The sequence below is a fragment of the Zemynaea arenosa genome, from assembly GCF_004614185.1.
Lineage (GTDB): Bacteria > Pseudomonadota > Gammaproteobacteria > Burkholderiales > Burkholderiaceae_D > Telluria > Telluria arenosa.
The window spans coordinates 1-47,247 of sequence record NZ_SPVF01000084.1; the positions used below are offsets into that span (position 1 = coordinate 1).

41 protein-coding genes, 1 tRNA gene and 1 pseudogene are annotated in these 47,247 nt (G+C 65.9%); 25 read left to right on the forward strand and 18 right to left on the reverse strand.

What is annotated here, in order from left to right; translation table 11 throughout:
* Positions 1 to 121: 121 nt before the first annotated feature.
* Positions 122 to 1,651, reverse strand: coding sequence for a serine hydrolase domain-containing protein (locus E4L96_RS06010; protein ID WP_135206312.1), 1,530 nt, complete (start codon positions 1,649 to 1,651; stop codon positions 122 to 124).
* 115 nt (positions 1,652 to 1,766) lie between these two features.
* On the opposite strand from E4L96_RS06010, the gene E4L96_RS06015 reads away from it, so the two are divergent.
* Positions 1,767 to 1,979: a hypervirulence associated TUDOR domain-containing protein gene (locus E4L96_RS06015; RefSeq protein WP_135206313.1), complete on the forward strand. Its 213-nt coding sequence runs from the start codon at positions 1,767 to 1,769 to the stop codon at positions 1,977 to 1,979.
* Between the two features lie 205 nt (positions 1,980 to 2,184).
* On the opposite strand, the gene E4L96_RS06020 is transcribed toward E4L96_RS06015, so the two are convergent.
* On the reverse strand, positions 2,185 to 2,559 hold the full coding sequence (locus E4L96_RS06020) for a COG4315 family predicted lipoprotein (protein ID WP_135206314.1): 375 nt from the start codon (positions 2,557 to 2,559) through the stop codon (positions 2,185 to 2,187).
* 104 nt (positions 2,560 to 2,663) lie between these two features.
* Between E4L96_RS06020 and E4L96_RS06025 the strand changes: the two genes are divergently transcribed.
* From E4L96_RS06025 to E4L96_RS06075, 11 genes are all read left to right on the forward strand, one after another.
* Positions 2,664 to 3,197, forward strand: coding sequence for a DUF2058 domain-containing protein (locus E4L96_RS06025; RefSeq protein WP_135206315.1), 534 nt, complete (start codon positions 2,664 to 2,666; stop codon positions 3,195 to 3,197).
* Positions 3,198 to 3,318: 121 nt separating this feature from the next.
* Positions 3,319 to 4,095, forward strand: coding sequence for a carbohydrate-binding family 9-like protein (locus tag E4L96_RS06030; protein WP_135206316.1), 777 nt, complete (start codon positions 3,319 to 3,321; stop codon positions 4,093 to 4,095).
* 199 nt (positions 4,096 to 4,294) lie between these two features.
* Complete coding sequence (locus E4L96_RS06035) at positions 4,295 to 7,393, forward strand: TonB-dependent receptor (protein ID WP_135206317.1); 3,099 nt, start codon at positions 4,295 to 4,297, stop codon at positions 7,391 to 7,393.
* A 110-nt stretch (positions 7,394 to 7,503) separates the two neighbouring features.
* Positions 7,504 to 9,021 (forward strand): tryptophan halogenase family protein, encoded by a 1,518-nt coding sequence (locus E4L96_RS06040; protein ID WP_135206318.1) that lies wholly within the window; start codon positions 7,504 to 7,506, stop codon positions 9,019 to 9,021.
* Positions 9,018 to 11,852 (forward strand): beta-mannosidase, encoded by a 2,835-nt coding sequence (locus tag E4L96_RS06045; RefSeq protein ID WP_135206319.1) that lies wholly within the window; start codon positions 9,018 to 9,020, stop codon positions 11,850 to 11,852. The genes E4L96_RS06040 and E4L96_RS06045 overlap by 4 nt, the downstream gene beginning before the upstream one ends.
* A 263-nt stretch (positions 11,853 to 12,115) precedes the next feature.
* Positions 12,116 to 13,099, forward strand: a complete 984-nt coding sequence (locus E4L96_RS06050) for a LacI family DNA-binding transcriptional regulator (RefSeq protein ID WP_135206320.1) — start codon at positions 12,116 to 12,118, stop codon at positions 13,097 to 13,099.
* A 20-nt stretch (positions 13,100 to 13,119) separates the two neighbouring features.
* Complete coding sequence (locus E4L96_RS06055; protein ID WP_135206321.1) at positions 13,120 to 14,337, forward strand: AGE family epimerase/isomerase; 1,218 nt, start codon at positions 13,120 to 13,122, stop codon at positions 14,335 to 14,337.
* The gene (locus E4L96_RS06060; RefSeq protein WP_135206322.1) at positions 14,330 to 15,253 is read left to right on the forward strand and encodes a carbohydrate kinase family protein; all 924 of its coding nucleotides are present in this window, start codon (positions 14,330 to 14,332) and stop codon (positions 15,251 to 15,253) included. Before E4L96_RS06055 ends, E4L96_RS06060 begins: the two co-directional genes overlap by 8 nt.
* Positions 15,253 to 16,710, forward strand: coding sequence for a glycoside hydrolase family 47 protein (locus E4L96_RS06065; protein WP_135206349.1), 1,458 nt, complete (start codon positions 15,253 to 15,255; stop codon positions 16,708 to 16,710). Before E4L96_RS06060 ends, E4L96_RS06065 begins: the two co-directional genes overlap by 1 nt.
* 12 nt (positions 16,711 to 16,722) lie before the next feature.
* A complete protein-coding gene (locus E4L96_RS06070) occupies positions 16,723 to 19,164 on the forward strand; it encodes a GH92 family glycosyl hydrolase (RefSeq protein ID WP_135206323.1) in 2,442 nt (813 codons plus the stop codon).
* A gap of 41 nt (positions 19,165 to 19,205) precedes the next feature.
* Positions 19,206 to 20,516, forward strand: a complete 1,311-nt coding sequence (locus E4L96_RS06075) for a sugar MFS transporter (protein WP_135206324.1) — start codon at positions 19,206 to 19,208, stop codon at positions 20,514 to 20,516.
* Here the strand turns inward: E4L96_RS06075 and E4L96_RS06080 are convergent.
* Positions 20,458 to 20,769, reverse strand: a complete 312-nt coding sequence (locus tag E4L96_RS06080) for a DUF389 domain-containing protein (protein ID WP_135206325.1) — start codon at positions 20,767 to 20,769, stop codon at positions 20,458 to 20,460. The genes E4L96_RS06075 and E4L96_RS06080 overlap by 59 nt on opposite strands.
* A 120-nt stretch (positions 20,770 to 20,889) precedes the next feature.
* Between E4L96_RS06080 and E4L96_RS06085 the strand changes: the two genes are divergently transcribed.
* Both E4L96_RS06085 and E4L96_RS06090 read left to right on the forward strand, forming a co-directional pair.
* On the forward strand, positions 20,890 to 23,556 hold the full coding sequence (locus tag E4L96_RS06085; RefSeq protein WP_135206326.1) for a CHASE domain-containing protein: 2,667 nt from the start codon (positions 20,890 to 20,892) through the stop codon (positions 23,554 to 23,556).
* A 50-nt stretch (positions 23,557 to 23,606) separates the two neighbouring features.
* The gene (locus tag E4L96_RS06090; RefSeq protein WP_135206327.1) at positions 23,607 to 24,251 is read left to right on the forward strand and encodes a dihydrofolate reductase family protein; all 645 of its coding nucleotides are present in this window, start codon (positions 23,607 to 23,609) and stop codon (positions 24,249 to 24,251) included.
* Positions 24,252 to 24,292: 41 nt separating this feature from the next.
* Here the strand turns inward: E4L96_RS06090 and E4L96_RS06095 are convergent, their stop codons facing one another.
* The 4 genes and pseudogenes from E4L96_RS06095 to E4L96_RS06110 all read right to left on the reverse strand — a co-directional run bounded on the left by E4L96_RS06095 (position 24,293) and on the right by E4L96_RS06110 (position 26,702).
* A complete protein-coding gene (locus tag E4L96_RS06095; protein ID WP_135206328.1) occupies positions 24,293 to 24,997 on the reverse strand; it encodes a trimeric intracellular cation channel family protein in 705 nt (234 codons plus the stop codon).
* Between the two features lie 4 nt (positions 24,998 to 25,001).
* On the reverse strand, positions 25,002 to 25,346 hold the full coding sequence (locus E4L96_RS06100; RefSeq protein WP_135206329.1) for a zinc ribbon domain-containing protein YjdM: 345 nt from the start codon (positions 25,344 to 25,346) through the stop codon (positions 25,002 to 25,004).
* 245 nt (positions 25,347 to 25,591) lie between these two features.
* Positions 25,592 to 25,783 (reverse strand): annotated as a pseudogene (locus E4L96_RS06105) (DoxX family membrane protein); the annotation flags it as partial.
* A 133-nt stretch (positions 25,784 to 25,916) separates the two neighbouring features.
* Complete coding sequence (locus E4L96_RS06110) at positions 25,917 to 26,702, reverse strand: helix-turn-helix domain-containing protein (protein WP_135206330.1); 786 nt, start codon at positions 26,700 to 26,702, stop codon at positions 25,917 to 25,919.
* Positions 26,703 to 26,948: 246 nt separating this feature from the next.
* Between E4L96_RS06110 and E4L96_RS06115 the strand changes: the two genes are divergently transcribed.
* Both E4L96_RS06115 and E4L96_RS06120 read left to right on the forward strand, forming a co-directional pair.
* A complete protein-coding gene (locus E4L96_RS06115) occupies positions 26,949 to 27,653 on the forward strand; it encodes a DoxX family protein (RefSeq protein ID WP_135206331.1) in 705 nt (234 codons plus the stop codon).
* 97 nt (positions 27,654 to 27,750) lie between these two features.
* Entirely contained in the window at positions 27,751 to 28,308 is a 558-nt protein-coding gene (locus E4L96_RS06120) for a dihydrofolate reductase family protein (protein ID WP_135206332.1), read from the forward strand.
* A 392-nt stretch (positions 28,309 to 28,700) separates the two neighbouring features.
* Here E4L96_RS06120 and E4L96_RS06125 read toward each other — a convergent pair.
* A tRNA-Phe gene (locus E4L96_RS06125) sits at positions 28,701 to 28,776 on the reverse strand.
* Between the two features lie 132 nt (positions 28,777 to 28,908).
* Between E4L96_RS06125 and E4L96_RS06130 the strand changes: the two genes are divergently transcribed.
* The 6 genes from E4L96_RS06130 (at position 28,909) to E4L96_RS06155 (ending at position 36,105) form a co-directional block, all read left to right on the forward strand.
* Complete coding sequence (locus E4L96_RS06130) at positions 28,909 to 30,144, forward strand: FAD-dependent monooxygenase (RefSeq protein WP_135206333.1); 1,236 nt, start codon at positions 28,909 to 28,911, stop codon at positions 30,142 to 30,144.
* A 12-nt stretch (positions 30,145 to 30,156) separates the two neighbouring features.
* Positions 30,157 to 30,882 (forward strand): DsbC family protein, encoded by a 726-nt coding sequence (locus E4L96_RS06135; RefSeq protein ID WP_135206334.1) that lies wholly within the window; start codon positions 30,157 to 30,159, stop codon positions 30,880 to 30,882.
* A 102-nt stretch (positions 30,883 to 30,984) separates the two neighbouring features.
* A complete protein-coding gene (locus tag E4L96_RS06140; protein WP_135206335.1) occupies positions 30,985 to 31,443 on the forward strand; it encodes a (2Fe-2S)-binding protein in 459 nt (152 codons plus the stop codon).
* A gap of 10 nt (positions 31,444 to 31,453) precedes the next feature.
* A complete protein-coding gene (locus tag E4L96_RS06145; protein ID WP_135206336.1) occupies positions 31,454 to 33,673 on the forward strand; it encodes a xanthine dehydrogenase family protein molybdopterin-binding subunit in 2,220 nt (739 codons plus the stop codon).
* 3 nt (positions 33,674 to 33,676) lie between these two features.
* Positions 33,677 to 34,255, forward strand: a complete 579-nt coding sequence (locus E4L96_RS06150; protein ID WP_135206337.1) for a nucleotidyltransferase family protein — start codon at positions 33,677 to 33,679, stop codon at positions 34,253 to 34,255.
* Positions 34,256 to 34,293: 38 nt separating this feature from the next.
* Positions 34,294 to 36,105 carry a M61 family metallopeptidase gene (locus tag E4L96_RS06155; protein WP_135206338.1) on the forward strand — a complete coding sequence of 604 codons (1,812 nt, stop codon included), beginning with the start codon at positions 34,294 to 34,296 and terminating at the stop codon, positions 36,103 to 36,105.
* A gap of 3 nt (positions 36,106 to 36,108) precedes the next feature.
* Here the strand turns inward: E4L96_RS06155 and trpC are convergent, their stop codons facing one another.
* The 8 genes from trpC to rpe all read right to left on the reverse strand — a co-directional run bounded on the left by trpC (position 36,109) and on the right by rpe (position 42,906).
* Entirely contained in the window at positions 36,109 to 36,909 is an 801-nt protein-coding gene (gene trpC / locus E4L96_RS06160; RefSeq protein ID WP_135206339.1) for an indole-3-glycerol phosphate synthase TrpC, read from the reverse strand.
* 5 nt (positions 36,910 to 36,914) lie between these two features.
* Positions 36,915 to 37,550 (reverse strand): LysE family translocator, encoded by a 636-nt coding sequence (locus E4L96_RS06165; RefSeq protein WP_135206340.1) that lies wholly within the window; start codon positions 37,548 to 37,550, stop codon positions 36,915 to 36,917.
* Positions 37,551 to 37,554: 4 nt separating this feature from the next.
* The gene (gene trpD, locus E4L96_RS06170) at positions 37,555 to 38,586 is read right to left on the reverse strand and encodes an anthranilate phosphoribosyltransferase (RefSeq protein WP_135206341.1); all 1,032 of its coding nucleotides are present in this window, start codon (positions 38,584 to 38,586) and stop codon (positions 37,555 to 37,557) included.
* 19 nt (positions 38,587 to 38,605) lie between these two features.
* The gene (locus E4L96_RS06175) at positions 38,606 to 39,169 is read right to left on the reverse strand and encodes an anthranilate synthase component II (RefSeq protein ID WP_135206342.1); all 564 of its coding nucleotides are present in this window, start codon (positions 39,167 to 39,169) and stop codon (positions 38,606 to 38,608) included.
* Positions 39,170 to 40,666, reverse strand: a complete 1,497-nt coding sequence (gene trpE / locus E4L96_RS06180) for an anthranilate synthase component I (RefSeq protein WP_135206343.1) — start codon at positions 40,664 to 40,666, stop codon at positions 39,170 to 39,172.
* Positions 40,667 to 40,859: 193 nt separating this feature from the next.
* Complete coding sequence (locus E4L96_RS06185; protein ID WP_135206344.1) at positions 40,860 to 41,561, reverse strand: phosphoglycolate phosphatase; 702 nt, start codon at positions 41,559 to 41,561, stop codon at positions 40,860 to 40,862.
* 5 nt (positions 41,562 to 41,566) lie between these two features.
* Positions 41,567 to 42,247, reverse strand: a complete 681-nt coding sequence (locus E4L96_RS06190) for a two pore domain potassium channel family protein (protein ID WP_135206345.1) — start codon at positions 42,245 to 42,247, stop codon at positions 41,567 to 41,569.
* On the reverse strand, positions 42,244 to 42,906 hold the full coding sequence (gene rpe / locus E4L96_RS06195; RefSeq protein WP_135206346.1) for a ribulose-phosphate 3-epimerase: 663 nt from the start codon (positions 42,904 to 42,906) through the stop codon (positions 42,244 to 42,246). Before rpe ends, E4L96_RS06190 begins: the two co-directional genes overlap by 4 nt.
* An 82-nt stretch (positions 42,907 to 42,988) precedes the next feature.
* On the opposite strand from rpe, the gene apaG reads away from it, so the two are divergent.
* Positions 42,989 to 43,363: a Co2+/Mg2+ efflux facilitator ApaG/CorD gene (gene apaG / locus E4L96_RS06200; RefSeq protein WP_135206350.1), complete on the forward strand. Its 375-nt coding sequence runs from the start codon at positions 42,989 to 42,991 to the stop codon at positions 43,361 to 43,363.
* Here the strand turns inward: apaG and E4L96_RS24555 are convergent, their stop codons facing one another.
* Positions 43,364 to 43,489: a hypothetical protein gene (locus E4L96_RS24555; protein ID WP_267874317.1), complete on the reverse strand. Its 126-nt coding sequence runs from the start codon at positions 43,487 to 43,489 to the stop codon at positions 43,364 to 43,366.
* Positions 43,490 to 43,500: 11 nt separating this feature from the next.
* Here E4L96_RS24555 and mltA point away from each other — a divergent pair, with 11 nt between their 5' ends.
* On the forward strand, positions 43,501 to 44,784 hold the full coding sequence (gene mltA, locus E4L96_RS06205) for a murein transglycosylase A (protein ID WP_135206347.1): 1,284 nt from the start codon (positions 43,501 to 43,503) through the stop codon (positions 44,782 to 44,784).
* On the opposite strand, the gene E4L96_RS06210 is transcribed toward mltA, so the two are convergent.
* A complete protein-coding gene (locus E4L96_RS06210) occupies positions 44,759 to 46,024 on the reverse strand; it encodes an MFS transporter (RefSeq protein WP_229414253.1) in 1,266 nt (421 codons plus the stop codon). The two genes, mltA and E4L96_RS06210, sit on opposite strands and share 26 nt — an antisense overlap.
* A gap of 101 nt (positions 46,025 to 46,125) precedes the next feature.
* On the opposite strand from E4L96_RS06210, the gene E4L96_RS06215 reads away from it, so the two are divergent.
* Positions 46,126 to 46,902, forward strand: a complete 777-nt coding sequence (locus E4L96_RS06215; RefSeq protein ID WP_135206348.1) for an enoyl-CoA hydratase — start codon at positions 46,126 to 46,128, stop codon at positions 46,900 to 46,902.
* Positions 46,903 to 47,247 lie beyond the last annotated feature (345 nt).

Here is a 47,247-nt window from a genome sequence, read left to right on the forward strand (position 1 = left end):
AGCCGGCCCAGGCGGCGCGCGGCAACGGCCCGGCCAGCGAAACCGGCGCGCAACTCTGCCCGCCACGCCGGGAAAGTCAGCGAGGCAGTGGCGCGCGCAACTGCGTGGCGCGAGCCGAGGGTCAGCGCGCGGCGGCGGGCTTCAGCTCCAGGTGCTGCACCTTCGGTTCGCGCTCGGGCGTGAGCGTGAAGGTGACATCGACGGCGCCCTTCTCGCCGACCAGCTGGAAGGTCCCGCGCAGGCGGTTCTCGGCCTTCATCGGCCCCACTGACACCATCCGCCCGATCGGCACGAGCTGCGTGCGGGCAGCGGCCACCCAGTCCTCGCGCGCGCGGTCCAGGAAGAAGTTCTCCGCCACGATGGCGTTGGTGACATCCGGCGCCCACGTCTGCACCATCTGCGCCACCTGCTGCTGGCGCTGCGCCAGCACCGGCGACACCGCGACTGCGCGCGGCCCAAGCGCAGCACGTTCGACCAGCAAATCCAGCACCCGCGCCGTTGGCGCATACACCGGCGCATACCGCAGGTTCGCAAACGCGAACACACCCACGCCGTAGTCCGGCGCAAAGCGATACTGGCTCCCATACCCCGGCAGTCCGCCGGAATGCCCGACGGTGACCACGTTGCGGCTGTCGCGCGTCCAATTCAGGCCGTCGGCGTAGAAGTTGGTCTTGGGGTTGGGCGTCTTCTCGTCGCTCATGGTCGCCTTGGACTGGTAGCCCGCGAACACCTGCGGCAGCTGCATCTCGCGCAGGGTGGCGCGGCGCACCGGACCTGGATCGGGCTCGCTGCGTGCAGGCCAGGCGTTCAGATGGAAGGCGACGTAGCGCGCAAAGTCCTCGGCTGTCGTGATCAAGCCACCCATGGCCGCCGCATCGCCATCGTGCAGGATCGGCTCCGCCACCCACGCGTCATGGTCCCAGTGGTAGCCCAAGGCCAGCTTGCCCGGCGCGGCCTGCGTGTATTCCCAGCGCGTGTGCGTCATGCCGAGCGGCTGCAGGATCTGGCGCGTGACGTAATCCTGGAAGCGCATCCCCGCTGCCTTGCTGACCACCTTCCCCAGCAGGACGAATCCGAGATTGCTGTACTCGAATTGCACGCCCGGCGCGTTCGAGAACGACAGGCCCTGGCCGACGAACTGCTCCAGCTGGGCATTGGTCAGGCTCATTTGCCGGTCGCCCCACGGATTGTCCTCGGGCAGGCCGGTGGACATTGTCATCAGGTGGCGAATTGTGAGGACCGGTGAATCGGTGGTCGGCAGCTGCAGGGCTTTCAGCTCCGGCAGCCACTGGGCCACAGGATCGTCCAGCCGCAGTTTGCCCTCGTCGCGCAGCTTGAGGGCGGCCATGGCGACGAAGCTCTTGGTCATGGACGCGATGCGGAATTCGGTCGTCGGCGTCACCGGCGTCTGGTGCGCGATGTCGGCCAGGCCGAGCGTCTTCACGTGCACCAGCTTGCCGTCCAGGACGATGCCATAGACCAGGCCAGGCAGATGCTGCTTGTTCGCCAGGTCCGCGTACAACTTGTCGATCTCGGGCGTGAGCGCTGTGACGCGGGCGGTGCGGTCATCCGGTGTGGGCTGGGCGAGGGCGCCGGTAGCGGACAACGCCAGCAGCACGCCGCACATGTTGCGGCTGAGGGTACGGGTCATGCGGTCTCCTCCATGTTGTTTGGACGAGATTATGCACACCTTGCGCTGTCACTGGGAAACGTACGGCCGGTCGTCCGCGTTCGGTGTTCCAATTCAGGGTTTCGAGGAGAGCGCGATGAGTGAGACCTTCAAGGCGGGCGACAAGGTGGAGTGGCAATCGTCACAGGGCACGGTGCGCGGCACGGTCAAGAAGAAGCTGACCGCGCCCACCGACATCAAGCAGCACCACGTGGCCGCGTCGGCGGACCATCCCGAATACCTGGTGGTGAGCGACAAGACCGGCGCCGAAGCTGCGCACAAGGCGTCCGCGTTGAAGAAGGTGCATTAGCGTACGGACGGCCCGGTCCGCCTGGGGCATCCTGAAGTCATCCATTCAACTTCAGAAGGAGCACATCATGGGCAAGTATTTCCTGGCGTGGATTCTTGGCGTTCCTGGTGTCGTACTGGTGATCCTGTACCTGCTGTTCCATTGATCGCAGGCCATTGCGACCGGCGGAGGCCACGCGGCCTCCGCGATCGCCCGACTGGGCCGCTCAGTCGGTGACGACGTGCCAGGCGTTCATCGCCTTGTCGCCTTCCTTGTCGCCGGCCTTCTTGTCTTTGACGAAGGTGTACAGCGGTTTGCCTTTGTAGGCCAGTTGCTTGGTGCCGTCCGCGCGCGTGATGGCGGAGTAGGGCTCGGCCAGGGTGCCGTCGCCGGCCTGGACCGCGGGCCAGTTCTGCGCGCACTTCTCCACGCACACGCTCTTGCCGCTGTTGGCGGTGTCCTTGTCGAAGGTGTAGACGGTCATGCCGTTGGCGTCGACCAGCATGCCGTTGGCTCTCTTCAGGGGCGCATCAGGGTTCGCAAGCGCAGACGCACTGCACACGGCCAGCAGGACTGCACAGCTCAGAAACGAGGATTTCATCGGTGTCTCCTGTGAAAGGTACATCGGGGAACGGGACTGCAGTCATCCATTCTACGCCCGGCGTTTGCTATGCTGGCAGCTGTTTTCGTACAGGAGCGCCCATCATGGCATCGCTACAGGATCAGTTTTTGAAGGCCGGGCTGGTCAACAAGACCAAGGCCAAGCAAGTCCAGCAGGAAAAGAGCAAGCAGCACAAGATCGATTTGCGCACAGGCACCAAGTCGGTGGACGAGGCCAAGCTGGCCGCGGCGGAACTGCAGCGCCAGAACGCGGAACGGGCGCGCGAGGCCAACGCCCAGCGCGATGCGGCGGCCACGCAGAAGGCCATCATGGCGCAGATCGTGCAGCTGGTGGACAAGAACCGCCAGCCCAAGGGCAATGGCGATATCGCCTACAACTTCACGCACGGGAGCAAGATCGAGCGCATCCACGTGTCGGGGCCGGTGCGCGAGCATCTGGTGGCCGGGCGGCTGGTGATCGTGCGGCTGGGCGAGCGGACGGAACTGGTCCCGCGCGTCATCGCGGAGAAGATTGCGGAGCGCGATGCGGCGCTGGTGGTGCAGGTGAAGAAGGCGGCGGAAGTGGATCCTGACGATCCGTATGCGGCGTACCAGATTCCCGATGACCTGATGTGGTGATCTCGGGCAGGGTCCGCCGGTGGCCCGGCATTGGGAGCCTGTTTAGTAAAAGAAACTAAAATCGCGCTCCAAACCACGGAAAGCGTTGGCGTGGCAGGCGCGCCTTGTTACCTTCGCTTCCATGAAAGCGATCGCGACCGTGCTCGGTGCCGTCCTGAGCGCCACCATTCCTTCCGCGGCGGACCTGCCTGTGCCGCTCGTCTACGATTGCCTGCGCGCCAGCGGCCCCATCACCATCGACGGCCGCCTGGACGACCCAGCCTGGCAGCGCGCCCCCTGGACCACGGACTTCGTCGACATCGAAGGCGACCGCAAGCCGCGCCCGAAATACCGCACCCGCGTGAAGATGCTGTGGGACGACCAGTACCTCTACATCGCCGCCGAGCTGGAAGAGCCGGACGTCAAAGCCACCCTCACGCAGCGCGACTCGGTGATCTTCAAGGACAACGATTTCGAAGTCTTCATCAAGCCCCTGCCGGACACCAGGAGCTACTACGAATTCGAGATCAACGCCCTCAACACCGGCTGGGACCTGTTCCTGCCCAAGCCCTACAAGGAAGACGGCCAGCCGGACAACAGCTGGGACATCGCCGGCCTGAAGACCGCCATCGCCGTGCAGGGCACCCTCAACCAATCCGCAGATAAGGACCGCGGCTGGACCGTCGAAATCGCCTACCCGCTGAGCGCCTTCGCCAGCCGCCAGTCCGTCCCGTTGCCTAAAGACGGCAGCACCTGGCGCATCAACTTCAGCCGCGTGGAATGGACCGCCGGCCAGCCGAAGGAAGACAACTGGGTCTGGACCCCGCAAGGCGAGATCGACATGCATGTGCCGGATCGCTGGGGCACCCTGCGTTTTCGTTCCCAAACCGCTATCAAATCCCCCGAGTTGCGAAATTGACGCAACTTTGTTTAGTAAACAAAACTAAACTTTGTGCCGATTTTGAAAGTTTGTTGAAGTCTCCCTACGTTACTTTGTATAAATTCTCCTGAGCGGAGAGCGGGTTACGCGCAGCAGCGCGCGGCGACAGACCGTTTAGTAATCCCTGCCCGCACCGCCCCTAACAAAGCCCGACGACGGGCTCAACCAGGAGACCCACATGACGTTAAGAACTTCTCTCGCTTCCCGGCAGCCGGTCTGCCACGCCAAGCCGATCGCACTTGCCGTCAGTGCGGCCCTGCTGGCGCTGGCCAACGCGCAGGCCCAGACCGCCGATCCACAAGCGGCCGCGCCATCCGATTCGGCCGCCCCGGCTTCCGTGGTCGTCACGGGCTACCGCTACTCGATCGAGAAGAGCCTCGACCAGAAGCGCAACGCCAACGCCATCGTCGACGTCATCACCGCCGAAGACGTCGGCAAGTTCCCGGACAAGAACGTGGCCGACGCCCTGCAGCGCGTGCCGGGCGTGATCATCGACCGCAGCGGCGGCGAGGGCAAGAACGTGAGCGTGCGCGGCCTGTCCTCGGAACTGACGCTGACCCAGCTGAACGGCAACTACATCGCCACCGCCGAATCGAACGGCGACCCGACCCGCTCGTTCAACTACATGCTGATGCCGTCCAACATGCTCTCCAGCGCGGAGCTGTTCAAGACGCCGGAAGCGCGCATCGACGAAGGCGGCATCGGCGGCACCGTGATCCTGCACACCCGCCGCCCGTTGGACGTGGAATCCAACAGCGGGTTCGTGAACGTGGAAGGCACCCGCGCCGACACCAGCAAGAAGACCGACGGCCAGTTCTCCGGCCAGTACGCCTGGCACGACGAGAGCCGCCGCTTCGGCGTGCTGGTCGGCCTGAGCCAGCAGAAGCGCACCACGCGCACGATGAGCGCGACCACCGAAAACTGGCAGTGGTACGGCGACGACTACGACGCCCACCCGGCCACCGACGTCAACGGCAAGCCGTCGGACCTGACCTCCTACTGGTGGGGCCAGTCCGGCTTCTACGACCAGAACGGCAAGTACTACACCAACTTCATGATGCCGACCTCGGTCAACCTGAACGTGCGCACCGAGGAGCGTGAGCGCAAGGGCGGCCAGCTGACCCTGCAGTTCAAGCCGGTCCGCAACCTGAACCTGACCGCCAACTACTTCCGCTTCGACCTGTCGCAGAACTCGCAGACCAACACGCTCAAGATCCCGGAGTGGAACCTGGCGCGCTACGCGGGCGACGGCAACTGGCCGGGCGGCCGCATGCTGGACGGATTGACCTTCGACCCGAGCGGCACCATCGTCACCGGCGCCAACTACAGCGTCCATCCGGGCAAGACCTACTACTGCAGCGAGGCGCAGGCCGCGGCCGCGGGCCAGAAGCCGGGCGGCTGGGGGCCGGACGACTGCACCATCCCGACTCCGCAAATCACCGGCAGCTACAACCGCGAGAAGGCCAAGTCGCAGACCTTCGACATCGCCGCCGAATGGCGCGGCGAATCGCTGGACGCCGACTTCAAGGCGGGCCGGACCTGGGCCGGCGGCGGCCCGGAGCTGCAGTTCACCATGCCGATCAAGCCGCGCGTGCAGAATGCGGACGGCAGCTGGACCCTGGGTAACTACGCGAGCGCCTGGAGCACCGCCGGCACCCCGACCATGACCTTCTCGCCCGAGCTGATGGCCAACCTGGCCAAGGGCATCGGCGAGATCGACCTCGGCTCGACCTCGTCCTCCTGGACCCGCAACAGCACCAAGCAGAAGTATGCGCAGGCCGACTTCACCTGGCACACCGACAGCAGCTGGCTGGATTCCCTTCAGTTCGGCGCCAAGTACCGCGATGGCGGCACCCACCGCAACACCGGTAACAACTACTGGGTCTGCAAGGGCACCGATCCGAGCAACTACGACAACCGCTACCAGGCGGGCTGCGATTCGTCGGCCAACAAGTTCCAGCCCTCGTTCCTGTACGCGAACTCGCTGGACAGCCTGGCCGGCGGTATCAGCGCCAGTGCCTTCCCGGCGATTAACTACCCGGCCTACATCGCCTACCTGAACCAGACCTACGGTACGATGCAGACCCGCAATGAAGACAACTTTGTATTCAACGTGGACGAGAAGATTTCTGCCGCCTACGTGCAGGCCAACATCAAGACCGAACGCCTGCGCGGCAACGTCGGCCTGCGCTTCGTCCGCACCAAGCAGCACGCGGATTCGACCGACCGCGTCGACAACTACAACGACTACTTCTTCAACGTGAACGGCGCGCCGGCACCGTGCCAGGCAGGCGGCAAGCCGGCTGCGGGCGCACCGGCGGGGTCGGGCTGCGTCAGCGGCTTCACCACGCTGCCGGATTCCACCGCGCACACCCAGTCGTTCGTGGTCAGCTCGCTGGACCGCACCTACAACGACGTGCTGCCGAGCCTGAACCTGGCGTACGACCTGACCCCGGACCTGCTGCTGCGTGCGGCGGCGTCCAAGGTCATCGCCCGCCCGAGCTACGGCGACATCGCGGCGCCGGGTGGCCTGCAGAACTACAGCCAGGAATACGTCAACGACCGCCGCCTGATCGGTGGCGGCGACCAGCAGGGCTGGTTCGGCAGCGGTTCCAACAAGGAACTGGAACCGTACAAGGCCACCCAGTTCGACCTGGGCCTGGAGTGGTACTTCCAGCGCGGCTCGGTGCTGGGCGTGGACGTGTTCCGCAAAAACGTCAGCAACTTCGCGGTGCCGGTGGTGATGAACGTGCCGCTGGTCGTGGGTGGCGAGACGGTCACGGTGCAGAACTACTCGACCAGCGCGGGCGGCCGCAACGGCGTGTCGGAAGGCGTGGAGCTGTATGCGCAGCACACCCTGTCGAACGGCCTCGGCTTCCAGTTCAACTACACGTACAACAAGACCAACCAGGCGGCGATCACCCTGGCGGACGGCACCGATGTCGGCCAGTCCCCGCTGGTGGGCAGCGCCCGCAACCAGACCAACCTGACCGTGTTCTATTCGAACGACAAGGTGCTGGTGCGGGCGTCGTACAACCGCCGCGGCGAAGTGGTTGATGGGCTGCAGAACGGCCTGAACGTGTATGAAGATCCGTACAGCCAGGTGGACCTGAATGCGGCCTACAACATCACCAAGCAGCTGACTTTCACCGCTTCGGTGTTGAACCTGACGCGCCAGGAGGCCCGCTCGCACCTGGGCAGCGACACCAAGGACCGCTTCTACTCCAACGGGTATGCCGGCCGCATCGCGTACATGGGCCTGAACTACAAGTTCTAAAGCCTGTCTTCGTCCTTCCTCGCACAGGGGCGGGGAAGGGCTTTCAGCGGCAGCCGCCGTTCCCCCTTCGGCGGCTGCCGTCTTCTTTGCTCTTTGCAAGGAGTCGCGGCATGGACTCGCAACGTATCAGCAGTATTACGGTCATTGGTGGCGGCAGCGCGGGCTGGATGGCGGCGGCCGCCATCGCCACTTATCTGGGCCGGTCGTGCACCGTGAGGCTGGTGGAGTCGGAAGAGATCGGCATCGTCGGCGTCGGTGAGGCCAGCGTGCCGCACATCCGGCTGTTCAACGGGCAGTGGCTGGGCATCGACGAGGCGGAGTTCGTCAAGCGCACCCAGGCCACCGTCAAGCTGGGCATTCAATTCAACGACTGGAGCCGGATTGGCGACAGTTACATCCACGGCTTCGGTGCCATCGGACGGTCGCTGGGGCCGTTGCCGTTTCATCAGTTTTGGTTGAAGCTGTTTCTCTCCGGGCGTGCGGGGCCGATAGGCGCGTATTCGCCGCAGACGGTCATGGCGCCGCTGGGCAAATTTGCGCCGCGGGACCGCAACGCGGCTCCGGGGACGCCGCTGGCCGATATCGCCTATGCCTACCACTTCGACGCGACCTTGTATGCGCGCTACCTGCGCGAGCTGGGCGAGCAGCGGGGTGTGCAGCGGATCGAGGGCAAGATCGTCAGCGTGCAGCAGCGTGCTGACGATGGGTTCATCGAATCGGTGACGCTGGAGAGCGGGCAGGTGATCGGGGGCGAACTGTTCATCGACTGCTCGGGGTTTCGCGGGCTGCTGATCGAGCAGACTTTGAAGACCGGATACCACGACTGGTCGCACTGGCTGCCGTGCGACCGGGCGATGGCGGTGCCGAGCGCCCGGGTTGATCCGATTACGCCATACACGCAGTCGTCGGCGCGGCCGGCGGGGTGGCAGTGGCGGATTCCGCTGCAGCACCGCGTGGGCAATGGGTATGTGTATTCGAGCCAGCACATCAGCGATGACGAGGCGGCGGCGACCTTGTTGTCTCACCTCGATGGGGAGGCGCTGGCGGAGCCGCGCGCCCTGCGCTTTACCACGGGCGTGCGGCGCAAGTGCTGGAACAAGAATGTCGTGGCGCTGGGGCTGGCGAGCGGGTTTCTGGAGCCGCTGGAGTCGACCTCCATTTATTTGGCACAGTCGGGGGTGACGCGGCTGCTCAGTTTGTTCCCGGGACGGGATTTCAATCCGCTGCTGGTTGACCGGTTCAACCGGGAGTCCGAATTCGAGTATGAGCGGATTCGGGATTTCCTGATCCTGCACTATCACGCGACAGAGCGGGACGATACGCCGTTCTGGGACTATTGCCGGACGATGTCGATTCCGGACAGCTTGCGGGAGACGATGGACTTGTTCCGCGCGGATGGACGGTACTTCCGCAATGGGGAGGATTTCTTCGCGCTGCCGAGCTGGGTGCAGGTGATGCTGGGGCAGCGCATCGTGCCGCGCGGGTATCATCCCATCGTGGACGAGATGCCGGAGGAGCGGCTGGTCGAGCATGTCGAGGGCATGCGGCGCTCCCTTGCCGACGCCGTCGCCACCATGCCGAGCCACCAGGAGTGGATCGACCGCTACTGGAAAGCGCCCGCGCCATGACGGCACAGCGCCACTTCGCTCCGTCGACGCGCCGAGCCGTCGCCGCCGCTCCGCATGCTGCGGTCCTGAGCGGGGTCGTCGCGCTGGTCGCCGCACTGGGCGGGTGGCGCCGCTGCGTCTCCTTCTTGCTCGCGCTGTGGATTGCGCTGACGGCCGCCACCGCCGCGGCGGCCGCGTCGGACGATTTGGTCATCAGCAAAGCCTGGAACTTTCGGCTGCTGCCGGGTGGCGCGCAAGTGACGGCGCATCCGGAGGCGGCCGGCTGGCACGCTGCCACCGTCCCCGGCACCGTCCACACCGACCTGCTGGCGAACAAGCTGATCGCCGATCCCTACGTCGGCGCCCCCGAAGCCAGGCTGCAGTGGATCGGCCTCGCGGACTGGGAATACCGGACCTCCTTCGATGCATCGGCCAGCGTCCTGGCCGCGCCGCGTGCCGACCTCGTCTTCCCCGCCCTCGACACCTTCGCCGAAGTGTGGCTCAACGGGACTCGCATCCTGGATGCCACCAACGCCTTCCGCACCTGGCGCGTGCCCGTGCAAGGCCAGCTGCGCGCGCGGGACAATGAACTGCGCATCGTCTTCCGCTCCCCGATTGCCAAGATGCTGCCGCAAGTGCAGGCGATGCCGCTCAAGCTGGCCGGCAATTACCCATCCCCCTACGGCGATGAGCCGAAGGACGCGATGACTGCCAACTTCGTCCGCAAGCCCGGCTACCACTACGGCTGGGACTGGGGGCCGCGCTACGTTACCGCCGGGATCGGCCAGCCCATCACGTTGCAAACCTGGAGCACCGCCCGCATCGCCAACCTGCATCTGCGCCAGGACCGTGTGAACGCCGACAAGGCCGACCTCACCGCCATCTCCACCACTGACGCCGCTCGACCGGGCGGGTATGAAGTGCGCCTCTGGCAAATCGCCCCAAACGGCAAGCGCACCCTGGCTGCCCAACGCCGCGTCGACCTGAGCGCCGGCGAAAACCGCATCGAACTCCCGCTCCACATCGCCCATCCGCAGCGCTGGTACCCCAACGGTTACGGCGCGCAACCTCTGTACCGCTACGAGCTGACCCTCAGTACCGGCGGCGCGCCGGTGGCGAGCGCTACAGCCCGCACCGGCCTGCGCACCATCGAACTGCACCGCGAGCCCGACGCCAAAGGCCGCAGCTTCTATTTCGCTGTGAACGGCAGCCCCGTGTTCGCCAAAGGCGCCAACAGCATCCCCTTCGACATGTTCCAGCCACGCGTGACCAAAGCGCAGTTGCGCCGCGTCCTGCAATCCGCGCGCGACGCCAACATGAACATGCTGCGCAGCTGGGGCGGCGGCTATTACGAGAGCGACGATTTCTTCGACCTCGCAGACGAGCTCGGTCTGCTCGTGTGGCAGGACTTCATGTTCGGCGGCGGCATGCAGCCCGCGTATGACGACGCCTTCCGCGCCAATGTCGTGGCCGAAGCGCGCGACCAGGTGCGCCGGCTGCGCAACCACCCGAGTGTGGCGCTCTGGTGCGGCAACAACGAAGAAGAGATCGCCTGGAAGTACTGGGGGCCGGGTAAGGAGATGGCGCAGGCCGATCCGGCTTTTGCTTCGAAGGTCTGGAGTGGTTACGTGCAGCTGTTCGGCACCGATCTGCGCAAGGTCGTCGCGGAAGAAGGCGGTGGCATCGCCTACTGGGCCAGTTCGCCGAGCGACGACCTGGCGGAGGCCGCCAACACGTCTGCCAGCGGAGACATGCACCATTGGGAGGTGTGGGGCAACCCCGCCTACCCGCCAACGAAGTACCTGGAGATCACGCCGCGGTTCATGTCCGAGTATGGCTTGCAGGCGTGGCCGGTGCAGCGCACGGTCGATGCGTTTGCGCAGCGTGACGAACAGGGCCTGGCCACGCCGGTGATCGAAGCCCATCAAAAGTTCTTGGCCGGGAAGGGCAACGAACGGCTGATGAAGTATGTGGAGGCCGAGTTCGGCGTACCAGCGGATTTCGCCGAGTTCATCTACCTGAGCCAGGTGATGCAGGCCGAGGGCATTGAACTGGCCGCGCTGCACCACCGCGCCAGCCGGCCGTACACGATGGGTTCGCTGTATTGGCAGCTGAACGACGTGTGGCCGGGGGCGTCGTGGTCCAGCGTCGACTGGTTCGGCCGCTGGAAAGCGCTGCACTTCCACGCCCGCCGCTTCTACGCGCCGGTCGCGGTAGCGGCGCTGCGCAACACTGCCGGCGCCACCGAGGTCAGCCTGCTCAACGACCGCGCGCGCGCCCTGCATGGCGAGCTCCGCCTGCGCGTGCTGACGCTCGATGGCCGCATCCTGCGCGACGAGCGCAAGTTGGTCGAGCTGCCCCCGCTATCCGCTACCCGGCTCGCGCACTACGCTGACGCAGATCTGCTGGGGGGCGCCGACCCGGCGAACACGGTCGCCGTCTTCGACCTACAAGTTCCCGGCGAGTCCCCGTCCCGCGGCGCGGTCTACTTCGCTCCCGCCAAGTCGATCGCCTGGCCCGCTGCCCCGGTCCGCGCCGGTGTGCGCCGCGCAGGCGCCGCCTACGTCCTCGACCTGCATGCCAAAAAATTCGCGCGCGCCCTGTGGATCGACTTCACCGGCCTTGATGCCGAGCTTACCGATAATGCATTGACGCTGCTGCCGGGCGAGCACGTCACCGTGCGCGTCACCTCAGCCGCCACCCTATCCGCGCTGCGCGCCTCCCTGCGCCTTCATTTTTTGCCAAAAAACCGGGGACGTACCCCCTCTCCAGAGCGGGGTACGTCCCCGATTTTGCGAAATGCGCCAAATTATCAGTCAGCGTCTAAGGCTCTGATTTCACGCGCCTTTTGATTATGTGGGCTGCTACTTCATGTGTAAGGAATCGGAGACTCCCTACAGCTCTAAGGCGGGGTACGTCCCCTGTCTGGGAGCGGGGTACGTCCCCGGTGGAAGGTTGTTTACTAAAACGGGCTAAAGATCGGCAGAAATGGCGGGTTTCGTTGACGCTGCCGGAGCGGCTGGGATAAAACCTTGTTTATTAAAACGGTCATTGGAGATGCGGGAATGGATGGGATGACGCTGCGCAGGGGAACGCGCCACGCGGGAGTGCAGCCATGAGCCAAGTCACTCTGCGCGATATCGCGGAACACACCGGCCTGTCGATCGGCACCGTCTCGCGCGCGCTGAAGAACCAGGCGGGGATGACCGAGCAGACCCGCGCCCTGGTGCGCGACGCCGCCCTCCGGCTCGGCTACAACTTCGGCCAGCTGAAGAAGGGCCGCATTCGCCGCATCGCCTTCCTGCTCCACAGCCAGCACAACACGCTCGCGTCCAGCCCGTTCTTCTCGCCTGTCCTGCACGGCGCGGAAGAGGCCTGCCGCCGCGAAGGCATTGCGCTCTCGTTCATCGCGGTCGGCCCGGCGGAGCCCGTCCTCGGCCTGATCCGGCTGCACCAGCCCGACGCCATCCTGTGCGCCGGCTTCTTCGAGCCCGAAGTGCTGAACGTGCTGCATCAGATCGGCAAACCCATCGTGCTGGTCGATATGCACCGTCCCAATTTCACCTCCGTCAACCCGGACCACGTGCGCGGCGGCTATCTCGCGGCGCAGCACCTGATCCGCTGCGGCCGCAAGCGCATCGCGATGTTGTCCGGCTCGCTCGCTCACTACAGCATCCAGCAGCGCAACCGCGGCTTCCGCCAAGCGCTGTTCGATGCCAAGGTTCACGCGGACCCGGACCTGGAAGTCATCGTCCCGGCCCTCGGCGAAGGCGACGACGGTGTCATCGAAGCCATGCAGACCCTGCTCAGCCTGCCCAAGCGGCCGGACGCGGCGTTCTGCTACAACGACAGCACCGCCCTGGTCGCCATGAAGTACTGCCTGGCCGAAGGCATGAAGATCCCGCATGACGTCGCCATCGTCGGCTTCGACGATATCGATGCCGCGGCCGCCGCCATTCCGCCGCTCAGCACCGTGCGCGTCGACAAGCCCGCGCTCGGCCGCGCCGGCGTCGAGCTGCTGCTGCAGCAGGCGGAATCCCCCACCAAGATCACCCTGCCGGTCGAACTCATCGTGCGCGAAAGCAGCTGCGACGACTAGCCTTTCTCACCTGCCCACCCATGTCCCACTTCCCCGACTTCCGCAACCCGGCCGTGCTGCTGGACCACGCGCGCCACACCATGCGCTTCTATCACCCGCGCGCCATCGACCCGGCCGGCGGCATGTACCACTACTTCCTCGATGACGGCACCGTCTACGACGCCGCCCACCGCCACCTGGTCAGCAGCACGCGCTTCGTGTTCACCTACGCGATGGCCTACCGTCACTTCCACGACCCGGCCTATCTCGATGGCGCCCGCCACGCCGTGCGTTTCCTGCGCGAGGCCCACCGCGCTCCAGACGGCGACGGCTACGCCTGGATGCTGAACGGCCGCGTCATCGAAGACGGCACCCAGCACGCGTACGGCGAGGCCTTCGTGCTGCTGGCCTACGCGCACGCCGCCATGGCGGGCATCGACGAAGCCCGCCCCTGGATCGCGGAAACCTTCGAGCTGATGGAGCGCCGCTTCTGGGACGCCGCCAACGGCCTGTACGCCGACGAAGCCAGCCAGGACTGGTCCGTGCGCTCCACCTACCGCGGCCAGAACGCCAACATGCACGCCTGCGAAGCGCTGCAAGCCGCCTACCTGGCCACCGGTGAGCGCCGCTACCTGGAGCGCGCCTACACGATTGCCTTCAACATCACCCAGCGCCAGGCGCAGCGTTGCGGCGGGCTGATCTGGGAGCACTACAACACTGACTGGCAGCCGGACTGGCGCTTCAACTTCGACGACCCGGCCAACCTGTTCCGTCCCTGGGGCTACCAGCCCGGCCACTTCACCGAATGGTCCAAGCTGCTTTTGCAACTGGAACAGAAGGCCACCGGCGTCCTCGAGCACGATCTGGCCTGGCTGCGCCCGACCGCCGAGCGCTTCTTCCAGGTCGCGGTCGAAAAAGGCTGGGACCAGGATCACGGTGGCCTGTGCTACTCGTTGGCACCCGACCTGAGCATCTGCGACCCGCACAAGTACTTCTGGGTGCAGGCTGAGAGCGCCGCCGCTGCCGCCATGCTGGCCCAGCGCACCGGCGACGACAGCTACTGGACCTGGTACCAGCGCCTCTGGGAATACAGCTGGACCCACATGGTCGATCACGAGCACGGCGCCTGGTACCGCATCCTGGATCGCCAGAACCGCAAGCTGAGCAACGAAAAGAGCCCGGCCGGCAAGGTCGACTACCACACCATGGGCGCCTGCTACGACATCGTCGGCGTGCTCGGGAGGCCAGACCATGCATGACGCCCCCGTGATGCTGTGCGCCGGCGAGGCGCTCACCGACCTGATCCACCAAGGCCACGAGCAGTGGGTCAGCCGCACCGGCGGCTCGGTCTGGAACGTGGCGCGCGCGCTGGCGGTGCTGGGCGAGCGCATCGCCTTCGCGGGCGCCATCAGCCGTGACCGTTTTGGCGATGCCCTCTGGGCCGCCAGCGAAGACGTCGGCCTGGACCTGCGCCTGCTGCAGCGCGTGGCCAAGTCGCCGCTGCTGGCCGTGGTGGAGCAGGGCGAGCCGCCGCGCTACTTCTTCATCGGCGATGACAGCGCCGACCTGCATTTCGATGCCTCGCAATTCCCCGAAGGCTGGTCGGCCAACCTGCGCTGGGCCCACTTCGGCGGCATCAGCCTGGCGCGCCAGCCGCTGGCGCGCAAACTGGTCGACCTGGCTGCGCAGCTGAAGGCGCAGGGCGTGTCCATCAGCTACGACCCCAACTACCGCAACCTGATGGACGCGGCCTACACGCCCACCCTGCAGCGCATGGCCGCGCTGGCGGACGTGATCAAGGTCTCGGACGACGACCTGCGCGGCCTGTACCCAGGCGTGGCGCTCGATGACGCCCTGCGCCAGATCCGCTCCCACAACCCCGCCGCCCTCTGCCTGCTGACACGCGGCGGCCAGGGCGCAAGCCTGCTGAGAGGCGCCGACCGCGCCGATGCTCGCGCGCCCGCCGTCACCGTGGCCGACACCGTCGGCGCCGGCGATGCCAGCGTCGCGGGCCTGCTGCACAGCCTCGCGCAGCACCCACAGCGTTCCTTGCAGTCGCACCTGCACGCCGCCTTGGCCGCCGGTTCGGCCGCCTGCCTGCAACCCGGCGCCACCCCGCCGCATCCGCAATCCATGCATCAATTATTCGAACAGCTTGAAGGAGACGCATCGTGATGAGCCGCACCCAGTTCGCCCCGTTTCAATTGGCCCTGCGTGGCCTGTGCATCGCCGCCCTGGCCTTCCCCGCGCTGGCGCATGCCGCTCCGGCCGCACCCGCGCACCCTTCCGCAAGAACCGTACTGGCCAGGCAGGACGCCCTGGCGCCCGTGACCGACGCCCAAGCCGCCGTCCTGGCGCAGCGCGTGAAGGACGAGATGCGCCACGCCTGGCAAGGCTACAAGCAGTACGCCTGGGGCCACGATGCGCTCAAGCCGCTGAGCAAAGGCGCGCATGACTGGTACGCCCAGTCGCTGCTGATGACGCCCGTCGACGCACTGGACACCCTGGTCATCATGGGCCTGAAGGACGAAGCCAGCGAGGCCCGCGAATTGATCGCCACGCGCCTGAACTTCGACCAGGACATGTACGTGCAAAACTTCGAGATCACCATCCGCCTGCTGGGCGGCCTGCTCTCGGCCTACCAGCTGACCAACGACGAGCGCCTGCTGGCCAAGGCGCAGGACTTGGGCCAGCGCCTGCTGCCGGTGTTTGAATCGCCGACCGGCATGCCGTACACGCACGTGAATCTCCATTCCGGCAAGGTGCGCGGCAACGTGAGCAACCCGGCCGAAACGGGCACGCTGCTGCTGGAATTCGGGATGCTGAGCCGCCTGACCGGCAACCCGGTCTACTTCGACAAGGCCAAGCGCGCGCTGGTGGAAACCTACAAGCGCGCCGCGCCGAATGGCCTGGTCGGTTCGGCCATTAACGTCGAAACTGGCAAGTGGGTAAGCACCGAGGCACACATCGGCGGCGCCATCGACTCCTACTACGAATACCTCTACAAGTGCTACCGGCTGTTCGGCGACCAGGAATGCAAGGCAATGTGGGATCACAGCATCGCGGGCATCAATTCCGTGCTCGTGGATACCAGCCACGGTGGCCTGTGGTACGGCCACTCGGACATGAACACGGGTAAGCGTCTCAAGACCCAGTACGGTGCGCTGGACGCCTTCATGCCCGCGCTGCTGGCCGTGAGCGGCGACCTGCCGCGCGCCAAGGCGTTGCAGGAGAATGGCCTGCGCATGTGGCGCGTGGCGGGCATCGAGCCGGAGGACCTGGACTACGCAAAGATGAAGGTGCTGAACGGCGGCTATGCGCTGCGCCCGGAGATCATCGAGTCGGCCTACTACCTGTATCACTACACGGGCGACACGCGCTACCGCGCCATGGGTCGGGAATTCTTCGAAGACTTTGTGAAGCACTGCCGCACCAACGCGGGCTTCGCAGCACTGAAAGATGTGCGCACCAAGCAGAAGGCGGATTCGATGGAAAGCTTTGTCTTTGCCGAGACCTTCAAGTACTACTACCTGCTGTTCGCGCCCAAGGCGGCGCTGGACTTCGATGCGGTGACGTTCAACACCGAGGCGCATCCGCTGCGTGTTCCCGCCGCCCCAGCCGCCTCTCGCTAAGGATCGTTCGCCATGACCTTGCTCCTCCCTGTCCACCGCCGCGCCTTCATGGGGGCGCTGCTGGCGGCCGCTGTATGCGCCTCGGCGTCCGCCGCGCAGGGCGCAGTGGCGCCTTCGGGCTCCACGCCCGTCAACACCTTCATCGGCACCCAGGACGAAGGCAACACCTTCCCTGGCGCCTCCGCGCCCTTCGGCATGATCCAGGTGAGTCCCACCGGCGAGCATTACGCCGGCTGGCGCTACAGCGACGCGCGCATCCGCGGCTTCGGCCACTCCTTCCTGTCCGGCGCGGGTTGCTGGGAGCAGGGCGGCCAGCTGTCCGTGCTCCCGGTGACGGGCCGCATTGGCCCTGGCGGGGACTTTGACAGCTCCAAGGCCGACGGCTTCAACTACAAGCAGTATGCCGCGACCTACACCCACGACGGTGAGGTCGGCCAGGCCGGCTACTACAAGGTCAAGCTCACCAGCTACGGCGGCATCACCGCCGAGGCGACCGCGCTGACCCGTGCCGCTGCCGAGCGCTATACGTTCGCCCCCGGCACCGCCACTGGCCATCTGCTGCTCAACGTCGGACAGGCCAACGAGCGCCATTCCGTGGTCGGCAGCGAAGTGCACGTGGTCGACCAGCGCACTGTGGAAGGCCGCATCACTACCAAGAGCTTCTGCGGCGGCGCGCAATACACGACCTGGTTCCGCATGGTGTTCGATCAGCCGGTCGCCGCCCACGGCATCTGGGACGATCGTGGCGGCTTCCCCGGCGTGATGGGGCCGAGCCAGCAGGGCGAAGCGCGCCCGCACGGCGTATGGGTCAGCTTCGATCTCCAGAATGGCAAGTCCGTCACCGCCGTCAGCGCCATCTCGCACGTGGATGCGGAAGGCGCGCGCGCCAACCTCAAGGCCGAGGGCCTCGCCAACGGCCAGCCGCTCACCTTTGACGCGATGCGCGCGCAGGCACAGACGGCTTGGCAGAAGGAGCTGGGCTCCGTGCGCATCGAAGGCGGCAGCAATGACGACCGCACCGTGTTCTACACCGCGCTCTATCACGCCCTCCTGCAGCCGCTGACCGGCAGCGATGCCGACGGCCGCTATCGTGGCTACGACAATGCCATCCACACCGCCAAGGGCTGGACTTACTACGAGTTCTTCTCGCTGTGGGACACCTACCGCGCGCAGAACCAGCTGCTGGCGCTCCTGCGTCCGCAGCGCGCGCGCGACATCGCGCAGTCCGTGCTCAAGATCCGTGAAGAATGCGGGTGGCTGCCGCGCTGGGGCTACGCCAACTTTGACAGCAACGTGATGACCGGCGACCCGGTGACCCCGTTCCTGGTGGACCTGTGGCGCTTCGGCGCGCTGAAAGGCCGCGAGAAGGAGGCCTACGCCGCGCTGCGCGAGAACGCATTCGGCGTGCCGCCGCATCTCGTGCGCCCGCAAGGCCGCGCGGGCAATCCGAGCTACCTGCGCCAGGGCTTCGTGCAGTACGACCGTACCTTTGTCGCCAAGGGCATGGACGTCGACCCGCACCACGGCGCCTCCGCCACGCTGGAATATGCTTTGGCCGACAGTGCCCTCGCAACGATGGCCAAGTCCCTCGGCCACACACAGGACGCGCAGGCGCTGTCCCAGCGTGCCCTCAACTGGCGCAAGGTGTGGGACGCAAGCGTGGTGGACCAGCCGACCGGCTTGCGCGGCTTCCCGCGTCCGCGCCTGCTGGACGCCAGCTGGTTTGCGGACCTGAACGGCAGCTACGACCCGCGCGGCGAGCGTGGCTTCCACGAAGGGACTGCGTGGCAGTATCAGTGGCTGGTGCCGCAGGACGTGCCGGGCCTCGCCGCCGCGATGGGCGGCGCCGCAGCGGCGCTGCACCGCCTGGACCTGTTCTTCGACTACGACGCCATCCAGGCCGACCCCGCGGCGGTGCGCAAGTCGTGGGTGGTGGGCGCGTACAGCTACTACAGCCAGTTCCGCTACAACCCGAACAACGAGCCGGACCTGCACACGCCGTGGATGTACACGCTCATGGGCCAGCCCTGGAAGACCACCACCGTGCTGCGCGCGGCCGAGACCTTGTTCGGCAATGGGCCGAGCGGGGTGACCGGCAACGACGACCTGGGCACGATGTCGGCGTGGTACCTGTTCAGTGCCCTCGGCCTGTATCCAGATGCGCCGGGGAGCGGCCGCTTCCTGATGCATGCCCCGCGCTTCCCGCGCGCGGAGATCGACCTGGCCAATGGCCGCACCCTGCGCATCGAAGCGCCGGAGGCGAAGCCGGGCGAGCGCCGCTTCGTGCAGGGCGTGAGCTTCGCCGGCCGTCCGCTGTCGCGCGTGTGGCTGGACTGGGAACAGCTGCAGGCCGCGGGCACGCTGCAGTACAAGCTGTCCGCGCAGCCGGACACGACTGGCTGGGGCACGCATGCGCGTGACCTTCCGCGCGCACCCGCCGGGATCGCCCCGTAGAGGGCGGCCTTTGCACTCATACACACACAGGAGACACACACATGGAACACATCTCGCAGCCGTCCACGCTGCCATCACGGACGGCGCATGCGGACGCCGGGAACAACACTGGGCCGCTGGTCATCGTCACCATCCTGTTTTTCATGTGGGGTCTGCTCACCGCGCTCAATGACGTGCTGATTCCGCACCTGAAGGCGCTCTATACGCTGACTTACGTGCAGGCGATGATGGTGCAGTTCTGCTTCTTCGGTGCGTATGCCATCGTGTCCCTGCCTGCAGGGGTCCTGATCAAGAAGCTCGGCTACCAGAATGGCGCGGTGGCCGGACTGGTGATCGCGGCCGCCGGATGTGCGCTGTTCTACCCGGCCTCGCAGAGCGGCTACGGCTTGTTCCTGCTTGGCTTCTTCGTGCTGGCGGCCGGGATCACGATCCTGCAGGTGGCGGCCAATCCGTACGTGACGGTGTTGGGTGCGCCGCAGACCGCGTCCAGCCGCCTGTCGCTGACGCAGGCCTTCAATTCCCTCGGCACCACGATTGCGCCGACTCTCGGCGGGATCCTGATCCTGTCCGGCGCCGCGCTGGGGGCGACGGAACTGGCGCAGCTGCCGGAGGCGCAGCAGGTGGCTTACCGCGCGGCGCAGGCAGCCAGTGTGCAGAAGCCCTACCTGGCGCTGGCCGGTGCGCTCCTGCTGCTGGCGGTGCTGTTCTTCTTCGCCCGCCTGCCCGCCATCGACCATGACGATGGCAGCGCACCGCACCTGGAAAGCGGTGCGGCGCGTTCGGTGCTGACGCATCCGCACCTGCTGATGGGGGCCATCGGTATCTTCCTGTACGTGGGCGGAGAAGTCAGCATCGGCAGCTTCCTGATCAACTTCATCGGCGAGCCGAATATCGCGGCCCTGTCGGCGGCGGATGCGGCGCACTACGTCAGCTATTACTGGGGCGGCGCCATGATCGGCCGCTTCATCGGCTTTGCGGTGATGCGCTACGTGAGCCCGGGCAAGGCGCTGGCCTTCAACGCGGCGGTGTCGATCGCACTGGTGCTGGTGGCTATCTTCGGCCACGGGCAGGCGGCGATGTGGGCGATCCTCGCCGTCGGCCTGTGCAACTCGATCATGTTCCCAACCATCTTCAGCATGGCACTGTACCGGCTGGGGCGCTTCACCGGCCAGGCCTCCGGCATCCTGTGCATGGCGATCGTCGGCGGCGCCGTGGTGCCGTTCATCCAGGGCGCGGTGGCGGACACGGTCGGCCTGCAGTGGTCCTTCGTGATTCCGGCGCTGTGCTACGCCTTCATCCTGTACTTCGGCCTGCGGTTCGCGGGACTGTACCTGGACGGCGAGCAGGCCTGACACTGCGCCACGCTGGCCCAGCGCTGCTGCCCCTGGCTGCGATAATCACGGCGGTGGAGTTGGTATTCAGGCCGACCGAGGCGACCACGATCGCCAGCATCAGGATCCAGGGCGTGGCGCCGTGCAGTTCGACGCCGGCGCGGATGCCGCGGTCGATATCCTCGTCGCTGGCGCGGTCGTGGTGCAGGTTGAAGCGGCCGGCGAAGCTGGTGCGCGGGCTAAGCGCGGTGGGAGAAGAGTCGGGGTTGTCCATGCGGTGCAGCGGCGGAGTGGTCAGTGGCCGATTGTCGCATGTCAGTTCCGGCAGGGCTGTCCTTACGTGTGCGCGCGGAAGCGTACGCGGCGCGCTGCCGCCTTGGCGCATAATGCCGAGATGACACATTCTCCGGACGCTTCGCCTTCCGGCGGTGGCTGGCGCATCGGCAGCGCCGTCGCCCTGGTCTTTGCTCTCTGCGGCTTTGCGGCCGCGCTGGCGCTGACTTACGTCGCCTGGCAGAGCGCGGACGCGCAGCGGCGGAAAGACCTGCAGACCGAATTCGACTATCTGGTACGCACTTCCGTGCGGCGCGTCGAACTGCGCATGGGTATTTACGAGCAGGTGGAGCGCGCCACCTCCGCTTTCCTGCTCGGCACGCCGGACGTGGAGCCGGACAAGCTGGCCTACTACGTGTCCGCGCTTGAACTCGAACGGAACTACCCCGGCATCCAGGGCATCGCCATCGTCAAGCGCATCCCCGTTGGCGCCAGGGCCGCGCATGAAGCGGCGATGCGCAAGCGCTTCCCCGACTACACGGTCCATCCGGCCAATCCGGACGAGACGATCAGCACCATCACCCACATCGAACCGCTGACTCCCATGAACCGGCGGGCGATCGGCTTCGACATGCTGACCGAACCGCTGCGCCGGGCCGCGATGGAGCGGGCGCGCGATACCGGACGGGCTTCCGCATCGGGCAAGGTCCGGCTGATCCAGGAGAACGGCAAGGATGCCCAGGCTGGCCTCGTCATGTACGTGCCCGTCTACGAGCGCGGCCTGCCCACGGAGACCGTCGAACAGCGCCGCGCCGCCATCACCGGCTGGGTCGGCGCCCCGTTCCGCATGCGCGACCTGATGAACGGCATCTCGGAGGAACGCGCGCAGGAATTCGCGCTCGCCATTTACGACGCCGGCCAGGAGACGCCGGACGCCCTGCTGTACAGCTCCGACACGGCCGGCGGACCCGCGCCGCATGCCCGCCTGGAAGCGCGCCGCACCATCGAGGTCGGCGGCCGTCCGTGGCTGCTGCGCTACCACTCCACGCAGCAGCTGGAAGCGCGCCTGGCCACACCCACGGCCCGCTACGTGGCCCTCGGCGGCGCGGGTACCAGCCTCCTGCTGGGTCTGCTGGTGTGGGTGATCGCGAGCGACGGCCACCGCACCCGCAAGCGCGCCCGCGAAATGACGGCGCAGCTGCGCACCAGCAACGCTCAGCTGGCCGCGGAGCAACAGCGCATCCATGTGCTGCTGGACACCGCTTACGACGCCTTCATCGCCACTGACGCGCAAGGCATCGTCACGGACTGGAACAACAAGGCCGCGCGCATGTTCGGCTATTCCGCCAGCGAGGCGATCGGCCAGGACATGGCGGATCTCATCGTGCCGCCGGAGATGCGCACGGCACATCGGGCGGGCATGGCGCGCTACATCCAGACCGGGCAGGCCAAGCTGGTGGGGACGGTGGTCGAAACCGTGGCGCAGCGGCGCGACGGCAGCGTGTTCCCGGTGGAACTGGCGCTGGCGGGCGTGGGGTCGGAAGAGCGCACGGGCGTGAGCGCCTTCATCCGCGACATCACCGAGCGCAATGAGAACCGGCGCCGCGAGGCGGCCCGCAACGAGGCGCTGGAGCAGGCGCGCAACGAGCTGCATCACGCGCAGAAGCTGGAGGCGATCGGCAAACTGACGGGCGGCGTGGCGCACGACTTCAACAACGTGCTGCAGGTGATCGGGGGGAACGCCCAGCTGCTGCAACTGTCCGTACGGCGCGACGACGCCAAGCTGCAGCAGTGGATCGCCAGCATCCAGGCCTCGGTGGAGCGCGGGTCGAAGCTGTCGTCGCAGCTGCTGTCGTTCGCGCGGCGACAGCCGTTGCAGCCGGTGGCGGTCGACCCGGCGCGCATCGTGCGTGGGATGGAAGATCTGCTGCAACGGGCGCTGGGCGAGTCGATCCGCTTCGAGGTGGTGGAGGAGCGGCCGCTGTCGCGCGTGAAGGTCGATCCGGGGCAGCTGGAGAATGTGCTGATCAACCTCGTGATCAACGCGCGCGATGCGATGCCGCAGGGCGGGACGCTGCGCATCGCCATGCGCGATGTGGCCTTGAGCGAGGCGGAGGCGGGCGCGGAGCTGGCGCCGGGGCCCTATGTGCTGCTGGAGATTTCCGATACCGGGGCTGGGATGCCGGAGGACGTGCGGGCGCGGGCCTTCGAACCGTTCTTCACGACCAAGGAAGTGGGCAAGGGAACCGGGCTGGGCCTGTCGATGGCGTATGGCTTCGTGCGGCAAAGCGGCGGGCGCATCGAGCTGCACAGCGAGCCGGGCCAGGGCACGCTGGTCAAGATCTACCTGCCTGCGTCGGACGAGGCGGAGGCGATGCCGGACCGCCGCGTGGCGCGCACCGAGAGCCGCGCCGCCGGCACGATCCTGGTGGTGGACGACGATCCCAACGTGCGCGACGTGACCGTGGCCATGATCACGGGGCTCGGGTACGAGGTGATCGAGGCGGAGCACGCGGCGCAGGCGCTGGCGCTGCTGCAAGCGGGCTGCCAGCCCGACCTGATTTTCACCGACGTGGTCATGCCTGGTCCAATGAGCAGCACCGACCTGGCGCGGCGCGCGGCCGAACTGCTGCCCGGCGTGCCGGTGCTGTTCACCTCAGGCTACACGCGCGACGAGCTCTCCAAGGACGGCAAGCTGATGGAGGGCGTGCAGCTGCTGCCCAAGCCGTACACCCGTGCCGAACTGGCGAGTCAGCTGGGCGGCCTGCTCGGCGCTACGAGCGCGTAAGGTGGTGGCATAATCGCCGGCCTAACCCATTCTCACGCGAGGAGATGTTGATGTCCGCACTCAAAGTCCGCAGCTTTGCCATTTCACTCGACGGCTACGGCGTCGGCCCGAACCAGAGCCTGGAGAATCCCATGGGCGAGGGCGGCGGCGGGCTGCATACGTGGTTCCGTGGCACGCGCACCTTCCAGAGCATGATCGGGAATACGGGCAAGGGGGCCGATGGGCCGGACGACGAGTTCGCGGCCAAAGGCTTCGAGAATGTCGGGGCCTGGATCCTGGGGCGCAACATGTTCAGCCCCGGCCGCGGCGAGTGGGATCTGGAGTGGAAGGGTTGGTGGGGCGATGAGCCGCCGTATCACTGCCCGGTGTTCGTGCTGACGCATCATCCGCGCCCGCCGCTGGAGATGGCTGGCGGGACCACATTCCACTTCGTCACCGACGGCATCCAGTCGGCTTATGAGCAGGCCATACGCGCCGCCAATGGCAAGGATGTGCGGCTGGGCGGCGGCGCGGCGACTATCCGCGAGTTTTTACAAGCCGGTCTGGTCGACGAGCTGCACCTCGCCATCTCGCCGATCCTGCTCGGCTCCGGCGAATCCCTGCTCGGGGGCATCGACATGGTCAAGCTGGGCTACCGCTGCACCGAGCACGTGGCGACTCCTCACGCGACGCATGTGGTGCTGTGTAAAGGCTGACTGGCCCGCACTGGCGGTCGCTGCCATTTCAGCCGGCGGCGCTAGCGGTCCTGCCGCTCTTTGGAAGAGTGGCCGGACGAGTCGGTGTCTGCGCCGATGCGGGCCACCGGCAAGTGCCAGCCCCAGCGGATGGCGCCAAGGCGCAGACCGAAGCAGATCGCGGCGCCGGTCACTGCGCACGCGGTGCTGGGCAGGCCGAGCGTGACACCGACGACCATCACGCTGGCCCCGGCCAGCGCGGCCACTGCATATACGTCGGCGCGCATCACGGTCGGCACTTGGGACAGGAGCACATCCCGCGCCATCCCGCCGCCGATCCCGGTCAGCATGCCGAGCAGCGCGGCCATCACCGGATTGAGCCCGAAGATCAGCGCCTTCTGCGCGCCGGCGACGCAAAACAGCGCGAGCCCGGCCGCATCCAGCAGCAGCACCGCGGCCTGCGCCCGCGTCACCCGCGAGTAGCCGAAAAACACGAGCACGCCCGCCGCCAGCGACACGGCCAAATAGCGCCAGTCGCTGATCGCGGCCGGAGGCACGGCGCCGATCAGCAGGTCGCGTGCAATGCCGCCCGAATTGGCAGCGACAAACGACAGCACCAGCACCCCGAAAAAGTCCAGCCGCCGCCGCGCCGCGGCCGCCGCCCCACTGAGCGCGAAGACGAACGTCCCCAGCAGGTCCAGCGAGAGCACCAGCGTCTTCAGCGCCGCGTCCAGGTTGAACGAGCTGACCACGGCGGATGCCAGCATCACGTCAGCTCTTGCGCACGAATTCGGACTTCAGGCTCATCGGACCGAAGCCCTCGATCTTGCAGTCGATATCGTGGTCGCCCTCGACCAGACGGATGTTCTTGACCTTGGTGCCTTGCTTGATCACGCCGCCACCGCCCTTGAGCTTCAAGTCCTTGATGACGGTGATCGAGTCGCCATCCTGCAGCACGTTCCCGGCCGCGTCGCGCCATACCCGCGCCGTCTCCACGGCCACGGCCTCGGCCTGTACGGCCCATTCATGCCCGCATTCCGGGCAAACGTAGTTGCCCATGCCGTCCTCGTAGACCAGGGCGGAAGCGCAGGATGGGCAAGGTGGGAAAGTTGACATGAGCAGGCTCCGGGATTGGCGGGGGACGAAGTCTACCATCCTGCACAAACAAGGCAATCACGGCAACATCTTTGGCGGCCCCTGGCCCGGCCATGTATCAGGACGGGCGACCGGGCACGCCACGCCTGGACCTGCTTTCGGCCCGCAGGTTGCGGAATAACGCATCGCAGCGCACTGCCGGCGCGCCCGCTGACGGGATCGCCGCCGTCACATGGCCCGCGCGGCCCGCGCCTCGCTGCGCTCCAGCCGAGGAGGTGGTCCAGGCTCACGCAGCCGGCACCGCGGGCAATCAGATAGAGCAGCAGGGCCGCCCAGGACAGATGGGTCGGCCAGGCCTCCGGGTAGACGAACACCTCGATAACGACCGTCATGCCGAGCAGGGCCGCCGCCGACACCCGGGTTCCCAGCCCCAGCACCAGCAGCAGGGGAAACAGGTGAGCGGTTCAATGGCGCGCGGCGGCCCGACCTGCGCGAATCCTGACCTGCCGTGTGACCGGTCACCCTGTCGATAGTGTAACAAAGAGGAAGCGCACGATCTCGCCACCCATCGCCCTTGGTGAGGGAGAGACGTCAGCGCAGCGGCAGGTAGTAGTCGACCACACGCTCGTGCGGCGCGGTGAAGACAGGATCGTTGAGATAGTGACAGAGTACCTGGCCCGATACCGGCGCGTGCCCGCTGGCCTGTTCGGCGATTCGCCGCAACATGGCGGGCGGCGGCCGGTCTGCACCGCGCCAGCGCACCTGCGCGTGGCGCCCGCCACCCAACGATCCCGCGACAACGCCGCGCAGGCTTGCCATCCCTTCGAACCGTTCGAGACAAGCGCCAGAGAGAGAGTCCCCAAGGCCTGCGTCCACGCGGGACCAGACCGTCCACGCCGGCCGCGCAATTCCTCTCGTTTCAGCACGCGCCAGCAGCTGGTCGAAGGCCGCTGAGGCATCCGTGCCAAAATCTGCGAACGGCACCCGGTATACGGGTCGTGTAGGCAGCTCCACGACCGCGACCTGATAGTTCAATCCTGCAGACTCACGCCCCGCGCGCGTGGGCGCGAGGCCAAACTCGCGGCTGAACGCGCGGGCAAAGGTCTGGGGCGAGCCGTAGCGAGAGCGCAGCGCCGCATTGCAAACGCTGGCACCCTGCAACAGGAGGGCACGGCCTTCCGCAAGGCGCAGGCGGCGCACCGTGGCCATCGGCGTTTCGCCGAGAGCTTCGCGGTAGAAGCTTGTGAAGTGAAACTTGGACAAGCAGGCTACCTCCGCCAGTATCGACAGCGTGAGATCTTCATGCAGATGCGCTTCAACGTAATCGAGGACGCGGCGCAGGCGCCGCCGTCGGGCGACGATGTGTTCGATGGACATGCGCGGGATGACACCGGGCTGAAATGAGGTGGATTGTATATCGACATGTGCCCGGGACGGCCGTGCGAACGCTCCGAACGCAAACAGGCGCAGCGACGCTGTGTTTGGTCGGCGACGGGCGCGGGAGCGCAGAACCAGGCGGCCTATCCCAGGCGGCCGCTCATCCTGCACAAAACCGCAATTCCGGCAACATCACCGCATGTGACTGCCGGTATCTTGGACCTTCGACGAACGATTTGATTCTTCATGAACTCTGTCGCCTGGCTCGTTTCCTGTTCGCTCGCGGGTCCCGCCATAGGGGCCATCGTCCTTCCCGCTGTGCCGCAACGCCTGCAAAGCCGCCTCGCCGGTGGTGGCGCGATGATTTGTCATGCTCTCGCGGTGGCGGGGCTGATGCTCACCCTCGATGCCAGCCTGGGCCTTCTGCCCGGCGAATTCAGGCACATTGCCCGGAGTGGCCTGACGGCGGCATTCCCCTTCGTTGCTGCTCTCGCATGGAGTAGCGTCGCCCTCTTGGCGAGCGCTCCCGCGAACCTGCGCGTTCATGAGATGTTGCTCCGCGCCGTTGCCCGCTACGTGGGCTTGGCATTCATCGGTTTCGAAATCGGAAAGCTGCGGCACGATGAGGAAATGCGTGCATTCTTCACGTCGTCCGGATTGTCAGTGTGGTTCATGTATCTGGTGATGTCGGTTGAAACCGCCGCAGCCGCGGGCCTTCTGTTCGGTTGGCACCGGGCTTGGGCCGCTGGCGCGCTCGCCGCGCTCATGGTGGGTGCGATCGGCACTCATGTCCTCAATGGCGATCCACTCGGTGATGCGCTCGACGCCTGCAATATGCTCACTTTGACGGCGGCGATTGTGACGTACTGTGCCATACGGTATGTGCAGAAGGGCAGGCTGGGAGGTCAGAACGGATACGTTGAACAGCGGACGACAGGATTGCAGCGGTGAGGCGGTGGTGGACTACGAGGAGCTGGTCCACGCCGGGCGTGCATTGAACGACCATCATCAACTAGGGTGCCGAGCGCGCCTTTGAAAGGAAACACACATGGGACTTTTGACCTTCTGCATCAACGTGACGCTTGATGGCTGCACGGACCATCAGGAAGGCATCGTGGACGACGAGACGCGGGCCTTCTTTACCGACCTGCTGGACAGCGTGGGCGGCATGCTCTGGGGACGGGTGACCTATGAAATGATGGAAAGCTATTGGCCAGCGGTCGCGCACGGGGCCGTCGATGCGCCCGCCCCGATGCGTGAATGGGCCACAAAGCTGGATGAGAAGCCGAAATTCGTGGTTTCGTCCACACGGCAGCATTTTCCCTGGACGAACAGCCATCATATCGCCGGCGATCTGCGCGCAGGCGTGCAGAAACTCAAGGACGACATGCCGGCGGGTGTACTCCTTGGCAGCGGCAAGCTTGCGACGGCGTTGGATCGTCTGGATCTCATCGACGAATATAAGTTTCTCGTCCATCCGATGATCGCCGGGCATGGGCCGACCATGTACCAGGACGGGCTGGCGAGCACGCGGCGGCTGGAGCTGGTGTCGGCCCGCGCGCTCCGTAGCGGCGTGCTCGCGGTGCATTACCGGCGTGCGCGTTAAGTGTTTTGTTGGCCTGCTACCTGGCCACAACGGAGGCAAAACGGCCGAACGTCAGACGCGCGTGAGCAGTGCCCCAAGTTTGTCCGCTCGGCCCTCGACAGCTCCCGGGCGCGCGCACCGGACGCTGGGTCTGAGCGGCCTGTAGCGGAAGACCATTGCTCCATTCTTCGGTGCGGGCCTGCTGCTGGTCAGCCTGATGACGACTTTCAGCAGCGCCGCTGCGACAGCGCCATGTGTGTAACGGTACTTGAGCCGCCACCACTTACAGCCCGCCGCCATTGAAGAATCGCATCTCAACGGACTAGGGCAAACTGACAAGCACAAAAAAGCCGCAGTCTCAGAGGAGAACTGCGGCTTCTGTGGATCGCCTTGAACGGGCTGATCATAATTCTTGGTGGCCCGGGGCGGAATCGAACCACCGACACAAGGATTTTCAATCCTCTGCTCTACCAACTGAGCTACCAGGCCAAGAGAGGCATGATTATAGCAGCCCGACAGGATATTGCAAGCCCGTAACCGCACTTTGTCCAGGTCCCGAGCGCCCGCCCGGCAGGCCCGTGACGAAAGCCCCGCGTCAGCCCGCTCCTCTATAATGCCAACATGACCACGACTACCTCGACCCGCATCCGCAGCGACGTCTGCATCGTTGGCAACGGCGCTATCGCCAAGACGGCGGCCCTCGGCCTGTCGCAGGCCGGCCACAGCGTGACCCTGTTGTGCCCCGCGACCGCCGCCGCGCCCGCCCAGGCGCAATCGGACCAGCCTTGGGACGTGCGCGTGTATGCCCTCAACCACACCGCCCACAGCCTGCTGACCCGCCTGCGCGTCTGGAGCGCGCTGGACATGAGCCGCGTGGCGCCGATCGAGGCGATGCGCGTGAATGGGGATGGCGCGGGCCATGGCACCCTCGGTTTCGATGCCTTCAACGCCCACGTGGGCGCGCTGGCCTGGATTGTCGAGGACAGCAACCTGAACCAGGCGCTGGATGCCGCCCTCAAGTTCGCGCCGAACGTGCGCCTCTCCCACGGTCGCGCCTGCGCCCTGAACGGCAACGCCAGCGGTGACGCGGGCGCCACCGTCACCCTGGCCGACGGCACCGTCATCGAGTGCGAGCTGATCCTGGGCGCGGACGGCGCTGACAGCTGGGTGCGCAACCAGTGCGACATCGGCTACGACTACCGCTCGTACCAGCAGCGCGCCATCGTCACCAATTTCAGCTGCGCCAAGCCGCACCACAACGTGGCCCACCAGTGGTTCACTTGCAGCGAAGGCATCATCGCGCTGCTGCCGCTGCCGGGGAACCGCGTCTCGCTGGTCTGGTCCGCTCCACTGACGCTGGCGGAAACGCTGATGAACGAGACCCTGTCCGAGCTGGCCGTCCGCCTGGCTGAATACAGCGAGGGCGAGCTCGGCCCCCTGCGCCCGCTGGTGCCGGAGGAGGTCAAGGCCTTCCCGCTGCGTCTGATCCGCCCGCACAGCATCGTCGCCCCGCGCGTGGCGCTGGCCGGGGATGCGGCCCACGCCGTCCACCCGCTGGCCGGGCATGGCATGAACCTGGGCTTTGGGGACGTGGAAGACCTGCTGAAGATTCTGGCCGAACGCGAGCCCCACCGCGCCATCGGCGACGAGCGCGTGCTGGCGAGATATGCACGGGCGCGCAAGGAAGACGTGTTCCTTATGCAATTTGCCACGGACAGCCTGGAACGTTTATTCGGATCGAATCTCGAACCGGTGCGCGCAGTGCGCAATTTCGGATTAAACTTGCTCGATAAATTTCCTGCCCTCAAGCGCCGCCTGATGTCCCAGGCCCTGGGCAGGGCGTCGAACATCGTTTAATCCGGAGCCTTCATGTTGAAAACCAAACTCGCGCTGGCGCTGTCGGCCCTGATGGTCGCGTCCTGCGTCGGCGCCGAGCAGCCGTCTGTCGAAACCCAGATCAAGAAGGCGGTCGAGCCGCGCCTGGGCGATGGCGCCAAGATCGAATCGGTCAAGGAAACCCCCTTTGGCCTGTACGAGCTGCGCGTCGGCGGCGAAATCCTGTACACGGACAAGAAGGGCGAGTACCTCATCGTCGGCAACGTGTATGAAGCCAAGACCTCGCGCAACCTGACCCGCGAGCGCATCGACGAAATCAACCGCGTCAAGTTCTCGGACCTGCCGCTGGAATCGGCTATCAAGACCGTCAAGGGCGACGGCAAGCGCGTGATCGCGATCTTTGAAGATCCGAACTGCGGCTACTGCAAGCGCCTGCGCCAGACCACGATCAAGGACTTGGACAACGTCACCATCTACACCTTCATGTACAACATCCTGTCGGACGATTCGTTTGTCAAGTCGGCCAACATCTGGTGCGCGCCAGACCGCGCCAAGGCCTGGGACGACTGGATGATCAGCGGGAAGGCGGCTCCGGCCGCACCGGCCGGGTGTTCGACGCCCAACGACAAGATCGTGGCGCTCGGCCACAAGCTGAGAATCAACGGCACCCCGGCGATCTTCTTCGCCGACGGCTCGCGCATCCCGGGCGCGGTCGACAAGGCGGCGCTGGAAGCCAAGTTCGCGACAATCAAGCAGTAAGCGACACCGAAAACGCCCGCCGCTGCGGGCGTTTTGCATCAGGCAGACTTCAAATACATCAACACGCAGCACCCCAGTCCAAGACGAAGAAGGAGCACACTCATGGTCACCCTGAACATCAACGGCCGCGACGTCCAGGTCGACGCCGATCCGTCCCAGCCCATCCTGTGGACCCTGCGCGATAACCTCAATATGACCGGCACCAAGTTCGGATGCGGCGCGGCGCTGTGCGGCGCCTGCACCGTGCACCTGAACGGAGAGCCGATCCGCTCCTGCGTGACGCCGATTTCGGCCGCCGTGGGGCAGAAGATCACGACCATCGAGGCGATGGAGAACGACAAGGTCGGCAAGGCCGTGCAGGATGCGTGGGTGAAGCACGACGTGCCGCAGTGCGGCTACTGCCAGAGCGGCCAGGTGATGAGCGCCACGGCCCTGCTGCGCACCAAGAAAAACCCGAGCGACGCGGACATCGACAGCGCCATGAGCGGGAACATCTGCCGCTGCGGCACCTACCAACGCATCCGCGCCGCCATCAAGGATGCGGCCAAGACTCTCGCGTAAGGAGACGGCCATGCGTATCGAATGGATGTCCCAGGGCGAAGCGCCCGCTGCGGAGCAGCCGCACGTCCTGTCGCGCCGCGGCTTCATGAAGGCCGGCGCCGTCGCCGGCGGCGGTCTGGTGCTGGGCTTCTTCATGCCCGGTGCGCACAAGTTCGCGCAGGCAGCCGGTCCAGCCCAGTCGTTCCCGCCGAATGCCTTTCTGCGCATCGCGCCGGACAACACGGTGACCATCGCCGTCAACCGCTTGGAGTTCGGCCAGGGCGCGGCCACCGGCCTGCCCATGGCGATCGCCGATGAACTGGACGCCGACTGGTCGCTGGTGCGCGCGGAACTGGCGCCGGCGGCGGACGTGTACAAGGACCCTGGCTTCGGCATGCAGATGACCGGCGGCTCCGGCTCCATCGCGCGCTCGTTCACCCAGTACCGCGAGATCGGCGCGCGCGCACGCGCGATGCTGGTGTCGGCGGCCGCGCAGCAGTGGAACGTGAAGCCGGAGCAGTGCCGCACCTCGAAGAGCACCGTGTTTGGCCCGGCGGGCCAGAAGGCGACCTATGGTGCGCTGGCCGATGCGGCCATGAAGCTGCCGGTGCCCGAGCAGGCGGTCCTCAAGGATGCCAAGCAGTTCACCCTGATCGGCAAGCCGACCCGCCGCCTCGATGCGCGCGCCAAGTCGACCGGCCGGCAGCAGTTCGGCATGGACTTCAAGCCGGAAGGCGCGAAGGTGGCCGTGGTGGCGCGGCCACCGGTGTTCGGCGCCAAGGTGGCGAGCTTCGACGCGGCCAAGGCGCTCGCGATGCCGGGCGTGCGCGCCGTGCTGCAGGTGCCGACCGACCGTGGCGGCAGCGGCATCGCGGTGATCGCGGACGGCTACTGGCCTGCCAAGCAGGCGCGCGAGGCGCTCGACATCAAATGGGACACTTCGGCCGTCGAGAAGGTCAGCAGCGACAAGCTGTTCGCGGACTACGCGGCGCTGGCGAAAACGCCGGGCGCGGTGGCGAAGAAGGCCGACATCTCCGCGCTGGCGGGCGCGCCGAAGAAGATCTCGGCCGTCTACGAATTCCCCTACCTGGCGCACGCGCCGATGGAGCCGCTCAACTGCGTGGTGGACTTGAAGGATGACCGCTGCACCGTGTGGGCCGGCACTCAGTTCCAGACCGTGGACCATGGCGCAATCGCGCGTACGGCGGGTCTCGATCCATCCAAGGTTACGCTGAATACGATGATGGCCGGTGGCGGTTTTGGCCGCCGCGCGGTGCCGACCTCGGACTACATCGTGGAAGCGGTGAACATCGCCAAGGCCTGGAAGGGCGCGGGCCATGCGGAGCCGGTGAAGGTGATCTGGAGCCGGGAAGACGACATCCGGGGCGGCTACTACCGCCCGGCGGTGCTGCACCGCGCGGAGATCGGGCTGGACGCCAAGGGCAATATCGTCGCCTGGGACCACGGCATCGTGGGCCAGTCCATCATGGCCGGTACGCCCTTTGAAAAGTTCGGCATCAAGAACGGCGTGGACGACACGCTGGTCGAAGGCATGGGCAAGCCGTACGCGGTGCCGATGAACCTCTCGGTCCATATGCCGAAGGTGAATGTGCCTGTGTTGTGGTGGCGCTCCGTGGGTTCGACCCACACGGCCTTCGTGATGGAGACGCTGATCGACGAAGCCGCTGCGGCTGCTGGCAAGGATCCGGTCGCGTACCGTAAGCAGCTGATCCCGGCGGAGCACAGGCGCCATCACGCCGCGCTGGACCTGGCGGTGGCCAAGTCGGGCTACGGCAAGAAGCCGCTGCCGAAAGGGCATGCCTGGGGCGTGGCGCTGCACGAGTCCTTCAACTCGGTGGTGGCGTATGTGGTGGAAGCGTCGGTGTCCAAGGATGGCACGCCCAAGCTGCACAACGTGACGGCAGCGGTGCATTGCAACCTGGCCGTGAACCCGATGTCGGTGGAAGCGCAGGTGCAGGGTGCAGCGCTGATGGCCGTCGGCACCACGCTGCCGGGGGCTGCGATCACGCTGAAGGACGGGGTGGTGGAGCAGGAGAACTTCAATACCTACACCGTGGCCCGCATGCCGGACATGCCGCACGTCGCCGTGTTCATCGTGCCGTCCACGGATGCGCCGACCGGCATCGGTGAACCGGGCCTGCCGCCACTGGCGCCGGCTTATGCCAACGCCATCGCCAAGGCGACGGGCAAGCGGCTGCGCAAGCTGCCGTTCGACCTGAAGGCTGTGTAAGCCATGTACCCCGCCGGCATCCTGCTCGCCGCCGGCCGGGGTTCGCGTTTCGATCCCTCCGGCGCAGCGAACAAGCTGCTGGCGCCGCTTCCCGGCGGGTACACGGTCGCCGGGGCGGCGGCGCGTAATCTGCGCCGCGTGCTGCCCAATGTGCTGGCGGTGGTGCGGCCGGGGGACTTTGCGCTCACTGCGGAACTGCGCGCGGCGGGCTGCGACATCCTTGAATGCCTGAATTCGTCCGAAGGGATGGCGGCGTCGCTGGTGGATGCCGTGCGCTTTACGTCGCCGTCGCCATTCGGCTGGATCGTGGCGCTGGCGGACATGCCGTTCGTGGAGCCGTCCAGCATCCAGGCGCTGTGGGATGCGCTGGCCGATGGCGCGTCTATAGCGGCGCCGGTGTTCGCGGGCCAGCGCGGAAATCCCGTGGCGTTCGCGCCCGAGCACCGGGACGCTTTGCTGGCGCTGCGTGGCGACCAGGGCGCGCGGTCTTTGCTGCAGGCGGGCGATGTCACACTCGTCGAGGTAGACGACCCAGGCGTACTGCGTGACGTCGATCTGCGCTCTGACCTCCCTGCCGATTGAAGTACACTGTGCTCCTCCCGATAGAGGCGCATAGGTACATGAAACGACAGATCACCAAACGCACCGCGGCGGACCCCGCGGTGCAGTATTCCATCCTTCCCAAGGACCTCTCCGGCCATCTCTTCGAAGTCACGCTGCGCGTGGCGGCACCCGCACCGGAAGGGCAACTGTTCGTGCTCCCGGCCTGGATCCCGGGCAGCTACATGATCCGCGAATTCGCGCGCAACATCGTGCGCATCCGCGCCGAGTCGAATGGCGCGGAGGTCAGGCTCACCAAGCTGGATAAGCATAGCTGGCAGGCGGACCCTGTCGAAGGCCCGCTGACGCTGGTGTACGAGGTGTATGCCTGGGACCTCTCCGTGCGCGCGGCGCACATGGACCAGACCCACGCGTTCTTCAACGGCACCAGCGTGTTCCTGCGCGTGGCCGGGCAGGAGGCGACGCGGCACGTGGTGGACATCCGCCCGCCGGATGGACCGGAGTCGCGCTACTGGCGCGTGGCCACGGCGCTGCCGGAGCTGGGCGCGAAGCGCTACGGCTTCGGCACCTATGCGGCAGATAACTACGATGAGCTGATTGACCATCCGGTGGAGATGGGCGACTTCGCCCTCGGCAGCTTCACCGCGCACGGCGTGGAGCACGACATCGTCATCACCGGCCGGGTGCCGAACCTGAATATGGAGCGTCTCGAGCGCGACCTGAAGGTGCTGTGCGAAACGCAGATCGCCTTCTTCGAGCCGAAGACGCGCCAGGCGCCGATGCAGCGCTACGTCTTCATGACCATGGCGGTGGGCGATGGCTACGGTGGACTGGAGCACCGCGCGTCCACGGCGCTGATCTGCAACCGCAACGACCTGCCGTCGGTTGGCGACCAGGGCAAGCCGCCGAGCGAGGGCTATGTGCGCTTCCTGGGCCTGTGCAGCCATGAGTACTTCCACACCTGGAACGTCAAGCGCATGAAGCCTGCGGTGTTTGCGCCCTACGACTATCAAGTGGAAAACTACACGCCACTGCTGTGGTTCTTCGAAGGCTTCACCAGCTACTACGACGATCTTCTGCTGCTGCGCTCAGGGCTGATCGACGAGCCAACCTATCTCAAGCTCCTCGGGAAAACCATCGGCAGCGTGTGGCGGGGCAGCGGGCGCACCAAGCAGAGTGTGTCCGACTCGAGCTTCGACGCCTGGAGCAAGTACTACCGCATGGACGAAAACGCGCCCAATGCGATCGTCAGCTACTACACCAAGGGCTCCCTGGTCGGCCTGGGCTTCGACCTGTCGATTCGTGCGAAGACCGAGGGCCGCCGCTCGCTGGACGATGTGATGCGCACGCTGTGGCAGCGCTACGGACGCGATTTCTACAGTGGCGGCGGGCGAGGTGTCACGGACCAGGAGCTGGAAGCGCTGTTCGACGAGGTCAGTGGCTTGCGTTTGCGGCCCCTGTTTGAGCGCTGGGTGCGCGGCACAGAAGACCTGCCGCTGGCCAAGCTGTTCGCGCCTTTCGGCATCAAGCTGGTGGACGAGCGCAAAGGGGACAAGCCTTCGCTGGACGTCGGCACCACGCGCGATGGAGCGGATCTCAAGCTCACGCAAGTCCACGAGGGCGGGGCAGCGCATCACGCGGGCCTGTCCGCAGGCGATATCGTGCTGGCGCTGGATGGCTTGCGCGTTGGCGGCAACCTTGAGGCAATGCTGGCGCGCTACCAGGTGGGCGACGCGGTCAGCGTGCATGCCTTCCGCCGCGACGAGCTGCTCGCCTTCTCGGTCACCCTGCAGGGCGAGCGGGTTCCCAACATCAGCCTCACGGTGGCCGATAAAAAGGCCGCCCTCAAGCGGCCCAGCCAAGTCAAGTAGTCCTTACGCGAACAATCGCGCGAGCTCGGTCCCCGGATCGGGCGCGCGCATGAATGCTTCGCCGACCAGGAAGGCATGCACGTCGTGCTCGCGCATGCGCTCCACGTCGTCCGGCACCAGGATGCCCGACTCGGTGACCACCAGGCGGTCCTTCGGCATGCGCGGAAGCAGGCCGATGGTGGTCTCCAGCGACACCTCGAAAGTGCGCAGGTTGCGGTTGTTGACGCCCACCAGCGGCGTCTTGAGCTTGAGCGCCGCCGTGAGTTCTTCGCCATCGTGCACCTCGACCAGCACGTCCATGCCCAGTTCGAGCGCACAGGCCTCCAGCTCCGCCATCAAGCCGTGGTCCAGTGCTGCCACGATCAGCAGGATGCAATCGGCCCCCATCGCCCGCGCCTCGTACACCTGGTACAGGTCGATCATGAAGTCCTTGCGCAGCACCGGGATGTCGACTGCGGCACGCGCCTGCTTCAGGTAATCGGCCGAGCCCTGGAAGAACTTTTCGTCGGTGAGCACCGACAGGCACGCTGCGCCATGCTTCGCATACGACTCGGCGATGTTCGGGGGGCGGAAGTCCGCGCGGATGACGCCCTTGGATGGGGAGGCTTTCTTCACTTCGGCGATCACGCCCGCGCGCCCGGCCGCGATGGTGCGGCGCAGGCTCGCCTCAAAACCACGGATGCCCGCGCGCAGTTCGCCGTCGCCTTCCACCTCGCGCCGCAGGCTGAAAAGGTCGCGCTTTTTCTTCGCCGCCGCGACTTCATCGCGCTTGACGTCGATGATTTTGTTGAGGATATCCGCCATGTGTATCAGTTCCTTTCCGCCAGCGCCAGGCGCAGGCCGAGCCAGACGAACAGGCCGCCCGTCACCCGGTTGAGCACCTTGGACGCCGTCGGGCTCAATTTGATGCGGGCGCTCGCCTTGGCCGTGAACACGGCGAGGAAACAGCACCACAGCATGCCGTTGAAGTCGAAAATCAGCCCGAGCACGATGAACGCCAGCGGCTTGTTCGCCGCATGTACGTCAATGAACTGCGGGACGAACGCGAGGAAGAACAGCGCCACTTTCGGGTTGAGCACATTGGTCAGGAAGCCTTGCGCGTAGATGCGCGCGTAGGGCAGGGCCGGCAGGTCCGCCTGCACCGCCTTGGGCGCGCCGCCCGGCGTGCGCAGCAGGCCCCAGGCCATCCACAGGATGTAGGCAGCGCCCACATACTTGACCACCGTGAAGGCAGTGGCCGAGGTGGCGAGAATGGCCGACAGGCCGAGCGCTGCGAACAGGATGTGCACCAGGGTGCCGGTGGTGATGCCCAGCGTTGCAGCCACGCCAGCACGCCAGCCCTGGGTGGCGCTGCGCGTCATGATCAGCAGCGAATCCGGGCCGGGCAGGATGTTGAGCAGGAGGCCGGAGAGGACGAAGACAGGCAGGTCGTGAATTCCGAGCATGGCCTCAGCCCCCCAGCTGGCGCGTGACCTGGACGAACTGGTCCAGCTTCCGCAGCGCGGCGCCGGACTTGATCGTCGCCCGCGCGCGCGCCAAGCCGTCTTCGATTGACGAGGCGACACCCGCCGCATACAGCGCCACGCCCGCATTGAGCGCGACGATATCGTAGGCCGGACCGGGTTCGCCGCGCAGTGCTTCGATCATGCGCGCTTTGGATTCTTCCGCATTCGCCACCTTGAGGTTGCGCGTCGCGATCATCTGCAGGCCGAAGTCCTCGGGATGAATCTCGTACTCGCGGATCTCGCCGTTGACCAGCTCCCCGACCATGGTGCCCGCGCCCAGCGAGACTTCGTCCATGTTGTCGCGGCCCCAGACCACCACCGCATGCTGCGCACCGAGGCGCTGCAGCACGCGCACTTGGATGCCGACGAGATCCGGGTGGAACACGCCCATCAGGATGTTCGGCGCGCCCGCAGGATTGGTCAGCGGGCCGAGGATGTTGAAGATCGAGCGCACGCCCAGCTCTTTGCGTACCGGGGCTACGTGCTTCATGGCGCTGTGGTGGTTGGGCGCGAACATGAAACCGATGCCCGTCTGCGCGATCGACTGCGCGATCTGCTCCGGCTTCAAATTGATGTTGGCGCCCAGCGACTCGATGACGTCCGCGCTGCCGGAAGACGAGGATACGCTGCGGCCCCCGTGCTTGGCCACGCGCGCGCCCGCTGCGGCGGCCACGAACATGGTCGCGGTGGAGATGTTGAAGGTGTGCGCGGAATCGCCACCGGTGCCAACGATGTCGAGCAGGTTGGTGGTGTCCGCCATCGGCACCTTGGTCGAGAATTCGCGCATCACCTGGGCGGCGGCGGTGATCTCGCCAATGGTTTCCTTCTTCACGCGCAGGCCCATGGTGAGTGCGGCGACCATCACGGGGGACATCTGGCCGGACATAATCTGCCGGAACAGGTGCAGCATCTCGTCGTGGAAGATCTCGCGGTGTTCGATGCAGCGGACCAGGGCTTCCTGAGGTGTAATGTTCATAGTCGTGGGTCCCTTCTGATCAGCGCTGCAGGAAGTTCTTGAGCATTGCGTGCCCGTGTTCGGAGAGGATGGACTCGGGGTGGAACTGCACGCCCTCGATGTCGAATTCCTTGTGGCGCACGCCCATGATTTCGCCGTCGTCGGTCCATGCCGTCACTTCCAGGCAGTCCGGCAGCGAGGCGCGGTCGATGGCCAGCGAGTGGTAGCGGATCACGGTGAAAGGCGAGGGCAGGCCGGTGAACACGCCCACGCCGGTGTGCGCGATGGCCGAGGTCTTGCCGTGCATGACCTGCTTGGCGCGCACCACGCGCCCGCCGAACACCTGGCCGATGGCCTGGTGGCCCAGGCACACGCCGAGGATCGGCTTCTTGCCCTTGAAGTGCTGCAGCACCTGCAGCGAGATCCCTGCCTCGGTCGGGGTCTTCGGCCCCGGCGAGATGCAGATGCGGTCCGGATTCAGCGCCTCGATTTCGGCGATGGTGATTTCGTCGTTGCGCACGGTGCGCACGTCCTCGCCCAGCTCACCGAAGTACTGCACGATGTTGTAGGTGAACGAGTCGTAGTTGTCGATCATGAGCAGCATTTAGAACTCCCCGTCCAGGCCATCCTGGACCTGTTCGGCCGCGCGCAGCACGGCGCGCGCCTTGTTTTCGGTTTCCTGCCATTCCATTTCGGGCACGGAGTCGGCCACGATGCCGGCGGCGGCCTGCACGTACAGCATGCCGTCCTTGATCACGCCGGTGCGGATGGCGATCGCCACATCCATCTCGCCGCCGAAGGACAGGTAGCCGCAGGCGCCGCCGTAGATGCCGCGTTTGACCGGTTCCAGCTCGTCGATGACTTCCATGGCACGCACTTTCGGCGCGCCGGTGAGCGTCCCGGCTGGGAAGGTCGCGCGCAGCACGTCCAGGTTGGACATGCCGGCCTTCAGCTGGCCCTCCACGTTGGAGACGATGTGCTGCACGTGCGAGTACTTCTCGATCACCAGGCGGTCCGTGACCTTGACGCTGCCGATCTCGGAGATGCGGCCCAGATCGTTGCGGGCCAGGTCGATCAGCATCACGTGTTCGGCGATTTCCTTCGGGTCGGCCAGCAGTTCCTTCGCCAGCTCGGCGTCGCGTTCCGGCGTCGCGCCGCGCGGGCGGGTACCGGCGATGGGGCGCAGCGTGACGGTCTTGCCGCCGTCCGGCGCGGTCTCGTTGCGGACCAGGATCTCCGGCGAGGCGCCGACGATCTGCAGGTCGCCGAAGTTGTAGTAGTACATGTACGGCGATGGGTTCAGGGAACGCAGCGCGCGGTACAGGGTGAGCGGCGAATCGGTGTACTTCTTGCGGATACGCTGGCCGATCTGCACCTGCATCAGGTCCCCGGCCATCACGTAATCCTTGGCCTTGGCCACCGCTTCCAGGTAGGCCGCCTTGTCGAATTCGCGGACCGCTTCGGTGCGGACGGAGCTCGACGTCACTGGCGCATCGACGCCCCGCCTCAGCATCATGCGCAGGTCCTTCAGGCGCTGGCGCGCTTTCGCGTAGGCCTCGGGCTGGCCCGGGTCGGCGTACACGATCAGATACAGCTTGCCGGAGAGGTTGTCGATGACCGCCAGCTCCTCGGTCAGCATCAGCTGGATGTCGGGCAGGCCCAGGTCGTCCTTCGGCTGCGAGTGCGCCAGCTTCTTCTCGATGTGGCGCACCGTGTCGTAGCCGAAGTAGCCCGCCAGCCCACCGCAGAAGCGCGGCAGGCCGGGGCGCAGCGCCACCTTGAAACGGCTTTGGTACTGCTCGATGAATTCGAGCGGGTTGCCCTCGTGGGTCTCGATCACTTCCCCGTTCTTCACCACCTCGGTGCGGGTGCCGCTGTTGCGCACCACCGTCGATGCGGGCAGGCCGATGAAGGAGTAGCGCCCAAAGCGCTCGCCGCCAACGACGGATTCGAGCAGGAAGGTGTTCTTCCCGGTCTGCTGCGTCTGGGCCAGCTTGAGGTAGAGGGTGAGCGGGGTTTCGAGATCGGCGAAGGCTTCAGCGATCAGCGGAATGCGGTTGTAGCCCTGGTTGGCCAGCGATTTGAATTCGAGTTCGGTCATGCTGTTCTCCGGGCCACCCGTGACAGCGTGCGTGTCAGAGGCGAGGGGTGGCGTGGTTCAAAAAACCTGCCGGCGTGAAGACGCACGGCAGCAATCGGGGGATCAATGAGCCCGGGATTGCCAGCGTCGCCACAGCCAGGCCTCGATCGAGCCGCCGTGAGTGACAGTGTGTTTTTTGAAGAGCATGTGAGAGTTACAGGACGTCGCGATTGTGTTGACGAATCAGTGTTGCCGCCTCCAGCAACGTGTCAACTATACCATCGGATTCGATTTCGTGTACAGGCACGCCGTGGTTGTAACCATACGGTACCGTCAGCACGTAGCAGCCGGCCGCGCGAGCGGCGTGGGCGTCGTTGGAGGAGTCGCCCAAAGCCACCACCTGCTCGGGGGGGCAGCCGAGCGCCTTGCAGGCTTCAGTCAGCGGCATCGGGTCCGGTTTCTTCTTCGGGAAGGAGTCGCCACCGAAGACGAAGTCGAAGTAGCCGCGCAGGCCTTTCCTGTCCAGCAGGGGGCCCGCGAAGTTCATCGGCTTGTTGGTCACCACGGCCAGCTTCAGGCCTTCTTCCTTCAGCGCGCGCAGGCCTTCCTTGACGTCGGGGTAGAGGGTGCTGTGGTCCCCGTTGATGGCGATGTAGTGGCGCTGGTAGGCGGTCATTGCCTCCTCGATGCGCTGCTCGACGCCGGCGTCGTCGTAGTCCAGGGCCAGCACGCCGCGGATCAGGTGCTCCGATCCCTTGCCGACCAGCTGCGCGATCTGCTCGTGCGTCACCGGCTGGTGCAGGCCGAAGTCCGCGCGCATGCGGTTGATGGCGACGTAAAAGTCGGGGACCGTGTCGAGCATGGTGCCGTCCAGGTCGACGATGGCGGCGCGGATGCGGTGGGCGAAGCGGGTCATGTGGGTCAGTCTTCGGTGTGCGACGGCGGCTTGCGGCGCGATGGGTGCATGGTGAAGCCGATCAGGCGCGTGACCACGGTAGCGAGGTACATCAGCCCCGTCATCATCTCGATGCTGGCAACCGAGCGCGCATGCTTGGAGACGGCGACCACGTTGCCCATGCCGGTGCCGGTGAGCAGGGCGAAGCTCAGGTGGTTCAGGTCCGACCAGCTTCTGAGCGTGCCGATCTCCGAGTAGGCGGTGGGTTGCAGCGCCTGGATCATCACGTACAGGTGGGTGAAGGCCCAGATCAGCAAGGTGAAAGTCGCGGCGGCGGCGAACAGTTCATCCGCTGTCACCTGGTCGTCATGCATCATGTAGGCGATCAGGCTGATGGCGGCGTAAAAGTAAAAAATCGCTTCCAGTCCGGCGGACCAGGGCAGCAGCGCTTCCATGTGGCCGAGGCTCTGCATGCCGAGCAGGCCGATCACGGGGATCGCGAGGGCGACGCTGATCCAGGTCGGCCCCGGTGTCTTCTCCACGGTACGGATGGTCAGCACCAGCACGAACACGCCCACGGCATTGAGGGCCGTGCGGCCGTAGTCCGTGTCCTCGATGAACGGATAAAGCACGACACACAGCAGCTGCACCACCAGCAGGATCGCCGACGGATGCCCGCGGGGGCGGAAGCGCCGCAGCCAGGTCATTTCGCCAGTTCGGCGCGCATGGCGTCGATGACGGCCTTGTAGTCAGGTTTGCCGAAGATGGCGGAGCCGGCGACGAAAGTGTCCGCGCCCGCAGCCGCGGCTTCGGCGATGTTCTCGACCTTGATGCCGCCATCCACCTCCAGCATGATGTCGCGGCCCGATTCGTCGATCAGACGGCGCGCCTCGGCGATCTTCTTGAGCGCCTGCGGGATGAAGGACTGGCCGCCGAAGCCCGGGTTCACGGACATAATCAGGATCATGTCGATCTTGTCCATCACGTGCTCGAGGTAGCTGAGCGGGGTGGCCGGGTTGAACACGAGGCCGGCCTTGCAGCCATGGTCGCGGATCAGCTGGAGAGAACGGTCGATGTGCTCGGAGCCTTCCGGGTGGAAGGTGATGATGTTGGCGCCGGCCTTGGCAAAGTCCGGAATGATGCGGTCCACCGGCTTGACCATCAGGTGCACGTCGATCGGCACCTGCACGTGCGGGCGGATGGCTTGGCACACCAGCGGGCCGATGGTCAGGTTGGGCACGTAGTGGTTGTCCATCACGTCGAAGTGGATGATGTCAGCGCCGGCGGCGACGACGTTGCGCACTTCCTCGCCCAGGCGGGCAAAGTCGGCGGACAGGATGCTGGGAGCGATGCGGTAGGTGGTCATAGGGCGTGCGGAACGGCTGGATGGTCAAGATCCGCTATTTTACGCTGCCGGAGTATGATGTCGCCTTCATCCGGGGAACATGATGGCTACCTACGAATTTACCGTTTCGGTCCGCACGCAGTATCTGCCGGAGCAGTCCGATCCCGAGCGCACCAACTTTGTTTTCACCTATTCCATCACCATCAAGAATACGGGGAGCATTCCAGCCCAGCTGATCTCGCGGCACTGGGTGATCACCGATGCGCACAATCACGTGCAGGAGGTGCGCGGCCTGGGCGTGGTGGGGCACCAGCCCTTGCTGCAGCCGGGCGAGGAGTTCGAGTACACGAGCGGCACCCAGCTCGCCACCCCGCAAGGGTCGATGGTGGGCGAGTACTTCTGCGTGGCGGAAGACGGCACGCAGTTCGTAGCCAAAATTCCGGAGTTCGTGCTGTCCCTGCCGCGGACCTTGCACTGATTACTTGTCGTCAGGCTGGCGTTCGTCGCGCTGCGTGCTGTCCGGCTTACGGCCGGACGCCGTCCACCAGACGATAAAGACGAGCAGAAACAGCGCAAAGCCAGCCTCCAACATCAACAGCCACATACCGATCACCCATGCCGATTCGTTATTCGATGCGCCGCAGTGTAACCGTTCCGCTGACCGCCGTGGCGGTGCTGCTGGCGGCATGTACCACGCAACCTGTCCAGCAACCGGCGCCGGAGCGGGTGAAGCCGCCGGTGGTGATGCCGCCGCCGGTGCAGCCGGTGCCCGTGCCGCCTCCGGTCCAGCCGCCGGTCCAGCCGCCCGTGGCGGAGCAGCCCGCGCCACCGCCGGCACCGCTGTTCACGGCCGTGTCGTTCGCGGAGCTGCCGGGATGGGGCACCGACGACTTGCGCGAGGCATGGCCGGCGTTCCTGTCTTCATGCTCGGTGCTGGGCAAGCGGTCCGACTGGGCCGAGGTATGCGCCACCGCGCGCGGCGTTGATGGCAGCGACAGTGTCGGCATCCGCAACTATTTCGAGGCGAACTTCGTGCCGCAGATGGTCCGTTCGCCGGATGGCTCGGACACGGGCCTCATCACCGGCTACTACGAGGCGATGCTGCATGGCTCCCGCAAGCGCGCCGGCGCCTTCCAGACGCCGCTCTACAAAGTGCCGGACGATCTACTGGTCGTCGATCTCGGCTCCGTGTACCCGCAGCTGAAGAACATGCGCCTGCGCGGCCGGGTGGTTGGCAAGAAGGTGGTCCCCTACGGCAGCCGCGCGGAGATCGAGCGTTCCGGCCTGCCGGGCAAGGAGCTGATGTGGGTGAACGACCCGGTCGAGGCCTTCTTCCTGGAAGTGCAGGGTTCCGGCCGCGTGCAGTTGGACGACACCGGTGAGATGGTCCGCATCGGCTATGCGGACCAGAACGGGCACCCTTACCTGGCGATTGGCCGCTGGATGGTGGACCAGGGCCTGCTGCCGCGCGACCAGGTCTCCGCGCAGTCGATCAAGGCGTGGCTGGCCGCGCACCCGGAACGCCAGCAGGAAGTGCTGAACGCGAATCCGAGCTATGTGTTCTTCAGGGAGTCGCCGATCCCTGACCCCAGCGTCGGACCGAAGGGCGCGCTCGGTGTGCCGCTGACGCCCGCGCGCTCGGTCGCCATCGACCAGACCTTGCTGCCGCTGGGCGCCCCGATCTTTTTGGCGACCACGCAGGCGGGCAGCGATGTACCGATGCAGAAGCTGGTGATGGGTCAGGATACCGGCGGCGCGATCCGCGGGGCGGTGCGGGCAGACTTCTTCTATGGCTTCGGCAAGGATGCCGAGGACAAGGCGGGCCTGATGAAGCAGCAGGGCCGCCTGTGGGTGCTGCTGCCGCGCCAGATGGTCACGGCTGCCGGCGGATCGAAGTAAAGCCGACCACCCACACCGTCAGCGCAATGGCGACGACGGCGATGCAGGCAAGGCCCGTCCGGACGCCGAACTGCTCGCCCACGGCGCCGGCCAGGAAGGCGCCGACGGGCGCCGTGGCCACGGTGACGAAGCGCATCGTGGAGATCATGCGGCCCAGGAAGGCGTCCGGCGTCACGCGCTGGCGCATCGTCACGTAGGGCATAAAGAACAGCATCACCCCGCAGTCGAAGATAAAGACCAGCGCGCCGTAGGCTACGACCGTGAGGGCGTGCGAGCCGAATGGATCGCGCGGGAGCAGCGGCATCAGCGTCCAGACCAGTGCCATGCTGGCCAGCGCCCCTACAATGACGCCGCCGGCGCCCAGCTTGCGGGTGAGCGGCTTGAGCAGGATGGAGCTGGCCAGCACGCCGACGCCGCCGAGCATTTGCGCCACGCCGATCTGGCCAGGCGACAGGCCGAGGACGCGGGTCGCGAAGATAACGCTCAGCGCTAGGTAGCCGTAAAAGAGGATGTGCCAGATACCGGCCATCCAGGCCAGTGGCCGCAGCACCTCGTGCTGCCACACGTATTTCAGCCCTTCGGCCATGTCTTTCAGTGGATGCTGGCCAGTGGGCTCGGGCTTCGCCTCGGTCACGCCCATGCGGCGCAGGCTGAAGATGGCGTAGAAGAAGGTGAGCGCGTCCAGCAGGAGAGCGACTGGTGCGCTTAGGACCTGGATGAGGATCCCGCCCAGGCCCGGTCCGAGCAGGCGCGAGACCGAGTCGGAAGCGGCGATCTTGGACTGCGCGTCGGTCATCCGCTCGCGGCCCACCAGATGGACCACGAACACTTGCTCCGCACTGCCGCCCACCACGTTCACGGTCCCCATCAGGAAGCCGACCACGTACATCCACGGCATCGAGAGCCATCCGAGCCACCAGGCCAGCGGCACGCTGGCCAGCGCGAGGCCGAAGGTGGCCTTGCTGGCGAGGAGGATGGGCAGGCGGCGGTAGCGGTCCAGCAGCACGCCAGACGGAAGGCCGAACAGCGCGAAGGGAAGGGCTTGCATGGCGCTCAAGGTGCCCATCTCCGCGGCGGAGGCGTGCAGTAGCAGGACGGCGCACAGCGGCATGGCGAGCGTCGTGATCTGGGCGCCGAAGTCGTTGAGGGTCGTGACGAGCCAGTAGCGCCGGAAGTCGGCGCTTTCAAGCAGCGGGTCCTGGAGCAGGTTCTTGAAGTAGGCGACGAAGGGGATCGGCATGGGTGGCACAGTGCGAGCTGGAGATGATACCGGGGCGGGAGTGGCGCTACAATCCCGGCTTTGTCTTTAATTGTCTTCTCTTCTTGAATAAGGGGTGCCCCATGCAATATCAGGATTTGCTGATCGAGACCCACGGCAAAGTGGCCGTGATCCGCCTGAACCGCCCGAAGGCGATGAACGCCCTGAACGACAACATGATGAATGAGCTGGGCGAGGCGCTGTACGCCTTCGACAAGGACCCGGCGGTCAACGTCATTGTCCTCACGGGCAGCGAGAAGGCGTTTGCAGCGGGTGCGGATATCGCGGCGATGGTCAACTACGACTATCAGGAGACCCATACCAATAACTACATCGGCCGCAACTGGGAGCACATCCTCAATGTGCGCAAGCCGGTGATCGGCGCGGTGGCCGGGTACTGCCTGGGCGGCGGCTGCGAGCTGGCGATGATGTGCGACTTCCTGGTCGCCGCGGATTCGGCCAAGTTCGGGCAGCCGGAGATCAAGGTCGGCGTGACCCCGGGCGCTGGCGGTACCCAGCGCCTGCCGCGCGCGATCGGCAAGTCCAAGGCGATGGACATGCTGCTCACCACCCGCATGATCGATGCGGCGGAAGCGGAGCGCACCGGTTTGGTGTCGCGCGTGATCCCGGCGGAGAAGCTGATGGAGGAAGTGGTGGCGATCGCGCAGCAGATCGCGGAGATGCCGGTGTCGGTGGCCATCCAGATCAAGGACGCGGTCAACCAGGCCTTCGAGACCACCCTGTCGCAGGGCGTGCGCTACGAGCGCCGCTACTTCCACGCGGGCTTCGGCACGCCGGCGCAGCGCGAGGGCATGAACGCGTTCCTGGAGAAGCGGAAGCCGAACTTCGAGGGCCTGTGACTTTTCACGATTTTTCGCAAAGCGGGGCTTGACGCAGCGCAGCGCAAGTCCCATAATCTCGTTTCTCTGCTGCTGACGAACACAACGATTCGCAGCGATAGCAGAAGGCCCTCAGGGCTGGATCTTTAACAATCAACAGTCGATAAGTGTGGGCGTTTGATGAAGGTGCCACCGGCTTGCCGGTGATACTCAAAATATTTATCAAATGCTCGACACAAGAAATAAACGTGACCTCGCAAGAGGAACGTCAGTATCTTGAGAAGAGCGACCTGCTTTGGAAACAAAGCAAAAACAGGAATTAAACTGAAGAGTTTGATCCTGGCTCAGATTGAACGCTGGCGGCAT

Excerpts from the sequence above, each read along its gene's own strand:
- E4L96_RS06010 (WP_135206312.1), bottom strand. The coding sequence starts at position 1,651 with ATGACCCGTACCCTCAGCCGCAACATGTGCGGCGTGCTGCTGGCGTTG.
- E4L96_RS06015 (WP_135206313.1), top strand. The coding sequence starts at position 1,767 with ATGAGTGAGACCTTCAAGGCGGGCGACAAGGTGGAGTGGCAATCGTCA.
- E4L96_RS06020 (WP_135206314.1), bottom strand. The coding sequence starts at position 2,559 with ATGAAATCCTCGTTTCTGAGCTGTGCAGTCCTGCTGGCCGTGTGCAGT.
- E4L96_RS06025 (WP_135206315.1), top strand. The coding sequence starts at position 2,664 with ATGGCATCGCTACAGGATCAGTTTTTGAAGGCCGGGCTGGTCAACAAG.
- E4L96_RS06030 (WP_135206316.1), top strand. The coding sequence starts at position 3,319 with ATGAAAGCGATCGCGACCGTGCTCGGTGCCGTCCTGAGCGCCACCATT.
- E4L96_RS06035 (WP_135206317.1), top strand. The coding sequence starts at position 4,295 with ATGACGTTAAGAACTTCTCTCGCTTCCCGGCAGCCGGTCTGCCACGCC.
- E4L96_RS06040 (WP_135206318.1), top strand. The coding sequence starts at position 7,504 with ATGGACTCGCAACGTATCAGCAGTATTACGGTCATTGGTGGCGGCAGC.
- E4L96_RS06045 (WP_135206319.1), top strand. The coding sequence starts at position 9,018 with ATGACGGCACAGCGCCACTTCGCTCCGTCGACGCGCCGAGCCGTCGCC.
- E4L96_RS06050 (WP_135206320.1), top strand. The coding sequence starts at position 12,116 with ATGAGCCAAGTCACTCTGCGCGATATCGCGGAACACACCGGCCTGTCG.
- E4L96_RS06055 (WP_135206321.1), top strand. The coding sequence starts at position 13,120 with ATGTCCCACTTCCCCGACTTCCGCAACCCGGCCGTGCTGCTGGACCAC.
- E4L96_RS06060 (WP_135206322.1), top strand. The coding sequence starts at position 14,330 with ATGCATGACGCCCCCGTGATGCTGTGCGCCGGCGAGGCGCTCACCGAC.
- E4L96_RS06065 (WP_135206349.1), top strand. The coding sequence starts at position 15,253 with ATGAGCCGCACCCAGTTCGCCCCGTTTCAATTGGCCCTGCGTGGCCTG.
- E4L96_RS06070 (WP_135206323.1), top strand. The coding sequence starts at position 16,723 with ATGACCTTGCTCCTCCCTGTCCACCGCCGCGCCTTCATGGGGGCGCTG.
- E4L96_RS06075 (WP_135206324.1), top strand. The coding sequence starts at position 19,206 with ATGGAACACATCTCGCAGCCGTCCACGCTGCCATCACGGACGGCGCAT.
- E4L96_RS06080 (WP_135206325.1), bottom strand. The coding sequence starts at position 20,769 with ATGGACAACCCCGACTCTTCTCCCACCGCGCTTAGCCCGCGCACCAGC.
- E4L96_RS06085 (WP_135206326.1), top strand. The coding sequence starts at position 20,890 with ATGACACATTCTCCGGACGCTTCGCCTTCCGGCGGTGGCTGGCGCATC.
- E4L96_RS06090 (WP_135206327.1), top strand. The coding sequence starts at position 23,607 with ATGTCCGCACTCAAAGTCCGCAGCTTTGCCATTTCACTCGACGGCTAC.
- E4L96_RS06095 (WP_135206328.1), bottom strand. The coding sequence starts at position 24,997 with ATGCTGGCATCCGCCGTGGTCAGCTCGTTCAACCTGGACGCGGCGCTG.
- E4L96_RS06100 (WP_135206329.1), bottom strand. The coding sequence starts at position 25,346 with ATGTCAACTTTCCCACCTTGCCCATCCTGCGCTTCCGCCCTGGTCTAC.
- E4L96_RS06110 (WP_135206330.1), bottom strand. The coding sequence starts at position 26,702 with ATGTCCATCGAACACATCGTCGCCCGACGGCGGCGCCTGCGCCGCGTC.
- E4L96_RS06115 (WP_135206331.1), top strand. The coding sequence starts at position 26,949 with ATGAACTCTGTCGCCTGGCTCGTTTCCTGTTCGCTCGCGGGTCCCGCC.
- E4L96_RS06120 (WP_135206332.1), top strand. The coding sequence starts at position 27,751 with ATGGGACTTTTGACCTTCTGCATCAACGTGACGCTTGATGGCTGCACG.
- E4L96_RS06130 (WP_135206333.1), top strand. The coding sequence starts at position 28,909 with ATGACCACGACTACCTCGACCCGCATCCGCAGCGACGTCTGCATCGTT.
- E4L96_RS06135 (WP_135206334.1), top strand. The coding sequence starts at position 30,157 with ATGTTGAAAACCAAACTCGCGCTGGCGCTGTCGGCCCTGATGGTCGCG.
- E4L96_RS06140 (WP_135206335.1), top strand. The coding sequence starts at position 30,985 with ATGGTCACCCTGAACATCAACGGCCGCGACGTCCAGGTCGACGCCGAT.
- E4L96_RS06145 (WP_135206336.1), top strand. The coding sequence starts at position 31,454 with ATGCGTATCGAATGGATGTCCCAGGGCGAAGCGCCCGCTGCGGAGCAG.
- E4L96_RS06150 (WP_135206337.1), top strand. The coding sequence starts at position 33,677 with ATGTACCCCGCCGGCATCCTGCTCGCCGCCGGCCGGGGTTCGCGTTTC.
- E4L96_RS06155 (WP_135206338.1), top strand. The coding sequence starts at position 34,294 with ATGAAACGACAGATCACCAAACGCACCGCGGCGGACCCCGCGGTGCAG.
- trpC (WP_135206339.1), bottom strand. The coding sequence starts at position 36,909 with ATGGCGGATATCCTCAACAAAATCATCGACGTCAAGCGCGATGAAGTC.
- E4L96_RS06165 (WP_135206340.1), bottom strand. The coding sequence starts at position 37,550 with ATGCTCGGAATTCACGACCTGCCTGTCTTCGTCCTCTCCGGCCTCCTG.
- trpD (WP_135206341.1), bottom strand. The coding sequence starts at position 38,586 with ATGAACATTACACCTCAGGAAGCCCTGGTCCGCTGCATCGAACACCGC.
- E4L96_RS06175 (WP_135206342.1), bottom strand. The coding sequence starts at position 39,169 with ATGCTGCTCATGATCGACAACTACGACTCGTTCACCTACAACATCGTG.
- trpE (WP_135206343.1), bottom strand. The coding sequence starts at position 40,666 with ATGACCGAACTCGAATTCAAATCGCTGGCCAACCAGGGCTACAACCGC.
- E4L96_RS06185 (WP_135206344.1), bottom strand. The coding sequence starts at position 41,561 with ATGACCCGCTTCGCCCACCGCATCCGCGCCGCCATCGTCGACCTGGAC.
- E4L96_RS06190 (WP_135206345.1), bottom strand. The coding sequence starts at position 42,247 with ATGACCTGGCTGCGGCGCTTCCGCCCCCGCGGGCATCCGTCGGCGATC.
- rpe (WP_135206346.1), bottom strand. The coding sequence starts at position 42,906 with ATGACCACCTACCGCATCGCTCCCAGCATCCTGTCCGCCGACTTTGCC.
- apaG (WP_135206350.1), top strand. The coding sequence starts at position 42,989 with ATGGCTACCTACGAATTTACCGTTTCGGTCCGCACGCAGTATCTGCCG.
- E4L96_RS24555 (WP_267874317.1), bottom strand. The coding sequence starts at position 43,489 with ATGTGGCTGTTGATGTTGGAGGCTGGCTTTGCGCTGTTTCTGCTCGTC.
- mltA (WP_135206347.1), top strand. The coding sequence starts at position 43,501 with ATGCCGATTCGTTATTCGATGCGCCGCAGTGTAACCGTTCCGCTGACC.
- E4L96_RS06210 (WP_229414253.1), bottom strand. The coding sequence starts at position 46,024 with ATGCCGATCCCCTTCGTCGCCTACTTCAAGAACCTGCTCCAGGACCCG.
- E4L96_RS06215 (WP_135206348.1), top strand. The coding sequence starts at position 46,126 with ATGCAATATCAGGATTTGCTGATCGAGACCCACGGCAAAGTGGCCGTG.